57 protein-coding genes (2 of these 57 cut by a window edge) are annotated in these 57,671 nt (G+C 38.8%); 11 read left to right on the top strand and 46 right to left on the bottom strand.

Annotated elements, in window-relative coordinates; genetic code table 11:
* The 20 genes from MWU82_RS15660 to MWU82_RS15565 form a co-directional block, all read right to left on the bottom strand.
* On the bottom strand, positions 1 to 682 hold the beginning of the coding sequence (locus MWU82_RS15660; RefSeq protein ID WP_247097094.1) for a sulfatase. It extends 923 nt beyond the left edge of the window; only the first 682 of its 1,605 coding nucleotides appear in the window; its start codon is at positions 680 to 682; its stop codon lies off the left edge, out of view.
* Entirely contained in the window at positions 679 to 1,008 is a 330-nt protein-coding gene (locus tag MWU82_RS15655) for a hypothetical protein (RefSeq protein WP_247097093.1), read from the bottom strand. Before MWU82_RS15655 ends, MWU82_RS15660 begins: the two co-directional genes overlap by 4 nt.
* 94 nt (positions 1,009 to 1,102) lie before the next feature.
* The gene (locus MWU82_RS15650; protein WP_215949006.1) at positions 1,103 to 1,567 is read right to left on the bottom strand and encodes a DUF4019 domain-containing protein; all 465 of its coding nucleotides are present in this window, start codon (positions 1,565 to 1,567) and stop codon (positions 1,103 to 1,105) included.
* A gap of 137 nt (positions 1,568 to 1,704) precedes the next feature.
* Positions 1,705 to 2,307 carry a hypothetical protein gene (locus tag MWU82_RS15645; protein WP_247097092.1) on the bottom strand — a complete coding sequence of 201 codons (603 nt, stop codon included), beginning with the start codon at positions 2,305 to 2,307 and terminating at the stop codon, positions 1,705 to 1,707.
* A 376-nt stretch (positions 2,308 to 2,683) separates the two neighbouring features.
* Entirely contained in the window at positions 2,684 to 3,049 is a 366-nt protein-coding gene (locus MWU82_RS15640; protein WP_247097091.1) for a DUF2200 domain-containing protein, read from the bottom strand.
* Positions 3,050 to 3,085: 36 nt separating this feature from the next.
* A complete protein-coding gene (locus tag MWU82_RS15635) occupies positions 3,086 to 3,544 on the bottom strand; it encodes a hypothetical protein (protein ID WP_247097090.1) in 459 nt (152 codons plus the stop codon).
* Positions 3,545 to 4,304: 760 nt separating this feature from the next.
* Positions 4,305 to 4,712 carry a DUF1398 family protein gene (locus MWU82_RS15630; RefSeq protein WP_247097089.1) on the bottom strand — a complete coding sequence of 136 codons (408 nt, stop codon included), beginning with the start codon at positions 4,710 to 4,712 and terminating at the stop codon, positions 4,305 to 4,307.
* A gap of 141 nt (positions 4,713 to 4,853) precedes the next feature.
* On the bottom strand, positions 4,854 to 5,618 hold the full coding sequence (locus tag MWU82_RS15625) for a helix-turn-helix domain-containing protein (RefSeq protein ID WP_247097088.1): 765 nt from the start codon (positions 5,616 to 5,618) through the stop codon (positions 4,854 to 4,856).
* A gap of 105 nt (positions 5,619 to 5,723) precedes the next feature.
* Positions 5,724 to 6,821, bottom strand: a complete 1,098-nt coding sequence (locus tag MWU82_RS15620) for a hypothetical protein (protein ID WP_247097087.1) — start codon at positions 6,819 to 6,821, stop codon at positions 5,724 to 5,726.
* Between the two features lie 122 nt (positions 6,822 to 6,943).
* Positions 6,944 to 7,651 (bottom strand): class I SAM-dependent methyltransferase, encoded by a 708-nt coding sequence (locus MWU82_RS15615; RefSeq protein WP_247097086.1) that lies wholly within the window; start codon positions 7,649 to 7,651, stop codon positions 6,944 to 6,946.
* Between the two features lie 31 nt (positions 7,652 to 7,682).
* Complete coding sequence (gene yiaK / locus MWU82_RS15610) at positions 7,683 to 8,690, bottom strand: 3-dehydro-L-gulonate 2-dehydrogenase (protein ID WP_247097085.1); 1,008 nt, start codon at positions 8,688 to 8,690, stop codon at positions 7,683 to 7,685.
* A gap of 81 nt (positions 8,691 to 8,771) precedes the next feature.
* On the bottom strand, positions 8,772 to 10,184 hold the full coding sequence (locus MWU82_RS15605; protein WP_247097084.1) for an amidohydrolase family protein: 1,413 nt from the start codon (positions 10,182 to 10,184) through the stop codon (positions 8,772 to 8,774).
* 532 nt (positions 10,185 to 10,716) lie between these two features.
* Complete coding sequence (locus tag MWU82_RS15600; protein WP_247097083.1) at positions 10,717 to 11,145, bottom strand: hypothetical protein; 429 nt, start codon at positions 11,143 to 11,145, stop codon at positions 10,717 to 10,719.
* Between the two features lie 142 nt (positions 11,146 to 11,287).
* Positions 11,288 to 11,821 (bottom strand): GNAT family protein, encoded by a 534-nt coding sequence (locus tag MWU82_RS15595; protein ID WP_247097082.1) that lies wholly within the window; start codon positions 11,819 to 11,821, stop codon positions 11,288 to 11,290.
* Positions 11,822 to 11,978: 157 nt separating this feature from the next.
* Positions 11,979 to 12,515, bottom strand: a complete 537-nt coding sequence (locus MWU82_RS15590) for a GNAT family N-acetyltransferase (RefSeq protein WP_247097081.1) — start codon at positions 12,513 to 12,515, stop codon at positions 11,979 to 11,981.
* A gap of 14 nt (positions 12,516 to 12,529) precedes the next feature.
* Entirely contained in the window at positions 12,530 to 13,072 is a 543-nt protein-coding gene (locus tag MWU82_RS15585; RefSeq protein ID WP_247097080.1) for a hypothetical protein, read from the bottom strand.
* Between the two features lie 194 nt (positions 13,073 to 13,266).
* On the bottom strand, positions 13,267 to 13,866 hold the full coding sequence (locus MWU82_RS15580; protein ID WP_247097079.1) for a hypothetical protein: 600 nt from the start codon (positions 13,864 to 13,866) through the stop codon (positions 13,267 to 13,269).
* A 194-nt stretch (positions 13,867 to 14,060) separates the two neighbouring features.
* On the bottom strand, positions 14,061 to 15,032 hold the full coding sequence (locus MWU82_RS15575) for an acyl-CoA thioester hydrolase/BAAT C-terminal domain-containing protein (RefSeq protein ID WP_247097078.1): 972 nt from the start codon (positions 15,030 to 15,032) through the stop codon (positions 14,061 to 14,063).
* Between the two features lie 165 nt (positions 15,033 to 15,197).
* Positions 15,198 to 17,249 carry an alginate lyase family protein gene (locus MWU82_RS15570; protein ID WP_247097077.1) on the bottom strand — a complete coding sequence of 684 codons (2,052 nt, stop codon included), beginning with the start codon at positions 17,247 to 17,249 and terminating at the stop codon, positions 15,198 to 15,200.
* 4 nt (positions 17,250 to 17,253) lie between these two features.
* The gene (locus tag MWU82_RS15565; protein WP_247097076.1) at positions 17,254 to 18,180 is read right to left on the bottom strand and encodes a hypothetical protein; all 927 of its coding nucleotides are present in this window, start codon (positions 18,178 to 18,180) and stop codon (positions 17,254 to 17,256) included.
* 211 nt (positions 18,181 to 18,391) lie between these two features.
* On the opposite strand from MWU82_RS15565, the gene MWU82_RS15560 reads away from it, so the two are divergent.
* The 3 genes from MWU82_RS15560 to MWU82_RS15550 are packed head-to-tail and all read left to right on the top strand — an operon-like array spanning position 18,392 to position 22,550.
* Positions 18,392 to 20,575, top strand: a complete 2,184-nt coding sequence (locus tag MWU82_RS15560) for an acetylxylan esterase (protein WP_247097075.1) — start codon at positions 18,392 to 18,394, stop codon at positions 20,573 to 20,575.
* A 30-nt stretch (positions 20,576 to 20,605) separates the two neighbouring features.
* Positions 20,606 to 22,216 (top strand): hypothetical protein, encoded by a 1,611-nt coding sequence (locus MWU82_RS15555; RefSeq protein ID WP_247097074.1) that lies wholly within the window; start codon positions 20,606 to 20,608, stop codon positions 22,214 to 22,216.
* 40 nt (positions 22,217 to 22,256) lie between these two features.
* A complete protein-coding gene (locus MWU82_RS15550) occupies positions 22,257 to 22,550 on the top strand; it encodes a Dabb family protein (protein WP_247097073.1) in 294 nt (97 codons plus the stop codon).
* Between the two features lie 73 nt (positions 22,551 to 22,623).
* Here the strand turns inward: MWU82_RS15550 and MWU82_RS15545 are convergent, their stop codons facing one another.
* Entirely contained in the window at positions 22,624 to 23,628 is a 1,005-nt protein-coding gene (locus MWU82_RS15545) for an NAD(P)-dependent oxidoreductase (RefSeq protein WP_247097072.1), read from the bottom strand.
* 84 nt (positions 23,629 to 23,712) lie between these two features.
* Entirely contained in the window at positions 23,713 to 24,174 is a 462-nt protein-coding gene (locus tag MWU82_RS15540) for an Lrp/AsnC family transcriptional regulator (RefSeq protein ID WP_215949028.1), read from the bottom strand.
* A 181-nt stretch (positions 24,175 to 24,355) separates the two neighbouring features.
* Between MWU82_RS15540 and MWU82_RS15535 the strand changes: the two genes are divergently transcribed.
* Both MWU82_RS15535 and kbl read left to right on the top strand, forming a co-directional pair.
* Positions 24,356 to 25,303 carry an NAD-dependent epimerase/dehydratase family protein gene (locus MWU82_RS15535; RefSeq protein ID WP_247097071.1) on the top strand — a complete coding sequence of 316 codons (948 nt, stop codon included), beginning with the start codon at positions 24,356 to 24,358 and terminating at the stop codon, positions 25,301 to 25,303.
* Positions 25,304 to 25,376: 73 nt separating this feature from the next.
* The gene (gene kbl / locus MWU82_RS15530; RefSeq protein WP_247097070.1) at positions 25,377 to 26,564 is read left to right on the top strand and encodes a glycine C-acetyltransferase; all 1,188 of its coding nucleotides are present in this window, start codon (positions 25,377 to 25,379) and stop codon (positions 26,562 to 26,564) included.
* A gap of 55 nt (positions 26,565 to 26,619) precedes the next feature.
* Here the strand turns inward: kbl and MWU82_RS15525 are convergent, their stop codons facing one another.
* The gene (locus MWU82_RS15525) at positions 26,620 to 26,865 is read right to left on the bottom strand and encodes a YgjV family protein (RefSeq protein ID WP_072861693.1); all 246 of its coding nucleotides are present in this window, start codon (positions 26,863 to 26,865) and stop codon (positions 26,620 to 26,622) included.
* Positions 26,846 to 27,340 (bottom strand): helix-turn-helix domain-containing protein, encoded by a 495-nt coding sequence (locus MWU82_RS15520; protein ID WP_247097069.1) that lies wholly within the window; start codon positions 27,338 to 27,340, stop codon positions 26,846 to 26,848. The genes MWU82_RS15525 and MWU82_RS15520 overlap by 20 nt, the downstream gene beginning before the upstream one ends.
* A 187-nt stretch (positions 27,341 to 27,527) precedes the next feature.
* Here MWU82_RS15520 and MWU82_RS15515 point away from each other — a divergent pair, with 187 nt between their 5' ends.
* Positions 27,528 to 28,664 carry a hypothetical protein gene (locus MWU82_RS15515; protein WP_247097068.1) on the top strand — a complete coding sequence of 379 codons (1,137 nt, stop codon included), beginning with the start codon at positions 27,528 to 27,530 and terminating at the stop codon, positions 28,662 to 28,664.
* Positions 28,665 to 28,713: 49 nt separating this feature from the next.
* On the opposite strand, the gene MWU82_RS15510 is transcribed toward MWU82_RS15515, so the two are convergent.
* From MWU82_RS15510 to MWU82_RS15475, 8 genes are all read right to left on the bottom strand, one after another.
* Positions 28,714 to 29,718 (bottom strand): DUF1080 domain-containing protein, encoded by a 1,005-nt coding sequence (locus tag MWU82_RS15510; RefSeq protein ID WP_215949033.1) that lies wholly within the window; start codon positions 29,716 to 29,718, stop codon positions 28,714 to 28,716.
* Between the two features lie 155 nt (positions 29,719 to 29,873).
* Positions 29,874 to 30,593, bottom strand: coding sequence for a class I SAM-dependent methyltransferase (locus MWU82_RS15505; RefSeq protein ID WP_247097067.1), 720 nt, complete (start codon positions 30,591 to 30,593; stop codon positions 29,874 to 29,876).
* Positions 30,594 to 30,783: 190 nt separating this feature from the next.
* On the bottom strand, positions 30,784 to 31,338 hold the full coding sequence (locus MWU82_RS15500; RefSeq protein ID WP_247097066.1) for a DsrE family protein: 555 nt from the start codon (positions 31,336 to 31,338) through the stop codon (positions 30,784 to 30,786).
* A gap of 310 nt (positions 31,339 to 31,648) precedes the next feature.
* Entirely contained in the window at positions 31,649 to 32,956 is a 1,308-nt protein-coding gene (locus MWU82_RS15495) for an FmdE family protein (protein ID WP_247097065.1), read from the bottom strand.
* A 16-nt stretch (positions 32,957 to 32,972) separates the two neighbouring features.
* Complete coding sequence (locus MWU82_RS15490; protein WP_247097064.1) at positions 32,973 to 33,947, bottom strand: permease; 975 nt, start codon at positions 33,945 to 33,947, stop codon at positions 32,973 to 32,975.
* Positions 33,940 to 34,356: an OsmC family protein gene (locus MWU82_RS15485; RefSeq protein WP_247097063.1), complete on the bottom strand. Its 417-nt coding sequence runs from the start codon at positions 34,354 to 34,356 to the stop codon at positions 33,940 to 33,942. Before MWU82_RS15485 ends, MWU82_RS15490 begins: the two co-directional genes overlap by 8 nt.
* Before the next feature lie 5 nt (positions 34,357 to 34,361).
* Positions 34,362 to 34,598: a thioredoxin family protein gene (locus MWU82_RS15480; protein ID WP_215949038.1), complete on the bottom strand. Its 237-nt coding sequence runs from the start codon at positions 34,596 to 34,598 to the stop codon at positions 34,362 to 34,364.
* 50 nt (positions 34,599 to 34,648) lie between these two features.
* The gene (locus MWU82_RS15475) at positions 34,649 to 34,954 is read right to left on the bottom strand and encodes a metalloregulator ArsR/SmtB family transcription factor (RefSeq protein WP_111623055.1); all 306 of its coding nucleotides are present in this window, start codon (positions 34,952 to 34,954) and stop codon (positions 34,649 to 34,651) included.
* Positions 34,955 to 35,563: 609 nt separating this feature from the next.
* Between MWU82_RS15475 and MWU82_RS15470 the strand changes: the two genes are divergently transcribed.
* From MWU82_RS15470 to MWU82_RS15450, 5 genes are all read left to right on the top strand, one after another.
* Positions 35,564 to 35,827 carry a hypothetical protein gene (locus MWU82_RS15470; RefSeq protein WP_247097062.1) on the top strand — a complete coding sequence of 88 codons (264 nt, stop codon included), beginning with the start codon at positions 35,564 to 35,566 and terminating at the stop codon, positions 35,825 to 35,827.
* Positions 35,828 to 35,964: 137 nt separating this feature from the next.
* Complete coding sequence (locus tag MWU82_RS15465) at positions 35,965 to 37,524, top strand: SulP family inorganic anion transporter (protein WP_215949040.1); 1,560 nt, start codon at positions 35,965 to 35,967, stop codon at positions 37,522 to 37,524.
* 18 nt (positions 37,525 to 37,542) lie between these two features.
* On the top strand, positions 37,543 to 38,184 hold the full coding sequence (gene can, locus MWU82_RS15460) for a carbonate dehydratase (RefSeq protein WP_247097061.1): 642 nt from the start codon (positions 37,543 to 37,545) through the stop codon (positions 38,182 to 38,184).
* A 281-nt stretch (positions 38,185 to 38,465) separates the two neighbouring features.
* Positions 38,466 to 39,650, top strand: coding sequence for a hypothetical protein (locus MWU82_RS15455; RefSeq protein ID WP_247097060.1), 1,185 nt, complete (start codon positions 38,466 to 38,468; stop codon positions 39,648 to 39,650).
* Between the two features lie 275 nt (positions 39,651 to 39,925).
* Positions 39,926 to 40,510, top strand: a complete 585-nt coding sequence (locus tag MWU82_RS15450; RefSeq protein WP_247097059.1) for a DUF4494 domain-containing protein — start codon at positions 39,926 to 39,928, stop codon at positions 40,508 to 40,510.
* 182 nt (positions 40,511 to 40,692) lie between these two features.
* On the opposite strand, the gene MWU82_RS15445 is transcribed toward MWU82_RS15450, so the two are convergent.
* The 14 genes from MWU82_RS15445 to MWU82_RS15385 all read right to left on the bottom strand — a co-directional run.
* Positions 40,693 to 41,433: a peroxiredoxin gene (locus MWU82_RS15445; protein ID WP_215949044.1), complete on the bottom strand. Its 741-nt coding sequence runs from the start codon at positions 41,431 to 41,433 to the stop codon at positions 40,693 to 40,695.
* A gap of 162 nt (positions 41,434 to 41,595) precedes the next feature.
* Positions 41,596 to 42,357, bottom strand: coding sequence for an SDR family oxidoreductase (locus MWU82_RS15440; protein WP_247097058.1), 762 nt, complete (start codon positions 42,355 to 42,357; stop codon positions 41,596 to 41,598).
* Positions 42,358 to 42,520: 163 nt separating this feature from the next.
* Positions 42,521 to 42,922, bottom strand: coding sequence for a hypothetical protein (locus MWU82_RS15435; protein ID WP_247097057.1), 402 nt, complete (start codon positions 42,920 to 42,922; stop codon positions 42,521 to 42,523).
* A gap of 168 nt (positions 42,923 to 43,090) precedes the next feature.
* Positions 43,091 to 44,380: a Gfo/Idh/MocA family oxidoreductase gene (locus MWU82_RS15430; protein WP_247097056.1), complete on the bottom strand. Its 1,290-nt coding sequence runs from the start codon at positions 44,378 to 44,380 to the stop codon at positions 43,091 to 43,093.
* Between the two features lie 67 nt (positions 44,381 to 44,447).
* Complete coding sequence (locus tag MWU82_RS15425; protein WP_247097055.1) at positions 44,448 to 45,734, bottom strand: acetylxylan esterase; 1,287 nt, start codon at positions 45,732 to 45,734, stop codon at positions 44,448 to 44,450.
* A gap of 197 nt (positions 45,735 to 45,931) precedes the next feature.
* Positions 45,932 to 48,568, bottom strand: a complete 2,637-nt coding sequence (locus MWU82_RS15420) for a glucosidase (RefSeq protein WP_247097054.1) — start codon at positions 48,566 to 48,568, stop codon at positions 45,932 to 45,934.
* Positions 48,569 to 48,985: 417 nt separating this feature from the next.
* Complete coding sequence (locus MWU82_RS15415; protein ID WP_247097053.1) at positions 48,986 to 50,587, bottom strand: response regulator; 1,602 nt, start codon at positions 50,585 to 50,587, stop codon at positions 48,986 to 48,988.
* 301 nt (positions 50,588 to 50,888) lie between these two features.
* The gene (locus tag MWU82_RS15410) at positions 50,889 to 51,224 is read right to left on the bottom strand and encodes a n-acetylglutamate synthase (RefSeq protein WP_215949051.1); all 336 of its coding nucleotides are present in this window, start codon (positions 51,222 to 51,224) and stop codon (positions 50,889 to 50,891) included.
* Between the two features lie 92 nt (positions 51,225 to 51,316).
* Positions 51,317 to 52,303, bottom strand: coding sequence for an amidohydrolase family protein (locus MWU82_RS15405; RefSeq protein WP_348646998.1), 987 nt, complete (start codon positions 52,301 to 52,303; stop codon positions 51,317 to 51,319).
* Position 52,304: 1 nt separating this feature from the next.
* Positions 52,305 to 53,045, bottom strand: a complete 741-nt coding sequence (locus MWU82_RS24385) for an amidohydrolase family protein (protein ID WP_348646997.1) — start codon at positions 53,043 to 53,045, stop codon at positions 52,305 to 52,307.
* Between the two features lie 154 nt (positions 53,046 to 53,199).
* Positions 53,200 to 53,700: a GNAT family N-acetyltransferase gene (locus tag MWU82_RS15400; protein WP_247097052.1), complete on the bottom strand. Its 501-nt coding sequence runs from the start codon at positions 53,698 to 53,700 to the stop codon at positions 53,200 to 53,202.
* Positions 53,701 to 53,968: 268 nt separating this feature from the next.
* The gene (locus tag MWU82_RS15395; protein WP_247097051.1) at positions 53,969 to 55,933 is read right to left on the bottom strand and encodes a glycoside hydrolase family 97 protein; all 1,965 of its coding nucleotides are present in this window, start codon (positions 55,931 to 55,933) and stop codon (positions 53,969 to 53,971) included.
* 155 nt (positions 55,934 to 56,088) lie between these two features.
* Positions 56,089 to 57,330 (bottom strand): CocE/NonD family hydrolase, encoded by a 1,242-nt coding sequence (locus MWU82_RS15390; protein WP_247097050.1) that lies wholly within the window; start codon positions 57,328 to 57,330, stop codon positions 56,089 to 56,091.
* Between the two features lie 249 nt (positions 57,331 to 57,579).
* Positions 57,580 to 57,671 carry the 3' end of a hypothetical protein gene (locus MWU82_RS15385; protein WP_247097049.1) on the bottom strand. It continues 748 nt past the right edge of the window, so the window shows 92 of its 840 coding nt (coding positions 749-840); the start codon falls outside the window, past its right edge — the gene reads right to left on this strand; it ends in the stop codon at positions 57,580 to 57,582.

Here is a 57,671-nt window from a genome sequence, read left to right as displayed (position 1 = left end):
CCTCATTATCAGGAAGGAATTCGGGCACCTCTACATCTTCCAATTTTTTGGACATATTTTTCCAAGATCCTTTTTCGTAGCTCCTATGCGGTTCATAGCCTCCATACCAGAAAAAAAATGGTTGCTCCTTTTTAATATTCTCTACAAAATATCTAAAATTCCCAAAGTAATTGGTTGCGTTGATGCCGTTGGCAAATCGTTCATCGTTTTGCTTTTCATATTTAAGATTACTATGTGAAACTCCGGCAGCATCGTTTTTTCGCCAAAGCGAATCCCTTTCTGTACGGGCGTATTGAAAAGGACCAACTCCTTTTCCGGTTCTTCCTGTGGCATATCCATTTTTTTCAAGCAGATCCACAAAGGGAACATACTTCTTTAACCATGCCGAGGCATGTTGTCCGGCCTGTTCATTTTGCCAATGATGTCTACCCGTAATAATGGCGCTTCTGGAAGGTGCGCACCCAGGAGAACCGGCATAAGCGTTGGAAAAATATACCCCCTCACGGGCAACCCTATCAAAGGCAGGAGTTTTAACAAAGTTCGACCCCTCATAGCTCGTATGGAAAAATGATTGGTCATCACTAATTGCAAAAAGAATATTGGGGCGGTCTTGGGCAGAAGCGTTAAACCCCAAGCCTGTATTTAATAATACTGTAATACAAATTACAATTCTTAATGTCATACTTTTTTATTGTTCAATTCCTGCTTTACACTGGCCGCTTTCTCCATATCCGAACCCACCAACCATATTCTTAGGGTCTTTTCGGCCAATTTAATATTGAGATGCGTTCTGTTTCTAAATCCCGGTTCAAAGGGGACCGTCCAAAAAAATGGAATATAACTAAGCAGGGAAAGTAACCAGCCCTTGTTTAATTGGACCGACTTTAAACTGCCACATGCATAGGAGCCATTATTCTTTGGAGTTAGCTGATCCACTATTTCAAACATATCTTTTTGAAGCCTAATATCCAATTTGGGGCTATTCCTTAACGTAATTGTTTCGATCATGTTCTATATAGGATTTAATGGTAAAGGTGGACTTTAACGAACTACACTAAGAATAGCCTTTATTTTTATAGTCTCACAGCTAATAGGCTGAGGCTTATTTTATAAAGTACCCGGATATCTTCCATTGGTCACCATCCTTCATTTGGGTAACGGTCTCTATACTTTCGTTTTTATTTTCAAAGGAGGTTTTAAATTGGATAACTATATATTCCCCATCCGGTGCTCCTGGTAGTGTTGTATGGTATTCCGATGAAATTACGTCCCTGCTGATTACTTCTCCCAAGGGAGGCACAATACCACTTAATTGTTGCGTCCATTGTTCTTTTGTAACCGCTTTTTGAAAAAGGGAAGCCGCATTATCCCAACTCTGGGAATAGTCTTGCTCATAAATCAATCCCAGCCATCCCTTGGCATCCTGGATTACTTCTTGTTTTAATTCATTGGAAACGGTGGCCTCTGATTGGATATTTACTACTTTTTCATTTTTCGAATTGGATTTACAGGACAATAGACCGGTAAAAACTAAAAAGACTAGGTATTTGTACATTGATTTTTTCATGAATATATTATTTTTTTTTGGGTTAACAATTCAATACCCTTAATGCAATATTATGGACTTAAATGAAATTTGCTTTAAGGACGTAATGATTTTTGGGATGGATAGGTGTTTTTCACAAGATTTGGTTTTGTAGCACGTTATTTTTTGTTTTTATATAGATCAATTGCTTTTAAGTATTTTAATCCTCCAGTCTCTGTTTGGTCGTGTATGAAACCATTCAATTCAGGATGATTTTCGTCAATCCAACTTACAATACCATCTCTGTTTTTAACAAATGTTGAATCATTGAAAATAACATATTCTGTTGTTTCAATACTGATGATTTTATCATTATCAAATCGGATAATTTGATTAGTGACAATTGGTTCTTGGTGAAGAAATGAGATTCTTTTGTCGATTTTTGAAATCTTTGCTTTCACAATTTCATCCTCCTGTTCCATTTGAAGGATTTCGTATGATGGTTCAAACACAGCATCCCATTTCAACCATTCAATATATTCTTTCAAAGAAAATATCTGTTCATAGTCATATTTGGTTTCTTTGGTCACAAGGCTATCGGTCAATAAAAGAGTTATTTTTAAATCATCAGAACTATCCAGAGCCTTATAATACTTCTTAGCAATTTCAAGTTTATCAATTTCCTTTCTAGAGTTTTTACAGCAAATGAATCCGATTAGTAATAGTAAGGTTAGATTTACGGTTTTGTTAATTTGTATTTGTTGTTCAGTTATGCGTTGCACCAGTCTTTTCTATGTATTTTTTCTCATCGCTGGCGCGAGCATCTTGCTCGTGCCTTCCTATTGTGCGACATTGCCATCAGGGATGACGATCTAAAGTATGCCGGAGGGCGTATTAAAATTATACTAAGTCAACTACGGTTGCTCTAAAGATATAGAGAAAAAAATATTCGTACTATATTTATGAGTAACCCCATTTATTCTAAACAAGTGACGGTTAAGGCACGAGCAAGATGCTCGCACCAGCGGGGGCTAAACAGATACAATCGTGGTTTGTCCGGTCGAGCGGAGTAGAGACCTCAAAAAAGTTTATTGTCCTATACCTCTCAAGAGCGTTCAAGACGACAGCCACGCCAACTATAATGCCATAATGGTATATCTACCCCGCACGTAGGATTTTTTCCATCTTTCTTCCTTTCGCCAATTCGTCCACCAGCTTGTCCAAATACCGTACTTGTTGCGTTAGTGTGTTTTCAATTTCCTCTATCCTATAGCCACAGATTACACCCGTAATGAGGTGGGCGTTGGGATTCAATTTAGCCCTCTGGAAGAAGGTTTTAAAAGTAACTTTCTCATCTATGAGTTCCTTCAATTTATTTTCATCAAATCCTGTTAGCCATTCTATCACTGTATGCAATTCCTCTATTGTTCTGCCTTTCTTTTCCACCTTTGTGATATAGTGAGGATATACAGAGGCGAAGGTTAATTTCGCTATACGCTCGTTGTGTTCGGGTGTTGTTTTCATGATAAATACTTTGGTGCTGGTCCAGTTGTTTTACTTTTAATCCGTTGATGGTGTGTCTATCAATTCTATTTGTTCATCAATAACCTCTAGCATTACAACGTCCCCATATTTTAATCCTTCAATTTTTGGAAGCAAAAGTTCCAAAATGGTCGGGTTTTGAAAATGTTCTGCTTTGGTGGTAGGATCTGGCATATAAATCAACCCCTTATAAATACTTCCTTTAAATTGAAGAGATACATCAAAAAAATAAAAATTTTCAGGAGGAATGTATTTGGACCAATTTACATTCTCAAGAAAATGTTTTGGTTTTTTTATTTTGAAAATATACGGTGCAATGTCCAAATTGATGGTTCCCAGAAAGTACTGATTTAGGTCCAAGCCTTTTTGCAAAAAATGTTCGCATTGGGCTTTTAAGGTGCCATCGGGATAGCGTGGGTCTTTTGCCTTCCCCGAGGCAACTCCATGACCTTGGCATACCACTGCATTAACTTTCATTGTTCTTCACTTTTATTAATTTCTTTATTGAGCTCCTACTAAGAATTGCCATTAATATCATGTATCATGCTCGCGTTGTCCATTTATGGAAAAGAAGGTTAAACCTTGTAAAATATATGTTAGAGGGGTATTAAAACCATATCTAGGCAACTACCGTTATTCTAAAGATAATGAAGTTATAATAATCGTAAAATAAATAATGTTAGTAGCTTTCAATTCTGAACAAGTGACTGTTAAGGCACGAGCCTGTTTCGCCGTCAGGCAGGCGAGACCCTCACGCCAGCGGGGCAGCTGTTCTATCGTCAGTTCGAGTGAAATGGCTATAGCCATTTTGTATGGAGAATAGGTTAGGTTTAGATTGTCTTCTTCTCGATACAATTTTATTTCATTACTCTCCATAAAACCTCCTGCCCGACTGGCTGGCGGTCCTGTCTGCCGATAGGCGGGCTCGAAGTGATGGGGACTGTTAAGGCACGAGCAAGATGCTCGCGCCAGCGGGGGCTAAACAGATACAATCGTGGTTTGTCCGGTCGAGCGGAGTCATGGTTTGTCAGGTCGAGCGGAGTCGAGACCTCAATAAAAGTTATTATTGTCCTATACCTCTCGACTGCGCTCGAGGAGATAACAGAAAAAGGTTAATTGAAAGTGCGAAATCGAAGTAGGGGAGGGTTCAAAGTTGGACGCCATAGTGAGCTTATCGATCGTCAGTTCGAGTGAAATGGCGATAGCCATTTAGTGTCGAGAACGGCGAAGCCTGTATTTAATGAGGTATCTCCTCTACTAAAATGCTATTGTTGGCCTTGTCAAAGTAGGTACAGGTCATTTCTTCCATAAGTACGACCCATTTTTCAATTCCTGATTTTGACGCGTCATTGCAAAATGTAGGATAATCCGTTTTTCCTTCTTGATGCGCTTTTAATTGGGTTTGAAATTCTTCCTTATTGGATGTTTGTGCAATATTTAGGGAAGCGTACTTTGCGGGTGACTTTATTATGTAGTCATTAACACCATAATAATCCGTATGCCCATCCGCTACAAAAGTTTCATAATGGGAAACCCCTAATTTTTTAAGATCTTGAATATAAGTTGGAAAGTCAGCACCCGATTTTACTTTGCTGTGTGCTTTTTTTATTTCATCTGCCCTAAATGTTCTTTGTTGATTTTTCATAGTTAAACGATTTGATGGATTCACGAAACCATAATGTTTAAAACAGTTAAATGATTATGTACTATCTCACTGTTTTACAATTATGATTACTATGCAAAGGTTCAACATCCAAAACAAGTGTAATTGTAAAAAATCGTTTTGTTATAGGAAGCGTTTAAAATTTTCAAGGGTTTCTCCAGTAAACTGTTTGAAATTTTTAATGAAATGGGCTTGGTCAAAGAAATTGTTGTCGTAGCAGATTTCTGTCAGCGAATTTCTTGTGTTAAGACTGTCAAGTATCCTGTTAAAACGTACAATTGAAGCGAATTTTTTAGGGCTTGACCCTACAACTTTTCTAAAACGCTTTTCAAAAGGACTTTGGCTGATAAATAATTTCTGGTTTAGTTCTTTTATTCTGACTGTGCCGTTGCTCTGATAAATGAGTTTAATAGCTTCGGCAATCAATTTGTCCGTTTCAATGTCTTTAAGTTGTGATAACAAAAACTGTTCAACGACATTGATTCGTTGCTCTTCGGTTGTGGCTAAAGTTAATTTTTCTTCCACTTCGGATATATTGTTTTTATCAAAAATATCGTCAAGTGAAAGACTTAGATTATACAGTTCGTTAGCAGGAAGGGAAGTGAAATGGGTGAATCCAATTTCGGTAAAATATACTAAAATTGTTCCGATACCTGCAGAGTTTTTAAAGATTCTATACCTATCGGAAATCCCTGTTATTCCCGATGAATTGAGTTTGTTCTCTATATTTCCCTTTACGATAGCAAGCTGTCCTTTGTATTGAAATCCCATTACCAAACCTGATGGTGGAAAAACTTTATATTCACTTTCCATTTCATTCTCCGATACAACAAGATATTTGATGTAGGGCCTTAAACTTTCATTCGGAAAATATTTATAGAACTGCATTTCTCGCTATGGTTAGTGTGCTTGTTACCAACAATTGAGTATAGTTAAAAGTACCTATATTCCGTTTTTATAAATAGAATTAATACCTTTTACATCAATTCTATTTCATTGTCTGTCCTTTTGCTCAGAATATACCTTTTTCATCACTTCCGTTTTACCTTCATCCTCTGCTATGGCATGGGTGGTAAACATCATTACTCCGGTCGACTTACCAGCTAGTCCGCCACGCAATACCGTTTCAAAGGCTTCATTGGTAACTATGCCCGGCTCATTGTAGGCCTGGACAATGGGCCATATTTTTGGGTAGGCATTATCTTCAGCATCTATCTTTTTACTAAACCATTCAATGTTCTCCTCCACCCAATTGGGGTCTCTGCCCATTCTTTGGTGGTAGACCATAGGCGAAAAAACATCCACGGTTTTTTTCAAAAGATCATAATCCAAACCCAGAATACGTTCTCTGGCGCCATTAAATTCTTCGTCGTTCCACGGACAATGATAAAGGCCAAGTAGGGCTCTGGGTTTAATTTCGGCCATAATGCTCTTAATATTGGAAGTCCAATCGTAAATAACCTGGCAACGCCATTTTCGCCATGCCGAATCATGGTTGTTAAGAATGTATTCTGCCTTTTCAGCATTTGTGGCATCTGGCAAACGGATATTGCTATCCTTTGAAAAACTATTTAAACAATGCTTGCAAAAGCAAGTTTCAGGCAAAATGGGTTCCGGGTCTTCAAATTGGGCATGCCAGTGTACATAGTCCATCCACACCCCATCCAGATCATACTCTAGTAGCAAGTCGCGCAGCTGGTCAAAACGATATTTTCTGAAACCTGGTTCGGTAGGGCAGGCACCCATAAACCAGGTGGCGGCCGCAACCCTTTCTCCTTTTTCATTTATGGCCCAGGCCTCAGGATGGGTATCCACGTAACCTTTGCCGTTCAAAGTGGCGAATTCGGCATATACCCTGGCCCCTTCGGCCCTTGCCCTGTCTATCATGTCCTCGTTAATGGATCCGCTGTGGACAAATATGGCATTTACCCCAAGGTCGTTTAGTTTATACCCTTTGTCCCATAGGGGTTTGGGGTTCCCGTAGATACCCCTAATTTCAATGGTTTTAGTTGAAGATGACCCACAGGACACACTTCCGAGCATTGAAAAAAGGAATAGGTAGGAACATCGGAGTTTTAGGTTTGAAGTCATTCCCTTTAATTTTTGACAATTAATTTACAACTTCCCGCACAATATTATTGCATGTATTGGCACGATTATGAATGCGGATCAACGTAAAATGGATGTATTATGCCCTTAAATGGATAGAATCCTTATTTTATTCCTCCAAAAGCCCCAAAACACATATTCTTATGCAATATCTCCACCTTGCTAAAGCCTAACTTTTTGATAAGGTCCATCTGATAGTTCATAGATCTTGGAGAATCCTCTTTGTCCACATAATCCAACACTTTTTTCCTGTAGTCCTTTCCGCCCAATTCCTCCAAATAGTCCCCATATCTTTCCCAGGTATATTCATTTAATATTTCGCTGTCCTGGGTAATCAGGTCCGAAATCATAAAACAGCCTCCTGGCTTTAGCAGGCCATATATTTTTTTAAAGGTGTTTTCCCAATCTTGGTCGTCCCTTAAATGGTGCAGTACGGCCCCTGCCAAAATAATATCGAAATGGTTTTGCTTTAAAGGTACCTCCCTGACATCTCCCTTTACTATATGCACCTTTTTATTGGTCTGTTCAGATACCCTTTCTAAGGCCTTGTCCAACATGGGACTACTAAGGTCTACCAAGGTACATTCCAGGTTGGGAAGTTTGGAGAGCATTTTTAGGGAATAGTTTCCCGCGCCACATCCAATGTCCAATAATTGCTCGGCATTGGGGGCAATTCTTTTGGCTGCTTCGGTAATGAGCTCCAAGGAAATTTTTGCGTCGATGGTGGTAAGTTGCCCAGTGTCCAAATTGGAGAAACGCTCCACATCCTTGTCGAAACGTTCCCTGATCTCCGTTATGGTTGATTTTTTCATTACTTGTAAAGTATATATAAGTTCTTCTTTTTTATGATTCGGCCAGGGCCATAATCTTTTCCCAAACACTATCGCTAACGGGCATCCCGTTCTTTAGATTTTCTTCCCTGGTAAGGGCACTCCTTTCCCCAGGATAATAAATTTTGTCTCCGGCCTGCATGGGTTCCACGTCATGGGTATAGTCAATAATTTCGTTTAATAGTTTTTCCTGCAATGCCTTGTCGTTAAAAACTTCTTGGTAAATGCATAGGTACACCTGGGATATCCCGGTTTCAAAATCTTTTTGCCCTACCTTATATGTAGAATTACCGGCGGACAAAAGGGTGGCCAACATATCCAAAATTATGGATAGGGCAGAACCTTTCCAATAACCAATGGGCAGACCGCGTTCCTTTACCGTAATTTTCTCGGGATCGTTGGACAGTTCGTCATTGGCACCCCAGCCCCCAGGGAAGGGTAGTTTTTTGCCCCTTAGTTTATAGTCGTTGATCTTCCCAAAAGCGAATTGGGAAATGGCCATATCCAATACCACATTTCCGCCCTTCCTTGGAATGGATACAATGAACGGATTGTTGCCAATTCGGCTGTCCTTACCGCCCCAAGGCGGCATATTGGGCTGTGTATTGGTGAATAGGATGGAAATGCAACCTGCATCCGCTGCCAACTTTCCATAGGTGCCGCCGCGCATCCAATGATTGGTGTTGCGCAATGCTACAAGGCCCATGCCATGTGTTTTGGCCAGTTCCACGGCCCGATTGGTACACTTGGTAGCATTGATGATACCAGGGCCATAATTCCCGTCCCATCGTTCTATACTGCCAAAGGACTCCACTTTTTCAGCCTCGGCATCAATCTTAACGGAACCGTTTTCCACATATTCCAAAAAAAGGGGTACACGGTTTATTCCGTGTGAATTTACACCGGCCAAGGTACTTTCAGTATAGGTTTGGGCCAGTAAGTGTGCCTTTTCTTGGGGAAACTTATATTTTAGGAACAGTTTGTAGAGTACATCCTGCATATGTTGGGAGTTAATTTGCATGGTTTTTTATTTGTTTTATGGTTGATAGTAAACAACAATCCTTCCGATTGCTGTGATTATAGGTTAATTATGTGCGATAATCTATTTTTCAATGAGCAAATTTTCCAAGTACCTCAGTGCTGAGGCTATTAAATTTTTCCGATTCTTGGCCTTTTCTTTAAAGGAAAGGAGGGTCTTTCTATTTATTTGCCTTCCCTTAATAAAAATGGTTGAAGGGTTTTTCAATGTGGATAATTCTATTAACGGGTTATGATCTACAAGAAGCAAATTGGCAACTTTATCTACTTCAATAGTTCCCAGTTGGTGCATAATGGAATGTGTTTGAGCAGCATTTACCGTGGCCGTTTTCAAAACTTCGTAATTGGAAAGTCCTGCCTCCTTGTAAAATGCAAGTTCTTTATGAATTGAAAATCCAGGCAGTGTAACTCCTATTCCTGCATCGGTTCCACATATAATTGGAACCCCGGCCTTGTGGAGTTCGGCAACGATTTCCAAATGGAAATCGTGTTGATTTTTTATTCTATCCACCACATTGGAATCTTCCATCTTGGCATTGTGCCAGCGGTTAAACTGATTTTTACTGTCTACTTTTTTGATGAGTGGATTCATATAGGATAAAGGTTCCGCCTCTAAAATGGAATCGTTTATCATCATCTGATAAATATTGTTGAACACCGTTAGCGTTGGGCAATAACTGCTATGCTTTGAATTGGAAATTGAATCGATTATAGGTTGTAGTTTAATGGTGTCTAAATTGAACTGCAATGGTTGTTGCACAATTTCTTCGGCGTGTTCAATAGATTTGATCTGTGGATTTAAGTGATATGAAAAGGGCACTTTTTGTGAAGGATGGGCAACGATATCCATTTTGGAAATGCCAGCCTGTTTTACAACAGCATCAAATATATCCCTATCCAATCCATAATAGGTTTTAATAAAATCATAGCCTCTGTCCTTATATGAAATCACTTTATCTTTGGCTTCACTGGGACTGGTTAAATTTAAATTATCGTCACCTATAAATTCCGGGCCTGTGAGCTTAGGCCCCGTTGTGTAAAAGTAGGGGGAAAGTATTTTATCATTGTTTACATCTTCCTTGATCCTTAAATGCATTGGTATACCCCATACATTTCTAACCGCAGTGACACCATTGGCAAGGTACAGTCCAAGTTCGTATTTATCCCATACGTGCACATGCATATCTATGAGTCCGGGGAGTAGAAATTTACCTTGGGCATCAACAATCTCTACTTCTTTGTTGGGTAGACTTTCGGAGATACTTTTAATGATACCATCTTGGATATACACCATTTTATTGGCCAAGACAGTATCTTGGAACATTGGAATTATGTTTACATTGGTTATAAGATAGGTTGTGTTATTGGAAGCCGGCACATTCTTGATTTTCAAATAACTCGTCCCCAATATGTCCAGCCCCAATGCAATGATGGCAGCTATAATCACCATACCAACAATCCCAAGGAAAATTTTCAAAAGGCGTTTTAATAGTTTCATTTATCCAATAGGCGCTAAAATGCTGGTGTAAAATTAATATCGATGTTTTGGTAACTAATTTAGTAAATACATATCGAACCTGCCCAATTGAATCTAGAAATTCAGGCCTGTTAGGATTATAGGTCTAGGAGGATTATACAGGATAGGAATAGTGCCGGACAAAAAGCAGGAAATTTTTTCTTAGGAATAGGGGAGGACTAAATTAAGATCTGTACTAGCTATTGGTTCTATCTTTCTTATTCAGTAATCCGTAGATGATATTGATGGGGAAAATAATTTGACCTAAGATTGTTTTGAATACTATTAAGATAAGGCTATTGTTAAAGTCATATTCCATAATATTATCTCTAAAACAGAGATAAAACAAGTACAATAAAAGTTCCTCCAAAAGTAAAACCTATATGAAACCAATTAAACCATTTGGATAAGGTTTTATTGGCTTTTCCCATAATCCAATACCTTATATAGTCCAACATCTTGGTATATATTTCAAGGTATTTTGGAACGGATATTATTGTTTGTACATTTTACCTTGATTTACCACATCCTTACCATTAACGGTCATGGTAGATTTATAGGTGAAACAATTCCCCTCTATTTTTATTACTTCCATCAAAATACCATTAATTTGATTAATATATTTTTGGGCCACTGTAAGTTCTGATTTGGATTCGTCATAGGTTAGGCGAAAAGTACAGTTATTTATCCATTCAATTTTGGAATGTTCAATTTTAGGAGCCGTCGAACCCTGCTCGTTTCCCGGAATTTCTACCTTATATTCCGTTTGGTAATTCCCTTCCCTGACCAATCTCCATGTTACTGGGGCGGCCCCGCTTGTGTGGACCAAAAAGGTGCCATTTGTAAAGTCTGTGCAATCCAGTTCCTGTGCGCTGGCGAATATTCCGGATAATGCTAAAATAAATAGGATGGTTTTCTTCATAAGAGGCGCAAAGATGTGACTTAATACAATATTTTCAAATCCAATTCAGATTTAATACAATCTATTTTGGCAATTAAGTACAACAGTCTCCTAGAACCATGCGTTACAGGTTTTAAATTGCTAATTTTAGGTCAAGAAGCGGTTATGAATTCTTGGTAGGAGTCTTTAATTTCCCATAATATTCTACATCGACTAATTCCTTGGTCTCCAATCTAAATTCTCTGCGCAATATTCCTTCCAATTCAAATCCTTTTTTTTCGGCTAGGCGTTTACTACCAACATTTTCAGTTCCAATTCTTAAAAATATTTTTTCCATTTTCAGATTTTCAAAACAATATTTAATGGTTTCATCAATGGCTATGGACATTATTCCTTTTCCTTCATATGCCTTGTCTATAAAATAACCTAATTCACATTTTGGAACCCGCCAATCGATATTTTTAACAAACATCATACCTATCAAAACTTGTTGGGAATAAATTCCCAAGGCATAAATTTCCTTCTTTTTTGTTTTTTGCGTTAACTCCTTTAAATAATTGATAGTCGAATCAATATTTTCGTTCTTTTTTAAGGTAAGGGGAAAATATCTAGCTAATCTTTCCTTATTTCTGTTTATCAGGCTAAATAATTCTTTCGCCTCTTTTTCCGCTATTGTTTGGAGATGAATTTTATTCATAATTATGGCCAATGGTTAGTGTATGAAACGGGAATAGGATTTCTGCATCAACATTTTGTTATTGCGCATTATTCCGTTTACTGGTCATTGCAAATGTGCACAGACTTTCGCTTTAACTGTTATGGAGAATGTTTCAAACACCCTGTTGCAAGACGTTTCATTTGTCAACTAATTTTGAGTAAATATCTAAACTAATAAATTCTCCATTTTTAATTTCACAGTCTTGCATAGTTCCTTCCCAATTGAATTTCAGTTTAGCAAGAGCTTTTTTACAATTCACATTTTTAGTCTCCACAAAACCTTCAATTCTATGTAATCCTATACTAGTGAATGCGTGATTAAAAATTAGGGGCATTACTTCGGTCATAAGTCCTTTTCCCCAATTTTCTGGCATCAACCAAAAACCAATTTCTGCCTTTCTATTTTCTTTGTTTATGGCGTTTAATCCTCCTTCTCCAAGAAATCTGCCATCCTCTTTTGAGCAAATAGCCCACCAAATTCCAGTTTCATTTTTTTCCAGGTCGGCATACCAGGCCATTTGTTCTTTTGTTGCTTCCATACTATTAAAACTAATTCCGTAGTACTTAATAATATCGGGGTGTGAAAGCCCTTTAAAAACATTTTCCAAATCCGAATCAACAAATTGTCTTAAGGTTACCCTTTCAGATTCTAGAATTGGAAATGTACTTTTCATTTTATGTTCGTTCTTTAATTATTTATAAGATCATAATTGATTTTAGTTTCGTTTCCGTTGTATGAATCATTGAAACAATCCACTATATCAATGTTTTTTAATTTTTCAATTCGTTCAGAATCGGGGTTGGCAACCCATGCCTCCTTTATTTTTTTGATAAACATATTTTCATCATCGGTTTTTTCAATTAATGCAATTATGTTACCCTTGTTATTATTTTTTAAGTCAATTTCACAATAACCAATTGTTAGTTTTTCACTATTATCAGAAGTTAAAAATGATAAGGTATCCAATACTTTGTATATCCTGTTATTATTAGAATCATATTGGATCCTGGAATAGATTACAAGGTCTCTGTTTTTGTTTTTTAAATGTAGTAATTTGAATTTAGGTTCAATTTCATCATTAAAAAAAGTAGTATCGGATACCTTTTCAAAATTGGCTAATTGGTTTAAACTCCCGTAGTCTTTAAATTGTGTTCCAACTATTGATTCTGAATGTTTTTCTTTACAACCTATACTAATGATTACTGTAAATAGAATAAGTAATTTTGTCATTTTAAGAGGGTGTGAATTTGATTTTTTTATTCAAAATTTTTGATTTGTCTATTCGTAATATTCTTTAAAAAAACGTCCTAAAACAAACGTGTATAACCGTTGGTTAAGGGTTTCTATACATTAACTTTCGGTTTGGCACTGACGTTAGTAATTCCGATAGAATTTAGGCATTGTTGCGTCTAGTGTATTTTTAATCATTTTGCTGTTATTTGATAGGGTGTTTCAGGAAAACCAAAAAGAATTGCTTTTTCCTCGTCAATTTCCTTAATTCCGATAAGTGTACTTCTTTCTCCATTTTCATAAATCGAAGCAAAATATGTTCCCTGAAGTTTTTCCAACACTAATTTTCGACCCTCTATGTTAAGTCTTTTGTTAATTTTATTTATTGTCGGATTATCCAAAATCTTATTAAACACGAAAGGGATTTTTTCATTATTCCATTCAGCTTCGAATTCGATTGCCTGAATTTTCTTTGAGGTCAATTTTGTTTTTGTAGGTCTTATTCTTTCGTAATCCGTAGCGAATTCAGTATCAGCTGTAAGCGATTCTGTTTCGCTAATGGCTGTATGGGTTTTTCCCATTCTGAATATTCTTATCCGATTTTCATTTATAAACACACATTTGGTTTCAGAAAAAGTTTCATTCCTTTCATGTACTTTTTTTGATAATCCGTCTACGCTTATTTTCTCTAACTTAAAGTGAATAATTTGGTTGTTTTCAAATTCAATAAATTCAGGCGCACAATAATCGGACCCTTTTTTAATCATTAACCAAGTTCCATCAAATATCTCCACTTTATAAATCTTTATTACGTTTTCCCAGCATAGAGCACAATTGTTGTGTTATTAAAAGTAGGAGAGCAAACTATCATTTGCTTTCCGCAAATCAGATAACAAAACCTTTCCGATTTTGAGATCTCAGAAATTTGGACAAAATTTGGAATGGAAGCCCAGGCCTGCATTGCTTCATAGGTTTTATTGGCAAGTTTTTAAATCTTTTCCAAAAATTCCATCAATTTCATTTTGGCGTCTTGTTTAGCCTTAAAATCTCCATCATCATTTCCGCCAAATTCATATTCATAATTTTTTCCACTAATATTAATTGTTCCAGTTCTATAACTGGTATTGTCATCGGGATTACTAGAAATTAAGTGTCCAGCGTTTTCATATTTTATATTCTGAAAAGAGTATTTAAAACTATGGGCTTCCAATCTTTTTTCTATCATATCTGCCATTATTGATGATGGCCAAACCTGATCATCACGTCCAGAAAAAAGTAGAACAGGTCCATTGATCTTTTCCACTTTGATGGCCGCTTGTTCTATGAAATCTGTTTTTTGCAACCCCTTTTTCCAATACTCTACCATTATAATTTTATTTGATTCGTTTCCTGTTATTTTATTCATAGGCACGTATGGAATATCAACCCCTTCATATTTCCAGCTCGATTTCAATTCGTTGGAATTGTATGGTAAAACTGTATTTGACCAAGAGACAGCGCTTGGTGCGTAGGCAACAACTCCGCTAATAGATTCAGGGAATATGGAAGCAAGGACTAATGCTAATTCCGCATTTCTTGATGCTCCCATTACAATTATTTTATTTGGATCAACTTCTGGCTGTTTTTTTAACCATACCAAAGCTTTTTCAAAGTATTCTAAATTAATTTCCTCGGGTAATTTGGGTAAGCCTTCCCTTTGGGTATATGGTAATGATAAACCACTATATCCGCTGCTGGCAAACTGTTGCCCCCAGTAATCTCCCCATGGTCCTCCACCTATCAAAACTATTGATACTTTTTTCTTGGTATCGGTTTTTACAAAATAATTTGCCTGAAAACCATTTTCATTTATGTGTCTTGACCTTACACCACTAAATAGAATACTGTCCGCTATAAAATATCCAACAATTAGGAATATTAGTATTCCGATCCCAATAATGTATTTTCTGTTTTTGATCATTTAATAGGGTTGTAGCTAACAATTATATATGACCATAGATCATATATTTTTAATACACCCAATATAGGAAATCTTTAAAATCCAATTGTGTTTTGCCCTGTATTTGGACTAAAAATTCAGGATTGCCCTAGGTGTTTTTACCAAGCCGGATTTTGCCAAACTTTATTAATGTGATTTCTCCATTGCTGCATTGGCACTTTTGTAGAAAGGAATGCTGAGCAGCCATTTCTTATCCTTGGCAGATACACTAAGTGTAATCCCTTCCGTATTTTCCGATTTAATTTTCGCCTTTATTTTCGGGATAGCTTTTTCTGAAGGCATAAGTAACCATACAAAAGTGGCATCGGAAGTTATATCGGTAGTATATGAACTTGTTATATTGGGTCCATAAATATTGTATTCAGGACTATACCAGCCTTGAATTTGAGGATTTTCCTGACCTTTAATAAATTTTGGATTAATTTTTTGCCTACCTACAGGGATAATTGCTAGGTTTCCCCTTTTGTTAATCGTCTTCACAATAGACCTTTCTTTTTCTACCTTATTATCAGGATGCCAGTGCCAAAGGGCTTCAATGGTGCGTGGTCTATCTGTTTCAACTCGGTCTACCACCACCCAGAATTCGTTACGAACATAGAACATTGCCCTGGTATGTTTCGCCTTTCCGGCTATATCGATAAATTGATCAAAGGAATTTGAAGCATAATCAAAACCTTTTGTTATTTTAAAGTGACTTTCAGCTAAGGGTTCTTGGGCAAGTTTGGGGCCGCTAGTTTGTCCTTTACCGTCAATTAAAATCAAGTTGTGTCCCGCACTGCCCTTGGCATAAGGACGGAATTTTTCGGCTACCTCACCGGTATAGGCAAATCTTCCCGAATCTACCAAGAAATCCTTTCCAAAGGCGGAAACGGAAAGGTGAAGTTTGTCATTGTGTTGATGGCCACTGCCCCAAGGTCCCATGTCAAAAAACGACCATTGGGCATCCTGGTCGAAACCACTACGGGAAACAAAATGTCCTGCCCAAGGATAGAAATAGGAGGGACCGTCAACAGGTTTGCTTCCAGATTGGCCATTGGCAACAATATATTCCCAATCTGGATGGTTATACTTTTTAGCTCCTTTTAAGATGAAGTTACGGTCACTACCCCTGTCGCCATCATTGTTCATCAATCGAAAACCACTAGGTCTCACCATATGCGAAATATAGCCGTACATGTCCTCTATGGTGTTATTGTAGAAGTCGGGCAAAGTCTTGTTGGCTTTGTCACAGATATCTTTGAAAAGTTCAAAATTAATTAAGGATACGTTATGGTAATGCGAACTTAGTTCGGTTTGTACCCCATCTGGATATACCTGATCTTTCATGCTTTCCACCATAGTTTCAATGGCATAGTCCAGCCATTCTTCAGAATTTTTATATTCCGGAAAATAGGCTGCCACCGTTGCCAATGAGGAAATTTCCATGGTTAGCCAATTATTGCTGCCGTGAAAATTTCTATTGTAATGGGCATGATCGGGCAAACTACTGAGCATTAGTAGTTGTGTGGCAGGGGAAATATAATCGCTGTTTATTAGTCCGTAAAACATTTTGGTCCATTTTTTTGCTCGGGCAGCTACCTCCAATCCCCGCCATACAGAGGTGCTGCTTTTAACCGCAGGGTAGGGCATGCTCTTAATTATAAAATCCCTTAAGAATAGGTCCATATATTGGGCATATTTGGGGTTTCCGGTTTCCAAATAAGTATTGAATATTTGGCTTAACTGACTATGCCTATTGGAAAGCCAAGCCCATTCCTTGTCATTATTGGGGCCTTTGTAGTACCAGTCGCGATGCCTATCTTCAAGATAGGGAACTTTTCCACGTACATTTTGTACCACAAAAACATTGGTCAGAATGGTATCGGCAGCGGCTACTTCCCGCATCGTTTTTGTTGGAATTTCTTTGCGTAGATCGGCGGCCATGGCTCCATTTTTATAATAGGCCAATAATTCGTTGCATGCCTCTAAGGTATTACCATCGCTGTGGGCCAATTTTACCTTTTCCAGTCCCGTATAATCTAAATTAAATTGATTCAACATATTTTCTATGGTCTCGGGATAGGAGGTGATAAGGTCTTCTACAGAGGTTATGCTTTTCCAATTTTGTTGAGCAATAAGCTGGGAAGTGATGCAAAAAAATAGGACAGTCAGTGATAATGGTTTGATGATTTTTAGCATGCTTTTATTTTTGAATAAACTTGTTTACGGCAATAGACCTGTCGGGATCCCCTTGGGTACTCCAGATAACTAATTTTCCCTCACCGTCTACCTGCAAGCCCACGGCCGCATTAAAATCGACCCCATTCATACAATTAAATGTTTTGGAATCGATTTTCTCCATGATGGGTTCAAAAGATCCCAGCTTGCTAACAAGGATTAAATCGGCCTGTCCAGCAGCATCTTTTTTATGAAAACCAATGGCATAAATGGCAGAGTCATCCTTGATAAGGTTGATGGATTGATAGCTTCCCCAATCAATTGGCGCAGTAAAACTATACAGGAATTTATGTTCCCCTTTTTCGGTGTCGATTTGGTAAAAGTCCCAGTTTCGGGAGTCCCAATTTGCTACTACTGCCAAATGATGATTATCCAAGGCCAATAATCCCGTTGCTCCCGCTGTTTTCTGTTTAGACTGGCCCTCGCGTTCAATAATTATATTAGGCCGACTCTTAGAAAGGGCATTGTTCCTATAATTGTAGAGGCAGACCTTGGAAGTGGTTTTAAGGATATTGTCCTCAATGCCAACAATCATATAAGGTTCACTGACTTGAATCCCCCCGGCATGCCTGTAAGGATCTGTCATTAGTGTAATTAACTTATCCGTTTTTCGTTTTTTAAGGTTTATTTGTAAAACGTAGGCCTTGGTAAGTGAACTCCCAGAGACGAGAAGTTTTTCCGTCCCCTTCTTTTCTATAAATTGAACCCCTTGGAAATGGCCACTTTCACTTGGGACTTTTATTTTATTATTGATTAGGATTACTTCCGGATCGGAATTCAAGGCTTTAAAGGCTTCGGGCGCATTTGCTACATGTTGACTAAAACCCAAATTAGGGGTTAGCCATATGTTGGCTATTAGAAAAAGTATTTTTAATATATGGTGTTGGCTCATGGAGATCATATTTTAATTAAAGTTCACCACAAATGGCCTATAGAAATCACGGCCAAATTAAAATGCAATACAGTTGGATTTATAACTTTTGCCACTTCGAGTGACATTCTTCCGCTTTTTGATTTGTAAATATGGTATATTTTTATTGTTTAAACGATTAAATACATATATTGAAATCAATTTTTTTTGTTTTCTCCATAAAATTAAACTTATGTCTAAAAACTTCAATTGCCAATTTACCAATATTAGAATATTTCTGGTATTCCTAAGCTGCACCTTCTCCAGTTTTTCCCAAACCGATTATTCGGTGCTGGATTATTGGAAATATTATTCCGACGCGGAAAATCAACTTTATAAGCAACAAAGTGAAATTTCGTTTGAAACACTTGCCCAAAGAAAAGAGTCCATTTCAAAGCTACGGACGAAAATAGATTGGAAAGGGAGACAAGAATTGGTCAAAGAAAAGCTACAGGAGTCCATAGGGGATTTTCCAGCAATAACACCTTTGAATCCTATAATTACCAAAAGGATTAAAAAGGATGGGTATAGCATAGAAAAATTATATTTCGAATCTATGCCGGGGGTAAAGGTAACAGCTGCTTTTTTTATTCCACAAGGCAAAAGGAGGAACCTGCCAACTATAATATATTGCAGTGGTCATAGCGATTTGGCTTTTAGAAGCGATATCTATCAACATGTTATTCTCAATCTGGTAAAAAAGGGTTTTGCCGTCTTTGCTTTTGACCCTTACGGACAAGGGGAAAGATTGCAGTATTTTGATCAGAACCAGGGCAAGTCACGCTTTAGTCCAACGCGTGAGCATTCCTATCCCGGGGCACAGTTGTTTGTCAACGGGGAATCCACTGGTAAATATATGATTTGGGATGGAATTAGGGCAGTAGATTATTTACTTACCCGTAAGGAAGTGGACCCCAACCGTATTGGTATTACCGGCAGGTCTGGTGGTGGAACACAGTCTTCCCACATTGCGGCCTTCGATGAGCGTATTAAAGCTTCAGCCCCGGAATGTTATATCACCAGTATGGAATATCAATTAAAATCAGGAGGGCCACAGGATGCAGAGCAGAATTTTCCCCGGGGTATTCAACTTGGTTTGGACCATGCAGATCTTTTGGAGGTGAGGGCTCCCAAACCAACTTTGATGATAACTACAACACGGGATATGTTTAGTATTCAGGGAGCACGGGATACCTATCAGGAAACGAAATTGGCGTACAAAGCTTTTGGTAAAGAAGAAAATATGATGATGGTGGAGGACAATGCCGGGCATCAATCTACCCTAAAAAATAGGGAAGCCATGTATGCTTTTTTTCAAAAGCATTTGGATAACCCGGGAGATTCCAAGGATGAGGAAGTGGTTATTTTTCCGGTAGAAGAATTGTATGTTACGGAAACGGGTCAACTTTCAACATCGGTTGGGAGCAAATTTTTGTTCGATGTAAATAGTGATCTGACCAAGAAAAATATGGAGGTATTGAATGGGAGCAGGCAGAATATGGGCCAACATTTAATCGATTTAAAACAAAAGGTACAAGCAATTACGGGTTATACAGAAAATGCCAAGAAAGCAAAATTGATATTTTCCGGACAAACAGAATTTGAAACCTATTTTTTAAATAAATATCTGATAGTTGAAGAAGGGGACAAAATAATTCCGTTTGTAACCTTGGTGCCGAAACAACCCATGGGTAGCTCGGCACTTTATTTGGATAATATGGAGAATAAGGAGTCGGACGAGGCTTATGCCATTCCCATACAAATGGTCAAAAAAGGTGTTACCGTAATTGTCCCAGATATGCCTGGCTACGGTGAATTGGGACCCGGGTATTTAAAAGGTGATGCCTATTTTGAAAATACCTCCTACAATCAATGGTTTGCAGGGATATTGAACGGAAAAAGTACGATTGCCTTGCATGTGGAGGCCATAGAAACGCTGCTGGAAGTGTGTAAAACGAATTTGAAATTGGACGATAAAGAATTTATGGGAATATCTAAAGGGGGCTTTAATTCCAGTCTATTGCACGCTGCTGTTTCGGGGGTGGAATTTTCAAGGATGTTGTTTTTGGATCCAATGCTTTCATTTGAAACCATAGTTTCCAACAAAGTCTACAACCCTGCTCATATACCTTTTACCGTTGCCGGCGCCTTGCCTAATTATGACTTGCAGGATCTGTCGGCAGCCTTTGCCCCACGAAAATTGATGCTGGTTGTGGAGACGGATGGCGGAGCAATGGATACCGAGTACTCGCAGACCTATGATTTTGTGAAGGAACATTATAAATCCATGAACAAGGCCAATAACTTTTCTGTTGAAAAAATCGATTCTGAAAAGGGAGCAATAGAGGCCGTAGATAAATTTATATCCAAGCTGTAACGGTTTGTCCATAAAATAACCAAGAGTATCATGAAAATAAATTTATTTCTTGCCCTGGGAATTTTAAGTATAGTAGCCTGCAAAGATGCTCATCCCGTTATACAGATGTCCGCAGAGGATAGCGCTCTATTTGCCAAAGCTCATGAAAATGCCATTTTGGCCAATGAGGGTTTTATTAGGAGCGAAGACTTTGTTCATGGTTGGTTGCAGGAGGCTGATCCCGAATCGGGCCTAATTCCGAGAAACCTTCAAACCGATAAGGACATATGGAATGCGAAAGATGCTGCCGCCGATAATTATCCGTTTATGGTGCTCACTTCTTTTTTTACAGATCAGGCTTTATTTGATGGGACAATGTTGGATATGTTACATGCTGAAAAAAAACTCACTTCCAGGGTTAACAGTCTACCTGATACCTATTCTTTTTCTAAAAAGGATTTTCAAAATGAAAAATTGGATATGGCAGAAATCATTTTTGGGACTTCGGAATATATTAAGGATGGCTTGCTGCCCCTTACAGAATGGTTAGGAAAAAGTCCATGGTCGGAAAGAATGATGGAGATGCTGTACGACATGAAGAATGAAGTAAATGTTGCAGATGGGATATCCAGGGATGGTTCCAATGCAACACGGGAAGAAGTGAATGGCGAATTGCTACAGACCCTTTCCCGAATATACTGGATGACCGGCGATGAAAAGTTCTTGGACTGGGCCGTAGCTATTGGGGACTATTATCTACTGGGCGACCACCATCCCACAAAGGACTTGGATTACCTTAGGCTGCGAGACCATGGGTGTGAGTTGATATCTGGCTTATGTGAATTGTACGTTTCTACAAGCTTTGCCAAACCTAACAAAAGGGAAGCCTATAAAAAACCATTACACGAGATGATGGATAGGATTCTGGAAGTTGGTAGAAATGCCGATGGATTATTTTATGACGCCATAAATCCCCAAACAGGAGAAATTGTACAGGAACGTCCTGCCGATAATTGGGGATATACCCTAAACGGATTTTATGCCGTTTATTTATTGGATAAGAATCCGAAATATAGGGAAGCCATATTGAAAATTTATTCCAATTTAAACAAATATACCAACTATGATTGGGAAAACGGCAGTGCTGATGGGTATGCGGATGCCATTGAAGGAGCCCTAAATTTGTACAACCGAATTCCGCATCCCTCCGTCGCCAAATGGATGGACAGTGAAATAAAAGTAATGTGGGCCATGCAGCAGGAAAATGGAATTATAGAAGGCTGGCATGGCGATGGCAACTTTGCGCGGACTTCCATTATGTATAATTTATGGAAAAGCAAGGGCTTGTATGTAAAGCCTTGGAGAGATGACCTGTTTATGGGAGCGGAGCAAAAAGGGGATTCCTTATTGATCTCTATCAAATCTGAACTCCCCTGGAAAGGAAAGCTATATTTTGATAAACCTAGACATAGGGAGAATATGAAATTGCCTATGGATTGGGCCAGAATCAACCAATTTCCCGAGTGGTTTACAGCAGATAAAGATCGTGAATATACATTGGTGGATTATGACAAGTCCGAACCTACTAAATATCAAGGCAACCAGCTAATAGATGGCATTGATATCGAAATAGAGGGTAACAAAAATATCGTAGTGTATTAGCGGCTTAAATTCACCTACATAAAAATCTAAATTCCAGTTTATGATCCAACACACAGTAGTGCTCAAGTTAAAATACCCCAAAGGCTCGCCTGAAGAAAAAGAGTTTCTTATCGCGGCAGCCAAATTGGCCTTGATACCTGGAGTCCATAATTTTCAATCCTTGCGACAAATAAGTAAGAAGAACGATTTTGAGTATGGTTTGTCAATGGAATTTGACAACATGGGGGATTATAATGCCTATAATGTACATCCGGACCACACTAGATTTGTTACAACTTATTGGGCCAAGTACGTAGAGAAATTTTTGGAATTGGATTACGAGCCTATCATCTAATAATACACTCTACAGAATACAACTACACCTATGGTAAAAGCTGAGAGACAATGTAGGGTGTGGATCAACCAGTTTATAGCTTTATCTGGGGCTGATTTTGAAGTCGTGGGTCTTTGGATTTAATAGTGACCGGCCTATTTTCCATGACCTCTGTAATTCTCTCCATGGTCTCCACTTCAAGTCTATGCATTGCTTCATGGGTGTAAAAAGTTAAGTGGGGCAGTAGGATCACATTGTCCATTTCGTAAAGCTTTTTTAACGGATGGTCCGTTTTGTTCAATGGCTCCTGGCTGTAGACATCAAGGCCGGCACCGGCAATTTGTTTTTTCTCCAAGGCATTCAAGAGTGCCAATTCATCTATCAAGGCACCTCGGGCAGAATTGATAATGATAGCGGCTTCTTTCATTACCGAAAACTCCTTGGCCCCTATGAGGTGTTTGGTATTTTTGTTCAAAACGGAATGAAGGGAAATAAAATCGCACTCCTTAAGCATTTCGGAGAGGTCATCATATTTCTGAATCCCCCTTTTTGCCAATTCCACTTTCGTCTTGCTGGGGTCGTAACCAATAACTCTTGCCCTAAACCCCAGGCCCGCCATCCTTGCCATGCTACTTCCTATTTTACCACAACCAATGATACCGAGTGTTTTTCCGGCAATATCCTGTCCCAGCCACTCGCTACTTGGCCATACCCAAGCTTTGCTGTTCATTTGCTTTTGTAGCGTTGGCAGCTTTTTGGCCAGTGCAATAAGCATGGCAAATGCCCCTTCTGCGACGGTCTCCTCTGCGTATTCCGGAATATTGACCACCACTATGCCCCGTGCGTTGGCCGCCGGAATATCTATAGCATCTATTCCTACCCCATATTTTACTATAGCTTTAAGCCTTTTTGCCGACTCTATGACATTCTTGGTAATAGGGGTGTAGCACATTAAAAGGATGTCGCAATCCTCCAATTCTTTCATTAGGATTTCTTCTGATACCCCATCAGGGAGCAAAACCAGATCATGTCCATTTTTCCTAAGGGTTTCGTCTATAAATGGAGTTTCGAGCTCCATATCGGTTCTTACTATTTTCATATTATGGTATAATCGGTAATGGTTGGTTTCCTTAAATTGGTAAATTATTGGTTAAAACAAATATAGTAGAAATGCTACTAGGTATTAAATGTAGTATTCCGAGGATTGTTTTATTTCCTTCAATACAAATGTACTGTTGAGAACACCGATATTTTCGATCTTGGAGAGCTTGGTCTTTACAAAGTCATGATATTCCTCTAGACTTTTGGTGTGGATTTTTAAGATGAAATCTACCTGACCGGCCAAATGGTAACATTCCTGAACCTCGTCCAAACTCTGTACCTGTGCCTCAAATTTCTCAATAAAGGCTTCGTTATGATACCGCATGGATACTTGGCATATAACGGTTATGGAGCGGTCTATTTGCTTTTTGTCCAGAATGGCTACGTATTTTTTAATAACCCCTTGTTTTTCCAGTCTACGGACCCTTTCGTAAACAGGGGAGGGGGTTAGATTGAGTATTGCGGCGATTTCCTTTGCCGTTTTTTTGGAATCTTTTTGTAAAATCCTTAGAATGGTAATATCGGTTTGATCTAATTGCTCCATAGTGGGGATAAAAATTACTTTAAAATAATTATTTTTGTATCTATAAAAGTAAATAAAACTTTTAAATGGACATAATTAAGGGATAATTACTTAATTATTTCAGATATTTACTTGTATAGATCGTATTTAGTAATTTCGACAGTAATTAACACTTTTGTTAATTAGACTAAAACGGTACATTATGAAAGCAAAAGTTCTAGTAATCGGCGCCAATGGACAATTGGGAACTGTACTTGTAAAAGAATTACAGCACCATCATGGTTTGGACAATGTGGTAGCTACCGATATAAAGAAAACCTATAATTTTAAAGGAATCTTTGAAGTCTTGGATGCCACTAATAGAATACATTTGAGCGAGGTGGTTACCAAATATGGGATTACCCAAATTTATCATTTGGCGGCAATTTTGTCTGCAAAGGGAGAAGAAAATCCGTTGGGGACTTGGGATCTTAATATGAGGATGCTTTTTAATGTATTGGAAGTAGCCAGAATCCACGTATTGGACAAGGTGTTCTTTCCGAGTTCCATTGCCGTTTTTGGAGAGGATGCCCCTTGGGTGAATACTCCCAACAACGCATTTCTAAATCCTGCAACAGTATATGGAATGAGCAAGGCTGCAGGAGAACAATGGGCACAGTACTATTTTTTAAGATATGGTTTGGATGTAAGGTCTCTTCGCTACCCTGGGGTTATAGGTTACCAATCCTTGCCTGGTGGTGGTACTACGGATTACGCGGTGGAAATTTTCCACAAGGCCGTCTTGGAAGAAGAATTTGTTTGTTTCCTCAATGAAGATACTACCCTGCCCATGATCTTCATGGATGACGCTATCAGGGCAACAATGGAATTAATGGAGGCACCTAAGAAAGACATTAAAATAAGAACTGCCTATAATCTTGCCGGAAGTAGCTTTTCCCCAGAAGATATTGTAAGGGAAATATGTAAATACTATCCGGAGTTTAAGGTAAAATATGAACCGGATTTTAGGCAGGACATTGCTGCCCGTTGGCCAAAATCTATAAGTGACGTTGAGGCTACATTGGATTGGGGATGGAAACCGGAATACGATCTGGAAAGGATTGTTCGCACCATGATTGAAAAACTAAAGGAGCAATACGTACCGCATTAATAGATCCGTTAGGGCTATTTAAACAAAATACAATGCCTCGACCTAGGTTGGGCAAAAAAAAGAAATAAAAGACATGTATTCAACAGTAAAAAACGAATTACGGGAAGAGCTTGAGGGCATTAAGGCCGAGGGACTTTATAAGGAAGAAAGAATAATTACGACTCCCCAGGGTGCGGAGATCAAAACCACCAATACCAAGGAGGTCCTTAATTTTTGTGCCAACAATTATTTGGGTCTTTCAGCACATCCAGACGTTATAAAAGCGGGGAAAGAAGCTATTGATACCCATGGTTTTGGCTTATCTTCAGTACGTTTTATATGCGGTACCCAGGATATCCATAAGGAATTGGAACGCAAGACCGCCGAATTTTTGGGAATGGAGGATTGTATATTGTACGCCGCCGCATTTGATGCCAACGGTGGACTATTTGAACCCATTCTAGGGCCGGAAGACGCCATTATTTCAGATGCACTTAACCATGCCTCAATAATAGATGGTATACGATTGTGCAAGGCCAAGCGATTTAGATATGAGCATAATTCCATGTCCGACCTTGAAGAACAGTTGAAGGCAGCTAAAGGTTCCCGAAGAATTTTGATCGTCACCGATGGTTCTTTTTCAATGGACGGAACCATTGCACAATTGGATAAAATCTGCGATTTGGCGGATAAATATGAGGCCATGGTCATGATAGACGAATGTCACTCTACCGGTTTTTTAGGAGCCACCGGGCGTGGTTCCCATGAATATAGAAATGTAATGGGAAGGATAGATATCATTACCGGAACTTATGGTAAAGCTCTTGGGGGTGCTTCAGGAGGCTTTACAGCGGCGAGAAAAGAAATTGTGGATATGCTGAGACAGCGTTCTAGACCTTACCTATTTTCCAACACTGTTGCGCCCTCAATAGTAGGGGCTTCAATTAAAGTTTTGGATTTATTGGCTTCTTCAACCGCACTTCGCGATAAGTTGGAGGCCAATACTAAATATTTTCGATCTGCCATGACCGCAGCCGGTTTCGATATAGTACCTGGAGATCACCCTATTGTTCCAGTAATGCTTTATGAGGCACCCTTGGCCCAGGAGTTCGCGGCCAAATTGTTGGAGGAGGGAATTTATGTAATCGGTTTTTTCTATCCTGTAGTTCCAAAAGGGAAAGCCAGAATTAGGGTGCAGTTGTCCGCAGCCCATGAACAGCACCATTTGGAAAAGGCAGTAGAGGCCTTTACCAAAGTAGGGAAGGCGCTAAAAGTAATTTAAGTCCTGATTTGGAAATGGCATTGGATACCAATGAAAGTGTTGTGGGCCAATGCCATTAGGTTTTAAGTTTTGGTCCCTTGTTGGAATCGTACATTTTAATTAAATGATAAACATGTATGATGCAGAAAACTATTCCGGCAATAACAAGGGGCACGGAATTTAGCATAGCACCATAAATAATGTAGAAAAAACTGGAAATTAAATGCCAAAGACGGAATTTGCCCATATCCTTTTTGGTAATGGCAAAGAAACCGGTAAGGATGGCGATATAGCCAATGCTCTCAATTACTAAGTTCGTCATTTTTTAAATTTTTCAAGGTTCTTTGCATATAATCGCTTTGGTTCACTTTTTCTTCAATCTTTAGGAATTCCTCCAAAAAATTGGGACTGTCTTCCAGTAGGTCCATAACGGTCTGTCTTCCTGCGGTCCAATATTTTTCAAAAAGTGGTAATTGTTTATATGCTTTTTCTGTTAGCGTTAAGATCTGCTTTCTTTTATCTTCAGTATCGGTCCTAGTTTCTACATGTCCGTTTTTTTTCATTTTATTAATGATTTTTATCACGGCAGGATGTGAGAATTGTAATGTTTCCGATATTTCTGTAATTGTCATGGCTTCATTTTCTTGCAGGAGAATAAAGATCAAGTTCCAGTTGGGTTCAATATCCAGTCCTTCAGATTTGTATAGTTCCTTGGTACTATAGAGTAGGGAATCACTTAATCTCTTAAGCCTACTGGTTAGTCCAACATATTCCATTTCCGTTAAAAAGTCGTTCATGATATTCTAATTAAGTAACTGGTTACGCAAATGTAAATAATTTTCTGTAACTGGTTACATAGTTTGATTTTTTTTGAATAAAATAATTACCCATTTGATCTGTCCGACAGAAAATAGTGGATAATTTATATGGTTGAATATTAGAATTAGAATGTTTAACTTTCAAAAAAATTATAAAGAACCAACCATGCAAAAAAAAACTGCTTTAGCCGTATTGTCGATTATTTCCTCTTTGGGATTATCATCCACCATAATGGCGCAAAATACCCAACACGATCATACCCACCATGCCCATGAAAATAATGACATGGCCCATCATCACCCACATGGCCCTATGGCTTCTGATGAAATTCCAATGCAGGCAAAATTGCTAACGGGTCAAGGTGAGTTTATTTTTTCTTGGGACCAAGAATTAACGGCGGCATTTCCAAAAGAGGCTCATGAATTTGAACCCGGAATGCATGGTGGATTTAATGAGGATCCGCAAACCGGTATTGTTTATACCGGAATTCCCGGCTACGGACTATGTGCCATAAGCCCCGATTTAAAAAAATGGTCAACCATTGGTAATGATCCACGTTTAAAGGATAATATTCATGGTATTGTTTTCTTTGTTCACAAAGGCAAAAAATACCTTGCGGTGGCCCAGGAGGGCAAAAGAGTTCTGGTATTGACCTTGGACGGAACAATAGTTAGTGAAATTTTGAAGCCTACCGGAAGTGAATTCAAGTTTGCCGAAGCCAATAAGTTCTTCGGGTCAAAGGATAGTAATTTTGGGGTTACGGATGTTACTTACCTTAATGGTACCCTATATGTGGCCCACGGTTATTCCGCTGGGGATTTCGTGATGACAATTAAAGAAAAGAATGGGGTTTGGAGCTGGGGAAAACTAGCCTGGGGAGGAAAAGGTGATAATCCCGGCCAGTTCCAGACAGCGCACGGTATTTATGCTCACGAAAAACATATTCTAGTAGCCAATAGGGCTGCAGGACAGGTAGTGAAATTTACTAAGAAGGGTAAGTTTGTTGAAACTTTTAATGATATTCCAGAAGGTAGTTTGGTATGTAATGTCTCCAATAAAGCGGAGCACTACTTCTTAAATGCCTTGCAGGCGATTGGCGAACAAAAATCGGCACCTATCTATGTGCATAGCGGTGAGAAGTTGCTTTCTACTGTAATTCCAGGGGATTTGGATATTCCTGTCCTTACAAATATTCATCAGGTTTGGCCGCATATTGTTACGGAAAACGGAACCAAACAATTGTACCTTCTGGTACATGGATGGAACAAAGGAAAATTTGCCGTCTTGAAAATGGAAAAATAAAAAAATGGCCTCCCTGAAAAGGAGGCCATTTAATTTTGTTGTAAAGGAATTATTTGATAGGGGTAAGGACAATATTGCGATAGGCTACATTGCCATGGTCCCCTTGCAAATAGATAGGCCCCGGACTTAAAACATCGGAAGACATGGCTCCACCAGTAGGCCCCCAAACGGGTTGATTGTCGATTATTTTTTTACCGTTAAAGATTACCGTCACATGTCGGTCTACCAGTGTAATATCAAAGGTCTGCCATTCCCCGGCAGGTTTTTCGGCTGCCTCACTGGGGGTAATACGACTATATAAGGCTCCCATATTATGGGAATCCAACTCCTTACCATAGGAATCCACTACCTGAATTTCATAAAGTCCGCGTAGGTAGACCCCACTATTGTTTCCTTCAGGTACATTAACTTCCAGCTTTAGGTTGAAATCCTTAAATTCCTGTAGGGTGCGAATGTTTCCATAGGAAATATGTTCGCCATCTTCTGGTTGAACGGGATTGTTCATCAGCGTGCCGTCTACTACCTTAAAGCCATTGGCTTTTTCTGGATCCATCAATTTCCAACCGCTTAAATCCTTCCCATTGAACAATTTAATCGGTTTTTCATATTTCAACTTGGACAGATCCGGTGTGCTAGGCATGGGCGGCATACGTTTTCCGGTAAAATTTTTAATGGAAACCCCGCTTCCATCCCTATTAGGGCTGCTCATGGTACCCTCCAAGGCATCCCCAACTTTTTTAACTTCCAAAGTATAGGTTATGGTATGGCTGCGATCGGAACTTCTTTTGACCTGATTGGTTCGGGTAACAATCAACGTATTTTCGTCCAATAAATAAACGTTGGACACAGGAACTACACTACCGCCTATCCACAGTAGTTCGGCATCCAAAAACCCTTGATCTTCGTGTACGTTTAGCCAGCCGGCACCCCCGCCTTCAACGTCAAGCCCCCACATACCCATAAAAGGATTGGCAAATATCTGTTGTGCCGTACTATTTGCGAAGCCGTTAAGGGCTATAAATATTAATATCATAGAAGTAATTGTCCGTCTCATTTTAATGTGTTTTAGTATGGTTTAATTAATTAAATGGATTGCTGTTATCTATGGAAGGTAATCAATTATTTAAAATGGATATTCATTTCAACCCGGGAAATTCAATCAAATTCCGCAATGGCAAAACTCCAAAAGCAATACCCTCAGGTAAATACTCAGTTTTTAATAAAAACCATACAGTGTTGCCATGGTAGGTTGTCTATGTTTCTGTGAAGTTTCAACCCGGCAGCTTTCATTTCCTTGATGGCCTGTGCTTCCGTCATTTTGTGTATCTTTTTTATGGGCACCGACCCATCTTCACCCCGGTATTCAATTAAAAACAGTTTGCCATCGGACTTTAGGGCTTTTTTAATTGAGGTCAACATCTCTGCCGGATAATTAAATTCGTGGTACACATCTACCATAAGTACCTTGTCCAAAGAATTTTCAGCTATGTTTATAATTTTTTCTCCGCCTTTAATCACCCTTACATTTTTAATTTGGTCCCGCTCTGTGCGCTTATTGATCTCTTCCAGCATTTCATCCTGAATATCCACTGCATAGATGAGCCCACGACCGGCCAATTTTGCCATCTTAAAAACATGGTAACCGGAACCTGCACCAATATCAGCTATATTATCCTCTGGTTCAATACCCATATTTAGCAGTAGGGTAGTGGTGTTTTCCTCTTCTTCACGCTCTGGACGGTCTAACCACTGCATTCCCTGATACCCCATTACATATGCAATTTCCCTACCCATATACCATTTTCCAATACCATTGGGATCACCTTTTTTATAGGTATAATTGGCGTTGGGAGACTTGTCTTGAGCAATTCCCGGTTGCCACGGTAATAAAAACAAGAAAAGCAATAAGGTCTTGGCAACTTTTTTCATAGGGTTTTAAATTTCTAGTTCCTTTGTAAGGGATAATGGTGGGGAAGATTAATTACCCTATTAAAAGTAATGAAATTAATGCATTCCTATCCCTGAAATTGTGGAAAGGCGTTTTGCAATTTTTTTGATTTCCTTTGACGGTTTTCCTAACAAGTATTCCAAGACAGTTTAAGAAGCGCTATGCCATGGTCTAAAATTTAATCAGGGCATAATTATTCATTTGATATGCGGTTAAGACTGTCATAGCGGATAGTGCAACCTTTACTTCAGGTAGTAGATCCTCTTTGCTATAGCCCATAGAAGACATTGATTGACCGCATAAATAAACATCTACGCCAATTTCGGAAAGTGTTTTTATTAAATTCCTATTAGGGTTGTCCGTATTGAATTTTTCTATGTAAACAGTCGGGGACAGTGCATCTTTGGTGGAGCTTCCGTGTAATACAAGAGCTAAGTGAATCTTGTCCTTGGGGACTCCGTATCGCACATGCATATTGTAATAGCGGTGCAGACTAGAGATGATAGGATTGCTAGTACTTGGGTCTGTTTGCTTTCTGTCGATGTCAAAAATTGCCTTTAAGTCCTTCGATGTATCGGGCAGGAAATCCAAATCAGCAATGGAGAATACAGCACCAACATCGTTGAAAACGGGTCCAGTTGTTGGTTCGTTCTTTTGCCCAAAAGTCAAGCTTGTTTGTATAAACAACAGGGATAAAAATAATAGGAGAGGAGATCTATTCTGCATCTTTTATTCGGATAATTGAATAGTAGGTTCCACTTTGGAATATTAGGACAAAGGGTTGGGACTACTATTCGGGTTGGTACTTTTCCAAAAATAAATATTTTGTTTTTATTTAAGACCTTCCCAATTGTATATTTACGAATAGCCATGTGGGACTGGACCTTATTATTCGTTGGATCCTTATATTATAAGTCGCAGGTACATTGAAATGCGATAATTGAAGGCACCCCTCCTTTTTATTGGAATTTAAGGCCCAATACCCACACCTATGGGTAGGTTCCTTAAATAAGGGCAGGACTTTTTTCGGGGTTTGTTACTGACATTTAGTTTTGTTTTTATTTAGAATATCTGTTTTTATGTAATCGTTCTTTAAGACAGGGCTCCATATAAAATCGGTAATTTCCGATAGGGTGAAATTATCTTTCGGATCGGTGGAAAGTAGTAATTGGGTAAAATTATCTTCCATTCCCTTTAAGATATCCAAATCGCAGGCAGACAATTCCCCTTTTACCGCCAGGGCTCCGAGTTGGTCAATCTCCATCGGTTTCAGGCCTTTTTTCATTTGTACGGCTACGGCTTTTTGGGTATCCATACGTTGAACCGTAAACAAAGCATCCATATTATTGGATATGTAGAATGTATTGAATTGATATCTACCTCCTGTTATATATATTGCAGCATCGGTAAGGCAGGGAGAAGCTTTACTGACGATTCGGGTATTGGTACGGTCTACGATACCATCTGGATATAATTCTTGCATTGCCCGTTGCAAAGCAAGATGCCCTACCACCAGTCCATCACAAAGATGGCCATGAAATTTTACCAGGTCATCCAAATCTATATTTTGAATATTCCCTAAACGTCCTTTTGAAAAATCGGTGTCATTGACCTGCATAACAGTTTTAACCAAGGCGTGTTTTTTGGGAAGGTAGAGTTTATAGGAATGGGTGCCCGTGGTAATTTCATCCAAATGTCCCATAAAAGTCTGGTCGTTCTTCAAAAAGTGTATATGTACAAAACTGTTTGACCCTGTGAATATTCCCTGATGCTGTTCCGAATAGAAACCCAATAATTCACCATTATTGTTTTCCAAAAAAAACTTTTGGGATTTTACATCGGGTCTATAGCCTTCAATTTCTGGGCTTCTGGGCGTAACGATATGAGCGGTGATTTGGTTAAATTCCCCTGCAATCCGAAAAGCAAATGGTTCTTTTAAATCATAACCTTTACTTATTGCCAATGCAGCCACTTTTTCCTGTATTTCCTGAGTACTATTTATGGGACCATCAAAATAAAATTCTTCCCAGTCCTTTACATTGCTATAGACGAAAAAAGGAGAACGAATATCCCAACTTTGACTAACCACGCCCTTGTCCTTGACAAATGCTGTGGCAAAGAAGGGCTTACCATCAAAAACAGTTATCTCGCCCTTCATTTTATCGTAGGGACCCATTGCGAACAAATTGGATTTATCGGGTAGGGTATCCAGCCAGATCTCAAGGGGATAGGTGGTCCCCATATCTTTCATTGCTCCTTTTGTATGAACTTTTGGAGTGTTTTGCGCTATTGAGCTTTGAAATGAAAAGGCAATTGATACCAAGATTAAAACTAGTTTTTTCATGGGTATTTACAATTGGTTATAAAATAAGATTAAAAAGATATCCTGAAATGATGATGCAGACTGTCACAATCCCAAAAAAGATGGCAATTAACTTTAGGGACATTACTTTTTTAAGCAAAGTAGCTTCAGGAATGGATAAGCCTACCGTTGCCATCATAAAGGCGATGGCAGTGCCTAGCGGTACCCCTTTTGCTACAAAGACCTGAATTATAGGAACAATTCCGGCGGCATTGGCATACATGGGTACTGCAACAAGTACAGCAAGGGGAACAGTCCACCATTGGCCACCTCCCAAATAGGTATTAAAAAAGTTTTCCGGAACATAGCCGTGCATTGCGGCACCGATTGCAATCCCGATAACCACATAAAGAAGCACACCTTTTACAATATCCCAGGCACCACGTGAAATTTCAGGCAGTCGTTGGTAGAAAGTTTGTTTTGCCCCTTCGTATTCGCCATGTTGCATTTTATTTTCAAGTATTTTTTTTACCCAATCCGAAAGTAAAGGTTCCAAGTTAAATTTGCCAAGTAGCCAACCACCAATAGTACCTAAAACAATACCTGAAACAGCGTAAATCAGGGTAGCTTTTACGCCAAACATACCAAGAAACATGGCCACGGCAACTTCATTCACTAAAGGAGAGGTGATCAAAAAAGAGAAGGTGACACCTAAGGGAATTCCTCCTTGTACAAATCCAATAAACAGTGGTACCGAAGAGCAGGAGCAAAAAGGAGTTATTGCACCAAATACGGAAGAAAAAAAGTATTCCAAACCGTAAAGTTTCTTTTTATTCAAATAGTCTTTTAGTCGTTCTATAGGAAAATAAGCATTCACTATTCCCATAATAAAAACAACAAAAAATAGGAGAATAAGAATTTTGAGGGTATCATACACAAAGAAATTCAGGGCAGTTCCCAAATGGGTTTCTGCCCCAACCTTAAAAAGAGTATATATAAGCCAATCGGCAAAATGTTGTAACCAATCAAACATGTTCAATAATGTCTATAGTTCCTAAAATTGTGCAAGAAAGTTTTAAGGTATTGTAGATAGTGCCAAACTTTTCAAGGTTCTTTTTAAGTAAATCTGTATTCAATCTTTTATCGTTGCTATAGATGGTCAAATTGTAAACGATATTGTCCATCCTAGGTGGATTTTCAAGTCGTGTAGCATTGACCTCAAGAGTGGCTTTCGTAAAACTAAAATTCATCATACCGGAAAAACGTTCCACATTTTTCAATATACAGGCAGCAAATGACCCCAATAATAATTCGGCGGGATTGGGCAAGATTTCAGCAGTATTTGGAGTTGTTCCAAAATCTATATTGGATTCCTTAATATGAACAACGGCATCCTGATTTGATATGGATGATGCCTTGATTTGATAATTCATAAAACTCATTATAATTAGTTTAATAGTGCCAGTACCTCATCTTTTGATGGTACCCGGCCTTTAATGGTAATAACATCATCTATGACCAATGCCGGTGTTGTCATTACATTGTACTTCATTATTTCCATGATGTCCTCAACTTTCTCAATAGTAGCATCAATGTTGTTTTCGGAGATCACCTTTTGAACTACTCCGGTCATGGACTGGCATTTGGGACAACCTGTCCCCAATATTTTAATTACTTTGCTCATAATACTAATTTTAGTTTATCGCCAATAGACGATGCGATTGTTGAAAAATATCAATCGAAAAATTTCTGAAACAACGATTTTGCAATGTTCCAATTTTCCTGATCGATACAGTACTTTATTTTGGGCGGCTTTAATTCTCCTTGAATAAGACCGGCATTTTTCAATTCCTTTAGATGTTGGGAAACCGTAGATTGCGCCAAAGGAAATACATCGACCAAATCGCCTGTGAAACAACAGGATTGGTTTTCAAGATGCTTTAAAATGGCAATACGTGTTGGATGCCCTAAGGCTTTTGCAAATTTTGCCAAAGCTTCCGTGTCTTCCTTGTATTCTATATGTTCTAGACTTCGTTTCATTTCTCTAACTCCAATGTTTTGTTGTTCCCTAGCAATTAGTCAATAAATAGTTATTGATAATGACAATATTTTGGTGTCTGCTTTCTTAAACTTATTAATTCTGTTAGTAGTAGCTTAAGGCCTATCCCGTATAATCTATTGCTTATCGCAAATATACGATTGGACTTTAAATGGAAATGTGACTTTTGTCACATTAATCCAATATTATTTGTCTATTGGAAAACGGCCCCTTTACTTTTAATTAAGATTTTAGAGTTTGAATTTTTATTGCTAAGCACATCCATCACTTCCTTAGCTTGGTTTCCCTAATATATGGATTGCTATATAAAGTCTTTTGATTAATTCCGATAGTTTATTATTGGATTGCTCTTTTGCGAGTTAAAAATTATAGAATTCAGACTTTATATATTTAAATAATTCAAGTATGCTCAAAATGTAAACTTAATTTTATGAATAATTTAATTAACATTCCATTTAACAGTATTTTGATGTATTATATTTTACATAATTATACATTTACTGTGAATTTTTTAATAAAATTAAATTTTTTCAATAAAATTGATAATCCATTCAAAACGTGTTTTTTCAAGCTTTTTGTCCCTCGTTTTTATGTTGGGACTGGTTCATGGGATTGTATCAAAATATTCCGCTGATACCATTATGGTCTTTGAGTTGGAACAGCAGGATAATCAGGATGGATCCGAATCCGATCTGGATGAGGAAGTAATTGATTTTAGTCTTCCCAATAAACAAATGCTTCTGACCAAGTATCTCTATAGAAGCAATAGGTTTGAGATACGAACGAGTTCCAATATGGAAATCCAAATTATTGGTATTTCCCAGCCAACCCCTCCACCTGAGCATATAGGTTAATAATCTATTTTACGCTTACCATAAAACATAAAAGTTATGGTAACAGCCTATCGTTAATTATTAATCATATAGGACCATCCGCATGTTAACTATACAGGACGGGTCTATATACCTTTATTTTCTAATATTATATTTCCATGAATTTATTTAAACACTGGAAAAAAGACTTGCCATCAAGTCTAGTAGTTTTCTTTGTAGCATTGCCTTTATGTTTGGGTGTGGCCCTGGCCAGTGGGGCACCCCCGTTTGCAGGTCTTATTGCCGGTCTGATTGGCGGGGTACTGGTAGGTTACCTATCAGGTTCCGCCATAGGGGTGAGCGGACCGGCCGCAGGGCTGGTGGTAATTGTCTTAAACGCCATAACCGAATTGGGCAGCTATGAACTTTTTCTTACTGCCGTAATTTTGGCAGGGATCATCCAAATTCTACTAGGTATTTTTCGTGCTGGTGTAATTGGCTATTATTTCCCTTCGGCAGTAATAAAGGGAATGCTTAGCGCAATAGGAATCATGATTTTTATACAACAGATTCCATTGGCTTTAGGATTTAGTGGCGATGTCAACACCGATAGAATCAATTTAAGTGGACTTCATGATCAATTTACCCCTGGAGCCATATTGATTACTTTGGTATCATTGGGCATACTATTGGTTTGGGATGAAGTCTTGGCTAAAAAAAATAAAATGTTCAAGTTAATTCCTGCCCCGCTTATTGCGGTAATAGTTGGAATAATCCTCTATGTTACTGTTGGGACATCAGGTTTTTTGACCCTGCATGAAAGTCAGTTGGTAAGTGTACCCGTTCCTAAGGATTTTTCGTCTTTTATGGGACAGTTTACACTACCTGACTTTTCCTCCCTGGCCAATGGATCGGTTTATGTAATTGCCTTTACCATCGCCATTGTAGCAAGTCTTGAAACTTTATTGAGTGTGGAGGCCACGGACAAATTGGATCCCTATAAGAGACAGACACCTACGAACAGGGAATTGATTGCCCAGGGAATTGGAAACAGTATTTCAGGATTGATCGGTGGTATACCAATAACACAAGTGGTTGTTCGTAGTACGGCGAACGTGATGAGTGGGGCAATGTCCAAACTCTCCGCTATTTTACATGGATTCCTGATCTTGCTAAGTGTCATTGCCATACCTACCTTGCTCAACCTCATTCCCCAGGCTGTTTTGGCCAGTGTTCTTTTGGTAATAGGTTATAAACTGGCCAACCCCAAGTCGTTTGTACAGATGTATAGATTGGGTAGGGCCCAATTCATTCCCTTTATTGTAACGGTAATAGGCATTGTGGCCACCGACTTGTTGAAGGGTATTCTAATAGGGTTGACCATTGGGTTGATCGTTGTGCTTTTAAAGTCTTACTACAATTCACATCACGTGCTCCTAAAAGAATACCAAGGGAAACAAAATTTATTTCATATCAACTTTGCCGAGGAGGTAACCTTTATAAATAAAGGGCCTATCATGAAGGAGTTGGATGCTTTGGAAAAGGATTCCTACCTGGAACTGGATTTTAGAAAGACCAAAATTCTAGACTACGATATCTTGGAGTACTTGGATGAATTTTCAATCAAGGCGAAGAACAATAACATCAATATTAAAATGATTGCAGAAAAGGAAACCTTGGATAATCCTGAAAGTTTCAGGAAATATTTCGGACATCAGGTATTTCAATTAGGCCATTAATAGCAAAACGAAAACAACATGAAAACAGAATTTTATAAAAGCTTGATCGAGAATAATAGTAAGTGGGTGCAATCCAAGTTGGATAGTGACCCGGAATTTTTCAAAAAACTGGAAAAGGGACAGCAACCCCCTTTGTTATGGATTGGATGTTCGGACAGTCGGGTACCTGCCAATGAGATTATTGGTGCCAAACCAGGAGAGGTTTTTGTGCATAGAAACATTGCCAATATGGTGGTACATTACGACATGAATATGCTCAGCGTCCTGGACTATGCGGTCAACGTACTTAAGATAAAACACATAATTGTTTGTGGACATTACGGTTGTGGGGGTGTAAAGGCCGCTATGGGCAGTAAGTCATATGGTCTTGCAGATAATTGGATTCGTCATATCAGGGATGTTTACAGACACCACCAAGTTGCATTGGGAGTAATAAAGGGGGAAGAGGAACTCTTTGAACGCTTTGTTGAATACAACGCTATGGAACAGGTATACAATCTAGCGAAAACTTCAATTGTTCAAAATGCATGGGAAAGAAAGCAGGATCTTTACCTGCATGGATGGGTTTATGGTGTTGGAACGGGAATTGTCAAGGATTTGGAAGTCAACTTCAGCTGTAATACCCAATTAGAGGAGTTTTATAAGCTGGAAATCATTTAAATTAGAAACCCTTGGTGTATTTTAAAATATTGGAAAAATATCAATGTTCTTATAGTCCATATAGTTTAGTTGCACTAAGGGTAAATTTTACCTATTATTGATGATATATAAACTAAGTCAAAAGTTGATCAATAGAGGAGTCAACATAATTAACCTTCTGCCACATTGGTAGATACTTTTATAGGTGATGAGTAGTTTCAAATTATTAATATATAGCTAACCTTCCTTTCATCCTACCTATAAACATATTAGATTAACTTGGCAGTATAGTTAACAGCAGTATGAAATTAAAAAGCATTTTATTTTCTTTTTCTCCATTTTTCTGTATAATGATCTGCGGATATGGGGTGTTTGCCCAAGAAACCAATACCCCGGAGCTTTATTTGGAGCCTATTTTTCATGTGAATTACGGGGATGCTACCGCGGATAAACCCCAGTCAAAATCATGGACAAACCAATATGGGCAGTGGGTAATAGTAGGGGATGGGGATGGTCCCAAATTATTGAAAAAGGAGACTTCTTCCTGGGCGAGTCAATTTGAAGTAAATAAGGCCTGGCATAATTTACCCAGTAGGGCAGACGTATATAGTACAGGTGATGACGCGCATATAGTCCTGGTTGGGGAATGTGTTTTGGATGTAGTTCAAATAAGGTATTCCCGCAAAAGCAAACAATACGAACATCAGTGGAAGGAATCCCTTCCTATTCCACAGGACTGTGAATCCCTTGAAACTGCTACCATTACCCGAGATTCCAAAAACCAATTTTGGGTGGTTGCGGATGTGAACCAAAGAATTATGGTTTGGCATTCCAAGAATGGCAGGGATTGGTCGGAACCCTTTACACTGGCACAAGACATTAATAAAGACGATATTTCCTTAATAGTCAGTCTAAAAAATCAAGTATCCGTTATCTGGTCCAACCAAAACAGTCAATCTATCATTGAGCGAATCCACATGGATGGGGAAGAGCCCAATAACTGGTCGGAGCCCATAATTGTTCAACAGGGCGATAATAATGCAGACGATCACTTGAATGCTACTGTATTTAAAAATGGGGAAATGGCCTTGGTTACCAAGAACAGCGTGGATCAAATTAATCAACCTCAGTTTGTATTACGGATAAGGGACAAAGAGGGAAGATGGACGAACATTCCGTACGAGAACCTCACTGCTCAAAGAAGTCCTTCCCGTCCTATTATTAATCATGTTGAATCCGGAAAAATATATGAAGCACACGCCGTAAAAAATAGAGAGAATAATTTATATATTATTTCAGTCAATGAAATAGTAAAAAAGAAAGATGGCTGGGAGTTTCGGGAACTCATCCAATTAAAAACCAAAATAAAAGGGAAAAATGGTGATGTTACGTCCAGTAAGGCCAGTTTTTTACCCAAGGAGGCCAAACTTATATTTTTTTCCGATGATTTGGGCAATATATATTCGTTTGACCTTGATAGTTTATAGCTGGAATATTGTCGGAGAACCATTGTGAATTGAAATATAACTTAACTACCGAACTCTTAAATCTTCAGTTTAGACCTACGTGTTAAAACCTTCTATCGTAAAATGTTGGTCTTCGGATAATTATGTCGTAGCGGAAACTTTCCTAGCAAAAGAGCCTACCTACGATCGGTGTTGTTATATATCCCAAATTCAGAAATTGTGAATATCTATTTAAGGAATAGGGGGGCAAATTTTTCTTTAAGGACTATTTTTGGCATCCTTAAAAAAATATAGATATGAGTCAGACTTGGTACGAGTGCAAGGTAAAATATAGAAAAATCCATGAAACTGGAGAACAGAAAGTAACAACGGAAACTTATTTGTTGGATGCGATATCGTATACCGAAGCGGAGAGCAGAATAAACGAAGAGATGGCCGCTTATACTAGTGAAGAATTCTTGATTACCAATATAAAAGTTGCTAATTTTTCGGAGGTGCATCCTTTTGAGAATTCCGATCGCTGGTTTAAATCAAAGGTGGCTTTAATTGCCTTTGACGAGAATAGTGGTAAGGAAAGAAAAACCAATACTTATTTATTGGTACAGGCCAATGATGTAAAGGAAGCCTATGACAATACCATACAGGCCATGAAAGGTACCATGGGCGATTACACCATTCCTGTAATATCGGAATCTCCGATCATGGATGTATTTCCATATTTTTCAGGCGAAGAAGGGGATATGGACCAATTGGAAAAGTTTAATGCCCTAAAGGCTTCAACTTCGGAGTCCAACGTACTTAATGAAGACTTGGAAGCTTTGGATACTTTTGAAAACGAAGAAGCCTTGGCAGTTGGAGCATTGGAAGGGGAAGAGGAGTAGACCAATTTTCTTGGGATAAATATTGTAAAGAGGGCTTATAAGCCCTCTTTTTGTTTCTAGGACCCGTATTTAAGAAACCACGGGCATATTGAAATTTTATAAAATAACAAACCCCGCTACAATGGCGGGGTTTCTAGTTTATTACCCGGTTCCTTAAAGAGGACCAATATTGGCCTTTGTTTTTAGGTTGTTAGGGCTTCGCGTTTTTTCTTTTTGTTCAACACTCTATCCAGTACGGTATCCTTATCCAACTTTTTGGTACAGAAGAACCAATCCTTACAATCTATTTCACTGTCTTCCATTCTGTCTTTGGCTGTACCACAAGAACCGGCGGGTCCCACTATTACATCATCTCCCGGACGCCAATCGGCAGGAGTGGCAACTCCAAATTCGTCAGCGGCCTGCAACGCAATGATTACTCTGTATAGTTCATCAAAGTTTCTACCCAAACTTAAAGGATAATAAATAATAGTTCTTATTATCCCCTTTGGATCAATAAAGAAAACAGCTCTAACCGCTTTTGTTGAATCTTCATTGGGTTGGATCATTCCATATTTTTTGGCAACTTCCATGGTAATGTCTTCAATTAAAGGAAAATTTACTTCAACATTTTTCATCCCTTTGTATTCTATTTTTTCCTTTATGGTACGTAACCATGCAATATGGCTGTACAAACCATCTATTGAAAGACCAACAAGCTTACAATTGGCTTCTGCAAACTTATCTTCCATTGTAGCAAAGGTCATAAACTCCGAGGTACAAACAGGAGTAAAGTCGGCCGGATGACTAAATAGGATTACCCAGTCGCCTTTGTAATCACTAGGGAAATTTATATTACCTTGGGTTGTAACAGCTTTAAATTCTGGTGCAGCATCCCCAATTCGTGGCATGCTGATGTGTTCGTTTACTTGATCTTGTTCCATTGTTCTATATTTAGAATATTTATGGAACTAAGGTATTTGAATTATAAGTTTTGCACAGTGACCAATGTTACACACCTTCAATTAATTGTAAATGGTAGGATAAATTCATTTACCATGTCATACGGAATATTATGGCCCCTTTTTAAGAAATTATAAACTGTTCTACAATAGGATCCCTCCTGAAGCCTCTATGCGTTGACCGTTGATCCAGTGGGCATCCTCGGTACACAAAAATGCCACCACACCGCCAATATCTTCAGGTTCTCCTACTCTTCCCAAGGCAGTGGCAGCGGTTACAGCCTTTCTTTTTTGCTCGTTTGTTTTGTTCTCTCCACCACCAAAATCCGTTGCTACTGCCCCTGGAGCCACAACATTTGCGGTAATTTTTCTATGTGCCAATTCTTTGGCCAAGTATCTGGTAAATACTTCTACAGCAGCTTTAGTTGGGGCATAGGCCGATGAATTTGGAAAAGTAAATCTGGTTAGACCGGAAGAAATGTTAATAATTCTACTACCGTCATTTAAATAGGGCAGGGCCTTTTGGGTTAGGAAATAGACTCCCTTGAAATGAACATTGACCATTTCATCAAACTGTTCTTCCGTGGTTTCGATAAAAGGTTGATAAATTCCGGTACCGGCATTGTTTATCAAAAAATCGAATTTTTCCTTAGCTGTTTCGGTTTTTAGATAAGTGGAAAGCTGATTGAAGAATTGATCAAAGGAATTAATCTTAGCGGTGTCCAATTGTAGCGCATGCGCCAATCTGCCCATGTTCCTTATCTCGGCCACAACTTTATCTGCCGCCGATTTGTTGGAGTGGTAGGTAATAATGACATCGATTCCTTTTTTTGCGATATTAATGGCCATATCCTTACCTAGGCCTCGACTTCCTCCTGTTACTACTGCAATTTTGTTTTCAGGCATTATAATGGATTTTTGTTTTTGTAAAATTCGGGAATATTATAGAAATGGACCAGCTCCCTCTTAATTTTATAGCAGGAATGTTATCTCGTTTTTAGTTTGGATTGATATGATAGCTTATTGTTTTGTACTGACTTATGCAGGACAAGAGAGGAGCGACTTTGGCTTATTGGGTTGTTTTTATTTTTTCCTTTTTAACAATTATAAAACAAAGAATGGATGAAACCAGGGTCAAAATACCTCCCAAAATTAATTCTATCAAACTTTTGGCGAACATATTGCCTATCGTATTCAGGGCAAAAAAGACCACAAATATCCATATGAGTATATCAACGACCTTATTTCTTTTTCTGCTCTCCAAAAGTTTGTATTTAATGGACAGTATCAAAATCATGAAGAGATTGATCAGGATGGAAAAAGCTTCAAAGGCTTTCATTTCCTCAACAGAATTTAATTTACCTGCCCAGACTTTATCATAGGGTATTTGCTCCGTGAAAATTAATACATGAAATATTAAAAGTGTTCCCAGCAATAGGAACATAATTTTCAAGGCAATTCTTTTATTCATTTTAGCACAAATTTTAAATGCTTAAAACTATTAATATTTAGTCTTAAGAATACAGAAATCATAGTTAAATGGGGTCAAACAGGGCTTATTATTAGGCGTTGTGTTTATTTTGGGCAACATGGGTTCGATTGATTTTTATCAATGATAGTTGTTTAGGGTAAATAGGGATTAGGTCACCAATCGCCAAGGTTTCCGAGGTTTTCTGGACAAAAGGCCATTGGCCTCAGAATCTCCAATAAATTTCTCCTTTTCCGAATCCCAATTGAGTTTCCTTCCCAATCTGTATGAAATCAATCCCAAGTGCATGGGCAGAGTCATGGTGCGGGCATAGGCCAGATTTGATTCAGGTTGGGTTCTCGACTTTACGGCATCCACAAAGTTTTGTTGGTGCCCCGGAGAGCGGATAATGCTTTGTGGTATTTCCGGGATATCGGTCATAGTTTCACCATTGATGGTTATTTCACGGGAATTGTAATCACAAATTAAACTCCCCTTGTCTCCTTCAAAATAGGCGCCTATTCCTCGCTCTGCGGCACCAGGAACATTTGGAGGTTCACTGGTCCAATAAAGATTTAAACCGTCGAACTCATAATCGATTTCGATCCATTTTGGCGTGTCGGCGATGCCTTCGGCTTTTTCCCCTCGGGCAACAATACTTTTTAGACCCTTGGGTTCCAAGGCCCAAAAGGCAACATCGGCAATATGGCACCAGAAATCGGCAAAGAAGCCTCCTGAATAATCCAAGAAATAACGATATGTAAAGTGGCATTTCTCCGGCATATAATCTACATAGGGTGCAGGTCCCAGCCACATATCCCAATTAAGACCTTTGGGGATGGCCACACTTTTAGGATTGCCCAAATTTGGTGGTGCACCTGTTTTCCATAAACGAACCGTGTGTACATTACCAATGGCGCCCGACTTTATAATTTCTACCACGCGATGGTAATTATCGGTAGCATGAATCTGCGTTCCCATTTGAAAAATACGGTCGTGCTTTTCCATATTTTTGAGCATCATTTGCCCTTCTTTAACATCATAGGACAGTGGTTTTTCACCGTACACATCCTTTCCTGCCTGAAAAGCCAAAGTTGCGATCTGTGCATGCCAATGGTCCGGGGTAGCACAGGTGATGGCATCAATGTCATTACGGTCCAGAATATTTCGAAAATCCCCATAGCCTTTCACCTTTTTTCCGGGCTGAAGGGTTTCCATTGTTTTTAGGCTACTTGCAAGGTGCATTTCGTCTACATCGCAAAGGGCTACTACATCCACCTCCGGCAGGGCGCTGAACCATTTCATATGGTTGTTCCCCATACCGCCTACACCAATGTGTGCCACCCGTAAGCGATCGCTAGGAGCAATCCTACCGTAGGCCGAAGGCAATAAGGTTAGGCCCAATAGGCCTAAACCACTTTGTTTAATAAATTCTCTACGATGTTGGTCTTTTGATTTCATTTACGATTAGATTGGTTCAATTAAATATTGGAAAGTCCATGACCAAATCTTTGGGGCCCGATCTATCTTAGTTCTTCAGCTTCGCGAATAGCCATTCTTTTTTCAATTCCTTTTGTTCAGGGTAGTGCCAATGTTGTGTTTTTTGAAAAAGATGTAGTTCCTTTGGTGCAGTCATTACATTATAAGCGGAATAAGTTGAGGCAGGTGGACAAACATTGTCATTATACCCCCAACTGTACCAACCCGGTACTTTTACGAAGCGAGCAAAATTTACAACATCATAATACTTGGAAACTTCTATTTTCTCTGTTTTGTTGGTGAATTCGTCCACGAAAATCTGAGGCCAACCTCCGGCACGCCCATGTAAAAATCCGGTCATATCGGATAGGGCAGGATAAAAGGCAGCCAGATAATCAATTCTATCATCCAAACTTGCAGTCACAATGGAAAGCGCACCGCCTTGGCTACCACCGGTTACCGCAATATCTTCGCCATTAAAATCATCCACACTTTCTATAAAATCAACTGCTCTAACACAACCGAGATATACACGGCGGAAGTAGGCATTATCCCTATCATCCAAATTAAAGGTCTGGTAACCGTTTAGGGGCCCTCTGCTAAGATTGTCATAAACGCTTTTATCCAAGTTTACGGGAATGCCGTGAATACCAATGGTAAAAGAGATAAAACCTTCCGCAGCTTCGTCAATTTCCCCAGAATAGGGTCTTATTCCAGCACCGGGCACATGTAGGATGGCGGGATATTTTCCTGCTTTTTTGGGTTTGGTAAGAATACCATAGATTTTACCTTTTATATTGTCCAATTGCACATGGTATACATCTACCTTGTCCGTGCACCGTTCAGGCATCAAGGTCAGTACCGCGTTCATGGGTACTTGATTCAATTCTTCCTTGCCTTTATTCCTAAACGCCTCAAAATCCTTCGGTAAAGTGGTCGTGGGCTGTATTTTGTCTGGTGCAAAACCTACCGTGGTATAGGAAGAATACTCCTTGCCATCTACTTCAACGGTTGCTGTGCAACGGAGAAATCCCGGTTCGGTGAATTTTTTGGCCTTAATTTTTGTGGAATTGTTTCTAAGGGTACGTGTGCCCTCATCCCAAATTTTTAAGGTTCGGTACCCAGGGTCGGGCTGGACAGTGTACTTAATTTCGATATCGTCTAAGAGAACATTGTTTTTATAAACTGAAATAGTAAATTCTGCCTGTTCCCCAATAGAATAGGTCCAATCGGTATGGTTTGGGCTTACAATAACTTCTACTAGTTCTTGGCGGGGTTGTGCAATTAAATAAGTGCTAAAAAGGAGAAAGCACGCAAGGGAAGTGAAAATTTTCATTTTTAATTTTTTGGTTTAATTTGTGTTCAACATTGTAGTAATGCGGTGAGCATGCCTATATTTTAAGTGGAAGAAATTGGTAATGATTCCCTACTACTGTAGAAAGATAGTAAATTAGGTGGAATTTTAGTCCCTAAATGCACTAGACCCCACAATGTGAGGTCTAGATTTTTATAAGTTTTTAGAAAATGTCCGTTTTAGGACCCGGATTCTTCCATTTCCATGATGAGATTGGCGATCAATGCTGTCCAGCCCGTTTGGTGCGAAGCACCTAGCCCTTTACCATTATCGCCATCAAAAAATTCGTAAAAGAGATGTTGGTTTCTAAAGTGCTCATCTTTTGAGAAAAGTTTATTCTTATCATCAGCATGATACTGGAATTTGCCTTCCGCATTATGTTCAAAAAGTTTCACCAATCTCTTGGTGAGCTCATTGGCGATTTCCTTTAAATTTAGCTTAACACCGGATCCCGTGGGGAACTCGTACTGATAGGTTGGCCCATAAAAGGTATAGTACTTTCGCAAAGATTGAATGATCATATAATTCAATGGCATCCAGATGGGCCCTCTCCAGTTGGAGTTGCCCCCGAACATATTGGAGCGACTCTCACCAGGTTCGTAGTGAATGGTATAATGACCGTTATGAGCGAATACAAAAGGATGATCTTTATGGTATTTTGAAAGCGAACGTATACCAAAGTCTGAAAGAAATTCATCTTCGTCCAAAAGGCGCTTCAAGAGTTTTTCCAACCTATAGGCACGCATAATAGAAAACAGATAATTACCTTCTGGATTGGCCTCTTCAATATTGGAGATCAGGGAAGCGAGATCTGGCCTAGTACGAACAATTTCGGCTGCCCTAATCTTAAATTCCTTCAATTGTTCAAAGAGGTCCTTATGAATGATCTCAACGGCAAACATTGGAATTATACCTACCAAGGAACGCACCTTCAATCTACTTGTTGCCCCATTGGAAAGTTCAACCACGTCATAATAAAAATCGTCCTCATCATCCCACAGTGAGATATCTTTTTTCCCAATATGGTGCATGGCCCAGGCAATATTCAGGAAATGCCTGAAGAATTTGGCGGCGGACTCCTCATACACTTTATTGGTCTTCGCCAGTTCTAGCGACATACGCAGCATATTTACCGTAAACATAGCCATCCAACTGGTGGCATCGGCTTGCTGCATTCTGCTAACCCCTTCCGGCATATGATTACGGTCGAACACACCAATGTTGTCCAGCCCCAAAAATCCACCTTCAAAGAGATCCGTACCATGTTTGTCTTTTTGGTTTACCCACCAAGTAAAATTGATGAGTAGTTTTTGAAAAGCATTTTCCAAAAACTTGGTATCCCCTGTACCGTTCCTTTGTTTGTCCTTTTCATATACATTCCATACCGCCCAGGAATGGACAGGAGGGTTAACGTCGCTAAAGTTCCATTCATAGGCAGGAATTTGTCCGTTCGGGTGCATATAATTTTCCCGCAGTACCAAGAGCAATTGTTCCTTGGCAAAATAGGGGTCTATTTCTACAAAGGAAACCATGTGAAAGGCTAAGTCCCAGGCCGCATACCAAGGATACTCCCATTTGTCGGGCATAGATATTACATGCCTATTGGTAAGGTGCTGCCAGGTAAAATTTCTAGCGGCCACACGGAAAGGTTTTGGTTCCCCTGGTCCTCCAAAAAGCCATTTAAAGACATCATAATAATAGAATTGTTTGGTCCACAACAAACCTGAGAAGGCACTTTTGGCTATCTTTTGGTGGGTTTCGGGCAAGTTTTTCTTTAGTTTGCTATCATAAAATTCTTCACATTCTTTTATCCTTTCCTCAAATATAGCATCAAAATCTGCCCAGGGATCTTGCAATTTCTTTTTACTGAGACGTACCCTTATACTCTTTTCTTCACCGGCCTTTAGCTTAAATTTGTGCCAGATGGCCGATTTGGAACCATTCTTTTCAGGGTTAACGGTGCGCTTGCCGTTTACTACATGATCGTTTATACCATCCTTAACATAGTCTACCTCATTGGCAACATTATAAATTCGCTTATTGTTGGTCTCGTTTTCACAAAAGAGTTGATCGCCATTCTCGTGATAAAGGTAGTGTCTACCGTTTCTTATACTTCTGGACTGCAAGCAGTTGTCTGCAACGGATTTAATGGAAGGACGTTTAAATCGCTTATTGTGCTTCCAGAAATTTCTGAACCAAAGGTGTGGCAGCACATGTATATTGGCCTTTCTGCGGCCTCTGTTGACCACCGTGATTTTCATAAGAATATCTTCCACGTCCGCTTTGGCATATTCAATATAACAATCGAAATAGGCATTGTTATTAAAAGATTTGGAATCCAACAACTCATATTCCATATCCTCCCGGCTACGAATGTTGTTATTGACAAGTTCTAGATATGGAAATTTTTTATGTGGATACTTATACAGGTATTTACAGTAAGAGTGGGTTGGGGTGGACATCTGATGAAAGTAGAGCTCCTTAACATCTTCTCCGTGATTACCTTGATTATTGGTAAGGCCGAACAATCGTTCCTTTAAAATTTCATCCTTGCCGTTCCAAAATGCAGGAGCCAAACATAATATCTCCCTGGAGTCGCAAAAGCCACCTATTCCTTCTTCTCCCCATCTATAGGCGTTGCTACGGGCCTTGTCATGACCTACAAAATCCCATGCATGTCCATGTTCGCTATAATCTTCCCGAACAGTACCCCATTGTCTTTCTGCCAAATACGGACCCCATTTTTTCCAGTGTTTGTAGGTATCGGGAACAGCAAGTCTGTCTTCCTCAGCAATTTTCGGGGTAAAATGTGCCATTGAGATATTGTTTTTGTGTCTTAAATAGAATTAAACCATAGATGTTTAAAACCGGAATGTTATATAGTTATCGATAAATATTTAAATAGCTATTTTTTCATTCGGGTATAATTGTAAAAATAAGACTAATTACTTCAGTTGGTAATTAAACCTTTCAATATTACCTAATTGTTATTTTTATGGATAATCTTTTGTTATCCCATTAAAAAAAACGATTCAAATTAAAGAAGTCATATTAGATACACTCGTGTGGATTGGTAGTGTATTCTTAATATTAAGAATTGCTTTAAGGTATTCTTATTGTTAAAGCTTTGGGATACTGTAAACTTTTCCTTTTTTTTAGTGAAGATTTTATGGGAAGATTGGCCTAATTTTAGGATCACCCCAATAACGGCAATGATGCGCAAACAGTTTTTCTTAGTCGGCAACTATATCAGCTGGAATTTTGGTTTGCATTGCGTCTTCAATTTTGTCCAGAAGGGCTTCCGGTTCAAAAGGTTTGAAAATGAAACCGTTCATTCCACTTTCGATAATTTTGCTCTTTACCTCCATAAATACAGAGGCGGATAAGGCCATAATTGGAGTATCTGTATTGAATTTTCTTATTTCTTTGGAAGCCGTATATCCGTCCATTATGGGCATCTGAATATCCATAAGTACGGCGTCATAATCATTTTCCCGAACCTTGTTTACAGCCTCTTGTCCGTCATAAGCCACATCAACGACAAGGTTCGCCTTTTCCAATATTTGCCTTCCCACCATAACATTGATCTGATTGTCTTCTACCAATAGAATTCTTTTTCCCTTTAGATCATGTTCTTTTTTCTGGGTAGCTTGTTCCAGTTCCTCGTTGGAGGCCAATTTTAACTCCAAATCAAAATTGAAGCTACTGCCAACACCAGGTTCACTGTTAATTTTTACTTGGGACCCCATGGCTTCCACTATACTTTTTACAATGGGCAGCCCTAGGCCGGTTCCACCATACAAGCGATTTGTGCTGGTAGAGGCTTGGGTAAACGCCTGCCAAACTTTTTCATGCTGATCCTGAGCAATGCCAATACCGGTATCCTTTATTTCTGTATGCAAAAGGACAGTATCTGCAGTTTCGTTCAATTTTGTGATCTTCAGGGTTACACTTCCTTCATCGGTGAACTTAATGGCGTTGGAAACTAGGTTGTTTATTACCTGGTTAAAACGTACTATATCTAATTGAACGACAGGAAGGTCATCATCAATTTCCAGTTCCAGGGTAATGCCTTTACGCAAACAACTGGGCTCATGTATCTTTTTAATTTGTTTTACTGCCAACATAATATTGGTAGGAATCGGATCCAGGCTAATTGTCGTGGATTCCATTTTGCTAAAATCCAAAACATTGTTTAAAAGGTTCAGCAAAATCTTCCCCGAATAATTCAATGCTTCTATATTCTGTTCCTGATCTTTTCGTGGATTGGAATCCCCCAATATGTGAGAGAGGCCGGTGATAGCATTTAAAGGGGTCCGTATCTCATGGCTCATCATGCTCAAAAATCTGGATTTGGCATTGGATTCCTCTATGGCTTCTTCCCGCTGGCTGTGGATGCTGGAATAATATTGCGCATTTATGTAAGAGAAATAAATTAACTGATAGGTTACCAATAAAATGGTTGTGCCAATGGAGATGGGATAAACGTACTTACCGGCCAATTCAGGATCCATATGGGTATTGGTAAACAGATCAAAATTGGTGTAATATAGGAGAAACCAAAGCATCATTGAAAGTCCGGAAAATATCACTATAAAGAGCCTTTCCCTTCTAAAGGAAAAGGTTACAAATGGCAATGCCAGGGCAAACATTAAAATAAACTCAACACTACCTGCTTTTCCAATAAATGAAGCAGTGAGGGTAACACTTAGGTTAAAGGCAATCAGGTAAATGACGCGGGCAATGGTTAGGTTGCCTTTTTTTGAAACAAGCGCAGAAATGATAAACAATGGTATTGTGGCCCCTATAAAATAGCTTAAGTCCCCTATATCCAAGCTTTTGGCTATAAAAAACCAAATTGTAGATATAATGGTTGTTAATAATGATAAACAGAAGACCAGTTTTACTCGTCTTGAAGAGAATTCAGCCATTGATTATAATAGATTAATACAAAATATTAATACAATTAGTATTCGAAAACACCATATTCGCACTAATTATAGAGTTCACTTTTCTAGAACGACTATTTTTATAGAATATTATAAGTAAATTCTTACATTTTTAATTTGAATACAAATTAGTGCTGAACCACAAATTTTGGGAGTTGTTGGTCATCTTGCCCAAATGAATATATATTTAGATCTCCTCAATGACAGATTTTCCTTTGGATTTATTGCCACTTGTCCATTGCCAATTTTCATAAAGTCTAATTTTTCCGTTCGACAGAATCTCCGGTCTTGAATTACAGACCCCTGTCATGATTTCGCCATTACTGTTTATTTGATGATAACGCATATCAATATTCCCGTCCGGGTCTACCAAACCTATCAAATGTCCTTTTACAATTTGCCCACCCTCATATTCGGAAGTCAAAATATTGCCCTTTTGCCAATATTCAAAAATAGTTTCATTGGTAGTTTCCCCGTTTTCCGAGTTTTCAACGATCCTGAATTTTTTGTTGTTATAGTTCATGGGCTCTATTGGTTTGTAAATGTGTGTTATTTTAATATTTAAGTAAATTACTTCGTACCATTTAATTATCCCACAAAAGGTATTCCCTGCACTCAATCCCCCTTGGTATACACTATTTTTCCATCAAAAATGGTCATGGCTATCCCAGTGTTTAAGAGTTCTTTTTCTGGGACCTTCATTATATCCCGGTCATATATCGTAAAATCGGCCAATTTGCCAATAGTTATAGAACCTTTAATGTCTTCTTCAAAGGCACCATAGGCTGCATCCAAGGTATAGGATTTAAGTGCTTGCTCCCGAGTCATCCTTTCGGCTGGCTCATAACCTCCGTCAGGGGTTCCTTGTAAGGTTTTCCGGGTTACACTCGCATATAAACTGGCAATTGGGTTTAATGGTTCCACTGGCACATCGGTGCCATTCACTATGGGTATACCACTTTTCAACAGGCTTTGCCACATATAGGCACCTTCCTTGATTCGCTGTTCCCCCAAACGGTCAATGGCCCAGGACCTATCGGAGGACATGTGTATAGCTTGCATGGCAGGAATAACCTGCAATTGGGCAAAGCGGGGAATATCGTCTGGATGCAAATGTTGAGCATGCTCTATCCGGAACCTGTGATTGGTTGCCAATTGGGGCAATTCAGCAAAGGCCGATTCGTAGTGGTCAAGTACTTCCCTGTTGGCCCTATCGCCTATAGCATGTGAGCATACCTGAAAACCGTACTGTAATCCATTAAGCGCCGTCTCTTCTACAAATTTCATAGGGAGGGTTTCGTGGCCAAAATGTCCAGGTCTATCCGTGTAGGATTCCAACAACCAAGCCCCTCTTGAACCCAAGGCACCATCACAATTTAATTTAACGGAGCGGATCGTCACTAAATTATCGGGATCTATCATAGGTCCTTTTTTATACCATTCATTGAGCAACTCTTTATCCCAACCTGTTAGCATACCGTATAGGCGAATTTTCATTTTATCCTTAGCCTTCATTTCTTCGTACAGTGTAATGGTCTCCCTGTCTATGCCCGCATCATGAAAACCGGTAATACCATTTTTATGGCAGGCGGCAACCGCCATTTCAAATGCCTTGATGTTTTTTGCAGGGGGTGTTCTCCGGAATATGTTTTGTGATAAGGCTTTCGGCGAGCTCATTGAAAATACCCGTGGGCCTTCCCATGGCGTCGCGCATTACCTCGCCACCCTCAACCTCAAATTTGTTTATTCCTTCCTTGGATAATTCCATTAGGCCAGCGATTTCCATGGCCTTGGCATTGGCAAAACCTGCGTGACCACTGGCATGCCCAAGGTAAACAGGATTGTCCGGGGAAATTGCACTAAGCAAATCATGTGTTTGAAAGCCATTTACTGTTTCAGAAGGCATTTCTTTCCATTTGCTTTGATGCCATCCTCTACCTATAATCCATTCTCCTGGTGCTGCTGTTTTGACCCTCTCGGCCACCACATCTACTATTTCTTGATAACTGGTGGTGTTATTTAGATCCAAATCCAATTCATTATACCCCAATCCCATAAAATGGCCATGCCCTTCTATTAATCCCGGGGTCATGGTTTTGCCCTCCAGATCCAACAGTTTTGTTTGGTCGTTTTTGTATTGCTCCGCTTCGGCAAGGCTACCAGCGAAAAGTATAGTATTGTCTTTCACGGCTACTGCTTCCACCATGGGTTGGGTAGTATCTACGGTATAAATATTTCCTCCATAAATAAGCATGGTTGCGGATTCTTTTACAGTGTTCTGACAGGCGATAAAAAGGAGGGAAGTTATAATCGCACCTAGGAAAAGGGAATTTCGTAATCGCATAAATATTTGTTTAGTGGAAGATGAATTTACAATTTTAAGAGGTTAATCAATCCAACGTTAAAAGGAAATGTTTTTAAAAGTAAAAATAATTTAGTTTAGTAAACTAAGTACGAGCCCATAAGACTTGGGAAGTAAACTGATTTGCACTTTCTTCTTAGTCACCCTTAATGTACTGAAATTCAATTTCATCTTCTGGAAGATCTGCTTTCCTTATAAAGTTAAGACGCTCAAATAGTTTTACGGCCCTGCTGTTTTGTTTGGTCGTAATCGCTATAACTTTTGTAAGCCCAATAGTGTTAATTCCAAATTCGGCTGCAAGTTTCACTGCCGTTGTCATAATACCTTTTCCACTGAATTCAGGTTTTAAAACGCAACCAAGTTCTCCAATACCATTGTCAAAACCACGATAATAGCCTATTGTTCCCATTATTACATTCGTTCGTTTGTCCGCAATGCCCCAATGAATTGACGAACCGTTTTCATAGTCCTTGTTTATTTCGTCTTGCATTGCTATTGCATCCCCAACCGTTAAAGCTGGTTGGGAGTTATAATACGATATTTCAACAATGTCTTTAATATCCTCAATTTCAACTTGCCGTAGAACAAAGGTGTCGGAATTGATTTGTGGAAATTTATAGTATGGAGGTAGTTTCATTTTTTTTTTGTTACCAAGAAATTCTCAAATTTTTGATTTTGGTATGTAGTCAATTGACTTGTTGTTTCTGTTTACTTGCATCTACTATAGGTTCCTTACTAGTTGTGATTTATCACATCTAATTTACGTAAATTCGATGCATTGTATTTATTGTTGATTGATATAAAAGGGTGATAACAGTACTAGGGCAAAGATATCCCATTGTACAATTTATTGTGATTGTATATAAATGACATATCCCCTTGTAATAAAGAGGTATTAATTAATATTAAAGGCTCGGAACTGCTATGATGGCCGACCATCCACCACCTGGAGCCATTTTTGCCATGATTTTGGATTCCCTATTGACTTCCATCGTATCTATTTTGTAGTCTTCCGCATATCGGTTGGCATTTATACCATCCCTATACACCTCCATTTTATAGTTCCCTTCTTTTAAGAACGAAAGATCCAATTCCAAATCCCTGGATGTCCAATCGGTCATAGCCCCAATATACCATTTATCACCCTTTCTTCTGGCCACCGCAATATAATCGCCTATTGCGCCGTGAAGCACAATGGTTTCATCCCATATTGTTGGAATTTGTGTGATGAAGTCTACGGTCTCCTGTTCTTGATAATACCTTGAGGGCGCTTCGCAGAGCATTTGTAAGGGAGCTTCATAAACCACATACATAGCCACTTGATGAGCCCGTGTCCCCATGCTCATTGGTCGCTTGCCGCTAATGCCAAAATTGGCTTTTTGTCTATTGCTCATAGCGCCAGGGGTATAGTCCATTGGGCCTGCAGCCATCCGGATAAAGGGGATGGTCACATTATGCTCGGGAGTAACATCTTTGCTCCATTTATTATTTTCACTACCTTTTACACCCTCATAGTTGATAACATTGGGATATACACGTCTTAAGCCCGAAGGTTTGAACGAACCATGAAAATCAACCAACAATTCCAGTCTAGCACATTCTTTTGCTATTTGCTCATAGGAATTCACCACATATTGGTCACTGCGCTGTATAAAATCGATCTTAATTCCTTTTGCACCCCAACTTTTGTAGGTTTCAAGGATTTCAACAAGGTTGGCCTGGAGGGGTTTCCATAGCGTCCAAAGAATAATGTCCACGCCCTTTTCTTTTCCATACCTAATCAATTCAACTACGTCTATATCCGGATTAAAATCGAGAATTTCTGTAGTGGATTTTGTCCATCCCTCATCCAGTATTATATATTCTATTTTATTGGCAGAAGCAAAATCAATATAGTATTTGTAGGTAGCGGTGTTTAGTCCTGATTTAAAATCGACACCATAAATATTATTGGCATTGTACCAGTCCCATGCCACTTTGCCCGGTTTAATCCAGTCTGTGTTTTTTATGGCCTGTGGTCTCGATAACTGATAGGACAAGTTGCTCTCTACAAAGGTGCGGTCGTCATTACTAATAATAAACACTCTCCAAGGATACTCCCTATTACCTGATACTTTTGCTATAAAATCTGCTTCGGTGGTAATTGTTTGGTTACGATCGGGCTGTGCTTTATCATCTACTGCCTCTAGGACAAATTTCGGAAAAATGGCATCTACAGAGGTATTCCCGTTCCCTCTCATAAACATGCCCGGGTAATCATGAAGGGCTGTTTCAGTAATCAAAACCTTCGCTTTATCGGTCGTAAAAACTACCGGCAAGCTGCAAAATTCATCAGTTGTGATGTCTGTTACTAATTTGTCCAAATAGGAACGTTCATTATGTGAGTACATACTATCTTCTTGCGGAAAAAAGGATTTTGCTCCCTCCGGAAACGTGAACATGGCCTTTTCTGATATTACATTTCTTCCCCTCTTATTCTTGTCTATAAATTGATAGGCAACACCATCATTGTACGCCCTAAATTTGAGCTGATATTGCCCCTTGAAGGTAATTGCCAATTGAACATATTCATCCTTAATTTCAGCGTCTTTATGGGGTATTGCAGGGTAGATCATGGAAGAAAACTCTTCTATAGTATGGTCTTTGACCCTAGAATTTACCCCAAAATCTTCCCCAGTGGAGAAATCCATTCCTATTTTAGCTTCTTTGATCAAAATATTGCCATCTAGGGAAGCAGACCAGGATATTCCACCATCGACCTCAATATTAAGCTCTATGTTTTTGTCCGGGGAATTGATTTTAAAATTTTGTGAAAACGTTTGCTGAACAATTAAGAATATGGAAAGTAAAAGAAGTGTTCTTATCATCATAATTCCAGAAGATTTTTTCGATGGTTTTAGGTTATAATTAACACCGAGGGTGTTCCAGACAAAGAACCGGGTTTACGTACTAATTTTCAATATTTAACGGACATTTATTTTAGCAATAATGTGGCCATTATTTCAACAATTGCTGTTTGGAGAAATTATCTAGCTTCCATTGTATTGAGCCAATTGGTAATTACTGTTAAATACTCCGGTGTTAATAATTGAAAATAAGGAAATTCATTATTAACGGATGTCATAGAATGTGATGTGTTTTTTAAAGTAATGACCTTATAATTATTTGAATTGGATTTACTAATTACTTTTTCGATGGTTTTGTAACTATCCCTAGGAATTATTTCATCCGATAATCCTTGAATCACCAATATGGGCTGTGTTATTTTCTCAAAATACGGTAGTCCACTAAAATTCAACTTATAATCCTTTTGCACACCCTCCTCGGGAATCCATATATGCTTAAGCCAATCTTCCTTGCCGTTTTCATTTTTTATCGTAAGCAATGATTCGTATGAAATATTGCCTGCGAGATAATCATACCCCGCTTTTTGAACATTTAGAGCCCGATCAATATTAGCTTTTCCCAACATATCGTAGTTCAAATTTCTCCAATGGTTCAAATCGCTTTCCATAAGGGTTCCACTGGGACAGCTGATGGAAATCCCAAAACCCAAATCGGGCACTTTAGACAAGATATATGGTATCTTTATACCTCCCTGACTGCTTCCTTTAATACCAATTACCGATAAAGGCAGTGAGGATATTTTGGAGAAGAATTCCAAGGCATTGATATCATCGATACAAAGTTCTTCAATGGTTGCGGATTGCCAATCTCCTTCAGATTTGCCAGTTCCACGTTTATCATAATTAAAAACTGTGTACCCTAAATCCGCAAAGTATTGTGCTTCGGCATTGGTGCCACTTCGGTCATTTCCTTGAGAGGAAGTCACGTAAAACAAACCCTTTTTTATTGCATTTTTAGGCTTCCATAAGGTACCATGAAGCTTCAGGGTATTGGAAACAAAGATTAATTCCTGTTTTTCAATTAGGTCCGATTCTTTTAAATTATCAGGGGTCAGCTCGGTCTCAAAAGTGTTTAATAATTTTTCTGTTTCATTGGAATAAACCTTTAACTGTCCTTTGAAGTTCCGATTGTACGGCAAGAATTTGTATTCATAGGTATAATAATCACTGATCACATAAAAATTGAGGGAGTCTTTGTCATAAGTCGTGTTTTGACAGGGTATTTCAAAAGCATTCATTTCCATACTTGAAAAAAATGCCCTTGTTTTACCTTCAATCGGCGCAAGTTCTATTTGATAATTAAAGCTTGTTTTTCCATGACTAATATTACCTTTAAAAGACTGGCCCTGTAATGTTGCCATGAAGCCGACAATTACTAAAAATCCGAAAAATCTCATATTTATTTACTTTATAAACTTGTAAAAGTTAAGTAATAGAGTAACGGGGAACTTTGAAATGCAAACCGATAATATAGGTACAGAGACCATTAATTTCCTTGGCCCAATTTATAAATATTAAATTAGGTGGATGTTGTGTTCAAAAGTCAAAAGACTAGTGACTTTCAATTAGACTTTTCTACAAAATTATTTACCTAAGGATGGGCGGATTTTTTAATTGGAATAGATATTAAAAAATTGTTCCGTATCCTTAATATCATTGATTCCCAAAATCCAACAAACTTCAGAGAGGTCCGAAAAGTCCA

The organism is Arenibacter sp. S6351L, from assembly GCF_023016025.1.
Taxonomy (GTDB): Bacteria; Bacteroidota; Bacteroidia; order Flavobacteriales; family Flavobacteriaceae; genus Arenibacter; species Arenibacter algicola_B.
Note: the sequence above shows the minus strand (reverse complement) of the source record. Positions and strands in the feature narration are given on the sequence as shown.

Bases quoted from the DNA above. Each gene is read 5' to 3' on its own strand.
- yiaK (WP_247097085.1), bottom strand. From the start codon at position 8,690: ATGCAAATTAACTCCCAACATATGCAGGATGTACTCTACAAACTGTTC.
- MWU82_RS15570 (WP_247097077.1), bottom strand. From the start codon at position 17,249: ATGCTAAAAATCATCAAACCATTATCACTGACTGTCCTATTTTTTTGC.
- MWU82_RS15470 (WP_247097062.1), top strand. From the start codon at position 35,564: ATGTTGGGACTGGTTCATGGGATTGTATCAAAATATTCCGCTGATACC.
- MWU82_RS15635 (WP_247097090.1), bottom strand. From the start codon at position 3,544: ATGAAAGTTAATGCAGTGGTATGCCAAGGTCATGGAGTTGCCTCGGGG.
- MWU82_RS15590 (WP_247097081.1), bottom strand. From the start codon at position 12,515: ATGAAAAGTACATTTCCAATTCTAGAATCTGAAAGGGTAACCTTAAGA.
- MWU82_RS15445 (WP_215949044.1), bottom strand. From the start codon at position 41,433: ATGGAACAAGATCAAGTAAACGAACACATCAGCATGCCACGAATTGGG.
- MWU82_RS15650 (WP_215949006.1), bottom strand. From the start codon at position 1,567: ATGAAAAAATCAATGTACAAATACCTAGTCTTTTTAGTTTTTACCGGT.
- MWU82_RS15520 (WP_247097069.1), bottom strand. From the start codon at position 27,340: ATGAACGACTTTTTAACGGAAATGGAATATGTTGGACTAACCAGTAGG.
- MWU82_RS24385 (WP_348646997.1), bottom strand. From the start codon at position 53,045: ATGCGATTACGAAATTCCCTTTTCCTAGGTGCGATTATAACTTCCCTC.
- MWU82_RS15615 (WP_247097086.1), bottom strand. From the start codon at position 7,651: ATGAAAAAATCAACCATAACGGAGATCAGGGAACGTTTCGACAAGGAT.
- MWU82_RS15510 (WP_215949033.1), bottom strand. From the start codon at position 29,718: ATGAGACGGACAATTACTTCTATGATATTAATATTTATAGCCCTTAAC.
- MWU82_RS15425 (WP_247097055.1), bottom strand. From the start codon at position 45,734: ATGAAAATTTTCACTTCCCTTGCGTGCTTTCTCCTTTTTAGCACTTAT.
- MWU82_RS15465 (WP_215949040.1), top strand. From the start codon at position 35,965: ATGAATTTATTTAAACACTGGAAAAAAGACTTGCCATCAAGTCTAGTA.
- MWU82_RS15625 (WP_247097088.1), bottom strand. From the start codon at position 5,618: ATGCAGTTCTATAAATATTTTCCGAATGAAAGTTTAAGGCCCTACATC.
- MWU82_RS15585 (WP_247097080.1), bottom strand. From the start codon at position 13,072: ATGACAAAATTACTTATTCTATTTACAGTAATCATTAGTATAGGTTGT.
- MWU82_RS15390 (WP_247097050.1), bottom strand. From the start codon at position 57,330: ATGGCAACATTACAGGGCCAGTCTTTTAAAGGTAATATTAGTCATGGA.
- MWU82_RS15595 (WP_247097082.1), bottom strand. From the start codon at position 11,821: ATGAATAAAATTCATCTCCAAACAATAGCGGAAAAAGAGGCGAAAGAA.
- MWU82_RS15515 (WP_247097068.1), top strand. From the start codon at position 27,528: ATGCAAAAAAAAACTGCTTTAGCCGTATTGTCGATTATTTCCTCTTTG.
- MWU82_RS15400 (WP_247097052.1), bottom strand. From the start codon at position 53,700: ATGAAACTACCTCCATACTATAAATTTCCACAAATCAATTCCGACACC.
- MWU82_RS15405 (WP_348646998.1), bottom strand. From the start codon at position 52,303: ATGGCGGTTGCCGCCTGCCATAAAAATGGTATTACCGGTTTTCATGAT.
- MWU82_RS15480 (WP_215949038.1), bottom strand. From the start codon at position 34,598: ATGAGCAAAGTAATTAAAATATTGGGGACAGGTTGTCCCAAATGCCAG.
- MWU82_RS15440 (WP_247097058.1), bottom strand. From the start codon at position 42,357: ATGCCTGAAAACAAAATTGCAGTAGTAACAGGAGGAAGTCGAGGCCTA.
- MWU82_RS15410 (WP_215949051.1), bottom strand. From the start codon at position 51,224: ATGAACTATAACAACAAAAAATTCAGGATCGTTGAAAACTCGGAAAAC.
- MWU82_RS15505 (WP_247097067.1), bottom strand. From the start codon at position 30,593: ATGAAAAAAGTTGCCAAGACCTTATTGCTTTTCTTGTTTTTATTACCG.
- MWU82_RS15545 (WP_247097072.1), bottom strand. From the start codon at position 23,628: ATGAAAATAGTAAGAACCGATATGGAGCTCGAAACTCCATTTATAGAC.
- MWU82_RS15550 (WP_247097073.1), top strand. From the start codon at position 22,257: ATGATCCAACACACAGTAGTGCTCAAGTTAAAATACCCCAAAGGCTCG.
- MWU82_RS15655 (WP_247097093.1), bottom strand. From the start codon at position 1,008: ATGATCGAAACAATTACGTTAAGGAATAGCCCCAAATTGGATATTAGG.
- MWU82_RS15565 (WP_247097076.1), bottom strand. From the start codon at position 18,180: ATGAGCCAACACCATATATTAAAAATACTTTTTCTAATAGCCAACATA.
- MWU82_RS15640 (WP_247097091.1), bottom strand. From the start codon at position 3,049: ATGAAAACAACACCCGAACACAACGAGCGTATAGCGAAATTAACCTTC.
- MWU82_RS15455 (WP_247097060.1), top strand. From the start codon at position 38,466: ATGAAATTAAAAAGCATTTTATTTTCTTTTTCTCCATTTTTCTGTATA.
- MWU82_RS15430 (WP_247097056.1), bottom strand. From the start codon at position 44,380: ATGAAATCAAAAGACCAACATCGTAGAGAATTTATTAAACAAAGTGGT.
- MWU82_RS15620 (WP_247097087.1), bottom strand. From the start codon at position 6,821: ATGACTTCAAACCTAAAACTCCGATGTTCCTACCTATTCCTTTTTTCA.
- MWU82_RS15540 (WP_215949028.1), bottom strand. From the start codon at position 24,174: ATGGAGCAATTAGATCAAACCGATATTACCATTCTAAGGATTTTACAA.
- MWU82_RS15525 (WP_072861693.1), bottom strand. From the start codon at position 26,865: ATGACGAACTTAGTAATTGAGAGCATTGGCTATATCGCCATCCTTACC.
- MWU82_RS15600 (WP_247097083.1), bottom strand. From the start codon at position 11,145: ATGAAGAAAACCATCCTATTTATTTTAGCATTATCCGGAATATTCGCC.
- MWU82_RS15490 (WP_247097064.1), bottom strand. From the start codon at position 33,947: ATGTTTGATTGGTTACAACATTTTGCCGATTGGCTTATATATACTCTT.
- MWU82_RS15575 (WP_247097078.1), bottom strand. From the start codon at position 15,032: ATGATCAAAAACAGAAAATACATTATTGGGATCGGAATACTAATATTC.
- MWU82_RS15450 (WP_247097059.1), top strand. From the start codon at position 39,926: ATGAGTCAGACTTGGTACGAGTGCAAGGTAAAATATAGAAAAATCCAT.
- MWU82_RS15630 (WP_247097089.1), bottom strand. From the start codon at position 4,712: ATGAAAAATCAACAAAGAACATTTAGGGCAGATGAAATAAAAAAAGCA.
- MWU82_RS15475 (WP_111623055.1), bottom strand. From the start codon at position 34,954: ATGAAACGAAGTCTAGAACATATAGAATACAAGGAAGACACGGAAGCT.
- MWU82_RS15420 (WP_247097054.1), bottom strand. From the start codon at position 48,568: ATGGCACATTTTACCCCGAAAATTGCTGAGGAAGACAGACTTGCTGTT.
- can (WP_247097061.1), top strand. From the start codon at position 37,543: ATGAAAACAGAATTTTATAAAAGCTTGATCGAGAATAATAGTAAGTGG.
- kbl (WP_247097070.1), top strand. From the start codon at position 25,377: ATGTATTCAACAGTAAAAAACGAATTACGGGAAGAGCTTGAGGGCATT.
- MWU82_RS15535 (WP_247097071.1), top strand. From the start codon at position 24,356: ATGAAAGCAAAAGTTCTAGTAATCGGCGCCAATGGACAATTGGGAACT.
- MWU82_RS15555 (WP_247097074.1), top strand. From the start codon at position 20,606: ATGAAAATAAATTTATTTCTTGCCCTGGGAATTTTAAGTATAGTAGCC.
- MWU82_RS15500 (WP_247097066.1), bottom strand. From the start codon at position 31,338: ATGCAGAATAGATCTCCTCTCCTATTATTTTTATCCCTGTTGTTTATA.
- MWU82_RS15395 (WP_247097051.1), bottom strand. From the start codon at position 55,933: ATGATGATAAGAACACTTCTTTTACTTTCCATATTCTTAATTGTTCAG.
- MWU82_RS15485 (WP_247097063.1), bottom strand. From the start codon at position 34,356: ATGAGTTTTATGAATTATCAAATCAAGGCATCATCCATATCAAATCAG.
- MWU82_RS15495 (WP_247097065.1), bottom strand. From the start codon at position 32,956: ATGAAAAAACTAGTTTTAATCTTGGTATCAATTGCCTTTTCATTTCAA.
- MWU82_RS15560 (WP_247097075.1), top strand. From the start codon at position 18,392: ATGTCTAAAAACTTCAATTGCCAATTTACCAATATTAGAATATTTCTG.
- MWU82_RS15435 (WP_247097057.1), bottom strand. From the start codon at position 42,922: ATGAATAAAAGAATTGCCTTGAAAATTATGTTCCTATTGCTGGGAACA.